The following is a 55,125-nucleotide window of genomic DNA, read 5'->3' as shown; positions in this document are numbered from 1 at the left end:
CAATGGCTCACCAGGGGCCTGGCCACCGACCACACGCTGTTCGAATGGCTCAACACGCTCTACCCGGTGTGGGCGGGCATCGATGAGGACGCGGTGCGCGTGGCGGCCACGGGTGCGCTCGCCGCACTCGCGCGCACCGGGTGCACCACCACCACCGATCACCACTACGTGTTCCCGCGCGACGGCGGAGACCCGCTCGCGGCCGAGATCACCGCGGCGGCGCAGGTCGGCCTGCGTTTCCACCCCTGTCGCGGCTCGATGGACCTGGGGGTGAGCGCGGGCGGGTTGCCGCCCGATCACCTGGTGGAGCGCCTGGACGACATCCTCGCCGCGAGCGCGCAGGCCGTCGCGCGCTGGCACGATCCGTCGTCCGACGCCATGGTGCGGATCGCGCTGGCGCCGTGCTCGCCGTTCTCGGTCACGCCCGAACTGCTGCGCGAGTCGGCGGCGCTGGCACGCGCCACCGGGGTCCGGCTGCACACCCACCTCGCCGAGACCGTCGACGAGCAGGAATACTGCGCGGCGACATTCGGCTGCACGCCCGCGCGGTATCTGGAACGGCTCGGCTGGTTCGGCCCCGACGTCTGGTACGCGCACGCCGTGCACCTGGACGACGACGCGATCGACGCGCTGGCGCGCACCGGTACCGGCGTGGCGCATTGCCCCACCTCGAACGCGCGGCTGGGCGCGGGCGTGGCTCGCACCGCCGATCTGGTGCGCGCGGGCGTTCCGGTGGGCCTCGGCGTCGACGGAGCGGCGAGCAACGAGGCCGGTTCCATGATCGAGGAGCCGCGCCATGCGCTGCTGTGGGCGCGCAACCGGGGCGGGCCGCGAGCGATGACCGTCCGCACCGCGCTGGAACTGGCCACCATGGGCGGCGCGCGCGTACTGGGCCGGGCCGCCGAGATCGGGTCGATCGAGGCGGGCAAGCTGGCGGATCTGGCGCTGTGGCGGCTCGATACGGCCGCGCACGCGGGGATCGAGGATCCAGTGACCGCCCTGGTGCTCGGCTCGGCCCCACCACTGGCCGCGCTGCTGGTCAACGGGCGCGAAGTGGTGCGCGACGGCGAGATCCGGACGATCGACACGGACGTGGTCGCCCGGGAGGTGGCGCGAGCGCAGGCGGCGTTGCTCGCGAAGGCGGGTTGAGCGGCGCCGCGGATACCCGCACCGAGTCGCGCGATCGAGCGCGTCGGCCGCGTGGCCGAAGATCGCACTCGCTGATGTGGGCGAGGTGTCGTGCCTGATCAGGCGGGACGAGCAATACTGGGGCAGTGTCGGCTCGGACGGCCCATCGGAGCGGGCGAGCGTTGTGGTGATGGGGACGGCACGCCCGCGCGGCGCTCGGCCGCGGACGGATCCGAGGCCCCGGGCGGTCGTCCGGCGAGGTAACGGCCGCGCAATCCGACATGCGTCGCGCGCAATACGGCGGCAACCGACTGGCTCTACCGTGACGGAGAGGCGGGAGCGAGGTGAGACGTGGACCTGGACACGATTCGCGAGGTGGTGGTCGCGCGCGAGCGCGCCGACCTGTCGGTGCTCGACGCGTCGACCGCGGTGCTCGCCGGAGGGACCTTCCTGTTCTCCGAGCCGCATGATCAGCTGGTGCGTCTGGTCGACATCACCGGCCTGGGATGGCCCGCGTTCGAAATCGTGGACGACGGACTGGAGATAGCCGCGACCTGCACGCTGGCCGAGTTCGCGGGGGCCGGGCCGGGACGTGAGCTGGGGCTGCCGATGTTGCGCGAGCTGTGGCCGGGGACGGCGCTGTTCGCCCGGTCCTGCCGGGCGCTGCTGGCCTCGCACAAGATCTGGCGCACCGCCACGGTCGGCGGAAACGTCTGCCTCGCGCTGCCCGCGGGCGCGGTGCTGGGCGCGCTGGTGGCGCTCGACGGGACCGCGGTCGTGTGGGAAGCGGACGGGGGCGATCGCAGTATCCCGTTGCGCGAGTTCGTCGTCGGCCCGGGGCGCACGGCGCTGCGGCCCGGCGAGGTGCTGCGCTCGATTCGCCTGCCCCGATCGAGCTTGCTGGCACACACCAGCTTCCGGAAGATCGCGCTCGCGCCGCTGGGGCGCTCCGGCGCCGTGGTGATGGGTCGGCGGGAACGGGACGGCCGCAGTGCGGTCACCGTCACGGCCGCCACCACCGCGCCCGTCGTGCTGGACTTCGCCGAGCCGCCGAGCGACGGCGCGCTGCGCGAGGCTCTGGCCACGATCGATCCCGCGCTCTGGTTCGACGACCCGCACGGGTCGCCGCAGTGGCGCGAGCACGTCACGGGGGTCCTCGCCGGCGAGGTCGCCGGGGAACTGCGGAGGCCGTGATGCGCTTCGAGGTGGACGGCAGATCCGTCGAGATCGAGGCCCGGCCGGGGCAGTGCCTGCGTACCGTGCTGCGCGACAGCGGCGTCTCGGCGGTGAAGAAAGGCTGCGACACGGGCGATTGCGGGGCCTGCTCGGTGCTGGTGGACGGCATGACGGTGCACTCCTGCGTATTCCCCGCCTACCGCGCCGCCGGACGTTCCGTCACCACCGCGGCCGGCTTGGGGACGCCCGAGCACCCGCACCCGGTACAGCGCCGCTTCGTCGACAAGGCCGCCTTCCAATGCGGATTCTGCACCGCCGGCATGGTGGTCACGGCCGCCGGGCTGGGGTGCGCCGCCGGTGAGCAGACCGGCATGTCCGGCGACGAACTCGCCGAGCTCATGAAGGGAAACCTGTGCCGCTGCACGGGATACCGCGCCATCCGCGCTGCGCTGGGGGAGCCGCTCACCCCGGACGACCCTGCCGCCGTCGCCCCCGATCGAACCGAGACGACCGCGGCGGGCGCGGGTGTCGGCGCTCCGGCCGGGCCGCGCATCGTCTGCGGCAGCGAGCCGTTCACCCTGGACCTGCCGCCGGTCACGGAAGACGGGCCGCGCCCGGGTGCCGCCGCCGCGCCGCCGACCGCCCCGCTGCACATCGCGGTGCTGACCAGTCCGCACCCGCATGCGCGAATCCGCTCGATCGGTACCGCCGCCGCCGAGGCGCTGCCCGGCGTGCACGCGGTACTCACCTATGCCGACGCTCCGGACATCCCGTTCTCCACCGCGCGGCACGAACTGCGCACCGACGACCCGGACGACACCTACGTGCTCGATCGGACCGTCCGATTCGTCGGTCAGCGGGTGGCGGCGGTGGTGGCCGACAGCGTCGCGATCGCGCGCGAGGCATGCCGTCTGCTGGTCGTCGACTACGAACCCCTGCCCGCGGTGTTCGATCCGCGGGACGCGCTGCGCGCCGACGCGCCGAAACTGCACGGCGACAAACCGGCCTCGGCCCGGATCACCGATCCAGGTCGCAACCTGGTCGCCGAACTGCACGGCGAGGTGGGCGACGTCGCGGCCGGTCTGGCCGCCGCCGCCCAGGTGGTGCGCGGCGAGTGGTTCTCCCCGCGCGGACAGCACGTGCACCTGGAGACGCACGGCGGAGTCGGATGGCTGGACGACGCCGGGCGACTGGTCATCCGGTGCAGCACCCAGGTGCCGTTCCTGGTGCGCGACGAACTGTGCCGACTGTTCGGACTGTCCTCGGCGCGGGTGCGGGTGTTCGCGGCCAGGGTCGGCGGCGGCTTCGGCGCGAAGCAGGAGATGCTCGCCGAGGACCTGATCGCGCTGGCCGTGCTGCGCACCGGTCGGCCGGTGCAGTACGAGTTCACCCGCTCCGACGAGTTCACCTCCGCGACGTGCCGGCATCCGATGCGGGTCGCGGTGACGGCCGGAGCCGACGCCCACGGCGTGCTCACCGCTTTGGCCGTCGACGTGCTCGCCGACACCGGCGCCTACGGCAATCACAGCGGCGGGGTGATGTACCACGGCGTCGGCGAGTCCGTCGAGCTGTACCGCTGTGCCAACAAGAAAGTCGACGCGCAGGCGGTCTACACCAACAACGTTCCCTCCGGCGCGTTCCGAGGTTACGGCCTCGGGCAGGTGATCTTCGCCGTCGAATCGGCCTTGGACGAACTCGCGCACGCGATCGGCATCGACCCGTTCGAACTGCGCCGCCGCAATGTCGTGGCGCCCGGCGACCGGTTCGTCGGCGCGGCGGTGAACGAAGGCGACCTGATCTTCGGCAGCTACGGCTTGGACCAGTGTCTCGATCTCGCCGAGCGGGCTCTGCTGCGCGGCAACGACGTGCCTGCGCCCGGCCCGCGGTGGCGGATCGGCACCGGCATGGCCGCCGCGATGATCGCGACCATCCCGCCGCGCGGGCACCGGTCCTCGGCGTCGGCGTCGCTGTTGCCCGACGGCCGTTACGAGATCCGGGTGGGTACGGCCGAATTCGGCAACGGCACGACGACGGTGCACGCGCAGCTCGCGGCCGCCGCGTTGGACACCGATGTCGCCCACGTGGTGGTCCGGCATGCCGACACCGATCTGGTGGACCACGACACCGGCGCTTTCGGGTCCACCGGCATCGTGGTCGCGGGCAAGGCCGTGTACGCGGCGGCATGCGCGTTGCGCGGGCTGCTGTCGGCCCGGGCGGCCGAGCTGGCGGGCGTTCCGGAGCGGGACTGCGTACCGGCTTCCGGCGGCGTGTACTGCGGTGACCGGCTGCTCACCGCGGCCGAACTGCTGTCCGGCGGCGAACTCACCGCGCACGCCGAGCACGGGGGCAGTCCCAGGTCGGTCAGCTTCAACGTGCACGCCTTCCGCGTGGCCGTGCACCCCGACACCGGGGTGGTGCGCATCCTCCAGTCGATCCAGGCCGCCGACGCGGGCACCGTGCTCAACCCGGTGCAGTGCCGCGGGCAGGTGGAAGGCGGTGCTGCACAGGCCATCGGCACAGCGCTCTACGAGGACATGCGCAGTGCGCACGGGGTGGTCGGCGCGCGAACCCTGCGGCACTATCACGTGCCACAATTCGCCGACGTGCCGCGCACGGAGGTGTATTTCGCCGAGACAGCCGACGCGCTCGGTCCATTGGGCGCGAAATCGATGAGCGAATCGCCGTACAACCCGGTCGCCCCCGCATTGGCCAACGCGATCCGCGACGCGGTGGGCGTGCGGCTGGAAAGCTTGCCGATGACCGCGGACCGGGTCTGGGCCGCGCTGCGGGAGAAGGGGTCACGATGAAGGTGCCGGAGAACGTTCGCGCACGGATCGAGGCGATGCTCGATTCGGTCGACGCCGACCTGCGCCGCAGGTATCCCGGATCGAATGGGCGGTCCCAACCCATCCACACCGTGTACGTCCCCGCCGACCGGGTCACCGAGCAGACGCCGAGGGAATGGGGCGCGACCGCGGTAGAACTGCTCGACCGCCAGCACGACCTGCTGGCCACGCTCGACGGGACCGGCTCGCTGCTCGACGTGCGCAAGCGGCTGGAAGCAGACCCGGTCCAGGACCTGCGCATCGACTTCGAGGACGGTTACGGTCTGCGCGCCGACGCGGAGGAGGACCGCGCGGCCGCCACGGCGGGCGCCGTGCTCGCGGCCTGGGCCCGGCGCTCCGACGGCCCGGCGGGCAGCGGCATCCGAATGAAGGGTTTGGCCGGCGGCGAGCGTCGACGCGCGCTGCGCACCCTCGACCTGGTGTTGGAGAGCGCGGGCGCGGTGCCCGAGGGATTCGTCTTCACGGTGCCGAAGATTCGTGCTGTGCAGCAGGTCACCGCTCTGGTGCAGCTGTGCGTGGGGCTGGAGCGCGCGTACGGCATCGCGGAAGGCAGCCTGCGCTTCGAATTGCAGATCGAGAGCCCGCAGGCGATCATCGCGGCGGACGGCACCGCACCGGTGGCCGCCATGCTCACTGTCGCCGAAGGCCGTTGCAGCGCATTGCATTTCGGAACCTACGACTACACGGCCGCCTGTGGCGTCGCCGCGCCGGACCAAGCGCTCGACCATCCGGCCGCCGATTACGCCAAGGCGGTCATGCAGGTGGCGGCCGCGCAGACCGGGGTGTGGGTGTGTGACGGCTCAACCCAGATCGTGCCGGAGGCAGATCCCGCGGCCTCGTTGCGCAACCACCATCGGCTGGTCACCCGGGCGTTGCGGCGTGGGTACTACCAGGGCTGGGACATGCATCCGGGGCATCTGGTCACGCGCTGGCTGGCCACCTACGACTTCTTCCGCCGGGCGATCGATGTGGCGGTGCCGCGGCTGCTGGACTATCTGGCCCGGCGCGGCGGCGATGTCGTCGACGAGCCCGCCACAGCGGAAGCGCTGGCGGTCACCGTGCTGCGCGGCATCGAGTGCGGCGCGCGCCCGGACGCGGGGGCCGCCGAATTGAACGACGCGGTACTGCGCGCACTCGCGGCCCGCGCGCCGTTGCCCGCGGAGACGCAGTGACCGGCCATCCGGACGGGACGGTCGCGAAAACCGGGAGAGACGCGATGCGCGACCAGGCCGAGGACGAGGCGTTCACGCTGCTGCCGGATCTGGCGGTCCGGCCGCTCGGCGGTTCGGTGATCTGGGCGAACGACGAATTCTTCGCCGAAAAGGAGAATTTGATCAACCCCGGGCCCGCTCGATATCAACCATCCACCTTCGGGCACAAGGGGCAGATCTACGACGGCTGGGAAACCCGCAGGCATCGAGGACAGTCCGGCGAGGACTTCGCGATCGTGCGGCTCGGCATTCCGGGCGTGATCCGCGGGATCGTCGTGGACACGGCGTGGTTCACGGGGAACTACCCGCCCGAAGTCTCCGTGTCGGCGCTGGAAATCGAGGATCACCCGCCCGGTGAAGCCATTGCGGCGCGAGCTGATTGGGTGGAACTGGTCGATCGCTCCCCGGTGACCGGCGACAGTCGCAACTACTTCGCCGTCGAGAACGAGCAGCGCTGGACGCACGTGCGGCTCACCATGCACCCCGACGGCGGCGTAGCCAGGCTGCGGGTGCACGGCGAGGGGCGGCCCGATCCACGGCTGCTCGGGCTGGGCCCGCTGGACCTGGCCGCGCTGGAGAACGGCGCGCTGGTGCTGGACTGCTCCAACCGCTTCTACAGCTCGCCCAACCAGTTGCTCTATCCCGGCCCGGCCCGATCCATGGGCGAGGGCTGGGAGACCGCCCGGCGCCGGGACGAGGACAACGACTGGGTGCGTATCCGCTTGGCCGGACCGGGACTGATCCGGCTCGCCGAACTGGACACCTCCTACTTTCTCGGCAACAGTCCGGGGGCCGCCCGGCTCACCGGCCGCACCAACGACGGCACCGAACTGGAGTTGCTGCCCCGCACCGCCCTGCAACCCGATACCAGGCACCGGTTCCCGGTCGCGCCGATGGCCGCGTCCGTGGAGGAAGTGCGCCTGGACATCTACCCGGACGGCGGGTTGGCACGGTTGCGACTGTACGGCGAGCTCGGCGGATGAGCGAGCGGGGTGAGGGGAAGTCGATACAGCACACCGCATCTGCCGGAGCCGAGTGCCGGGGAGGCGCCGTCGTGAGCAGTCCAGACCTGGGGCCGGTCGGGTGTCGATCGGGCCGCCGCAGTCGTGGGCGAGTGACTGCGGGAGAGGCGCAGTGGTGAGGGGCGCAGATCTGGGGGTGGCGGCCGAGTGCGGAGCGGGCGCAGTCGTGGGGCAGACAAGTGTGGGGGAGGCGCAATCGTGAGCAGCGCGGACTCGGCGGGAGCAGCCGAGGGTGCACGGGATTTCGTCGGGTACGGTCCCAACCCGCCGGACCCGCGGTGGCCGGGTGAGGCGCGGATCGCGGTGCAGTTCGTGCTCAACTACGAAGAGGGCGGCGAGAACAACGTGCTCGACGGCGACGGCTTCTCCGAGACTTTCCTCTCGGAGATGACGCCCGCCGAGGCGTTTCCGAACCGTCATATGAGCATGGAATCGCTTTACGAGTACGGCTCCCGCGCCGGGCTGTGGCGGGTGCTGCGCGTCTTCGAGCGTCGCGGTCTGCCGCTGACGATCTTCGCGGTCGCCCGCGCTCTGCAACGCAACCCGGAGGCGGTGGCCGCTTTCCGGGAACTGGACCACGAGATCGCCTGCCATGGCCTGCGGTGGAAGTCCTACCAGCTCACCGATCGCGACACCGAACGCGCGCACATGGCCGAGGCGGTGCGCATCCTCACCGAGCTGACCGGCGCGCCGCCGTTGGGCTGGTACACCGGCCGGGATTCGCCGAACACCAGGGAACTGGTGGTCGAGCACGGCGGCTTCGCCTACGACGCGGATTCCTACGCCGACGACCTGCCCTATTGGGTGCGCGTACACGACCGCGACCACCTGGTGGTGCCCTACACTCTGGACACCAACGACATGCGGTTCGCGTCACCCGCCGGTTTCCCCACCGGCGAACAGTTCTTCGCCCACGTCCGCGACGCCTTCGACGTCCTCTATCGCGAAGGAGCCGAAGGCAGTCCCAAGATGCTGTCGGTAGGCCTGCACTGCCGCCTCATCGGCCGCCCCGCCCGCACCGCCGCCCTCGAACGCCTTCTCGACCACATCCAGTCCTACGGCCAGGTGTGGATCACCCGGCGGATCGACATAGCCGAACACTGGCGCACAACCCACCCACCGCTCGCCTGATCACGAGCGGCTGAAAAGACAAGCGCTCAACCCCGGTCCACCCGCAGCCCGGATGCGCTCACTGTCACGCGGCTCCGGCCCGGGAGGGTCGGGTGAGTCCATACTGGTCACCGCCGCTTTGTCGATGCCGCTCACGGCCACCGCGCCCACCGCGATCGCCGAGCCCCTGAGCAGTGGCTCGTCCTCCGGTTCGGGCAAAACAGTGAACAATGTGCTCTGCGCGATCCGCGGCTACCTCGGCATGGGTGGATGCGTCTTCATCCCCTGACCGGAACCATGAGGAGCCCGTCTGTGTCGTCACAGCATTGCCGCAGGCTGACTGAGCCTTTGGTGCGCGCCCCATGCCTGGGATATGTGGTGGGCGCTCGCCGGTTCAGCGACCCAGCCTTCCGTATGGCACGAGATACTCGGGGTCCGTTCGGCTCCGCCAACCGCGCTCGGTCGGTTCCAGCGCCCGGGCGCTGGTGGCGGGGTCCTTCGGCCACGGCTCACGTATGTGAATCTGGATGTCATCCTGGAGGATTCGTACCAACTCCATCGCGAATCCCTCGGCCGTGCCGCTGCCCGATTGGGTGGGGTCGAGCGCTGCGGAGGTGCCGGCATCCGGCACTCCGATACTCACCCAAGCTTTGGGTACCCGGCGGCCGGTTCGCTCCCCGAATTCCTGCCAGTCCTCGGTGTACTCGGTGCTGATCTGCGTCGAAAACCCCAGGGACCGTTCAATATCAGCGGCCAGCAGTCGGGCGCCTCGGAGCCCTTCGTCCATGTCCACAATCTCATCCTGCCATTTGGTCACGGAACCGAACACTGATCGAGAGGGGCGATATCCACGGTCCCACTTCTATAACGCGGCTGCCCGAAGGAGCAGGCAGTCCGCACAACGCTGTTCGACCAGTCTGCACTGCCAATTTCTCGCACGGCCCGCGCACACTGCCGCGCTGGCAGGCGTACGAATATCGAGGAAATATGCGGCATTTGGTCAGGAGTGACGTATTCCGTGTCGTGTCAGGAATTCGGACAGCGCCGTGGTAATAGCGGCTTCTATGCCGGTGCGGTTGTCGGGCTCATCCTCCCATTGAGTGCACCATGCGTGCATCGGCTCGCAGATGTCGAAGGGATCGTCCGGTTCGTAAATGCGGAGCGTTCGAATCCCGACGGCCGCGAGGTAGGGACGCTCTACGCGTTCCAGCACCGTCGCCGCTTGGTGCTCGCAGACGAAGGCGAGGCCCGCGTGCGGCTGCCCCGCCCTCAACCCGAACTTCTCCATCACCTGTGCGACAACCCGGCGTGTCACAGCTTCCAACGCGTCGCTGTCCGTATCCGATTCTGCCGCGTAGTCGACAACGAACTCGCGTGCACAGCGGATGCACAGTTCCTCGTAGGCGGAGTGGGTGCGCAGCTGTTCTGCATGATCGAGCAGAGCAGGCACGTCGCGGGCGGCAGCCAATACCGTCGATGCCGGCACTTCCCATACCGTGTGATACCCGCAGGCAGTAAAGAAGTCGGTCAGAGCACGTCGCATCGCCCATCGCGGGTCGGCGGTCCGCCGAGCCTCCTCCGTGGCACGTGCTTGTCGAACTCGCGCGACAACACCTGCCGGTCGTTCAACGCCCATTCGAACATCCCACCCAGTCGTCCTCCGGATCCGTGCAGATGGTCACAATATCTACACGGGGAAAGTTTGGCGTTGGAATAGTAAGCGTGTCACGGGAATGGTTGAGTCCTCCACCGTAGATCACACCTGGTTCGGGTTGTAAACCGCACCACATTCGTTGACGTGAATAGTTCGATGCGATCTGAGTGGGCTCAGGCCGCGCTAAATTTATCGGGAAGCGTCGAACGCCGGCCAACCTCCGATCGTGAATTCTACGTAATCATGTCCTGGGGCCTTTGAGCTCAGCACGCCATTCTGGAATTCCAGTGTGTAGCGTATTACCGGCTCCCCGAACGGATTGATGGGAATCGAAATCGAAATCCCTGACTCGATAAGTGATTTCACGATAACTAGGATGTCGGATAGCTCGAACGGGTCGTCTCGTGGTGCCAGGAACGACACATTGAGTCCGAGATCAACGCGAATCCCCTCCTCTTGTTTGGTCAAGATGATGGGTAACCCGGATCCACCTCTGGGAATCGCTGTAACGATATCCGAACCTCCATCGAATAAGATGTGCACGACGGTCCCATACTCTGTAGACAGCCACGAATGCAAGTCCGACATGACATGATCGAAATCATCCACGAAGTCTAGCCACCTCTTTCTTTGTCGGCGAATCAGCAGGTCACCGTCGATCGTGGCCCAAACCCATTCTGATAGTTCTTAGTTGTCTTCCCGTCCACGGTGAGATACCCTTCTGCTACTCCAATGTACTCCCCTGGTACGCAGGGAGTTCCATTCTGCGACATGACGGTATATTTTTTACCAGCCGTAGGCGAGTACACCGTTCTCTGGGCAATGCTGCTCTCGATACGAACCCACTCCGCCCCGTCCACTTTGGCGTAGTAGATGAACACATCTGCGCGTTCGACATCACCCTGGCAGATGAGCGTTCCTTTGACGTCCATCAGGCCAGGTGAACCTTTCGATTGTGCACGTTATGAACGTTGACTTCGCAGCTGCCGACACCGGCGCTTGCAACACCCGTTCCCACGCCCAAAATCCATCCAACGGATAAGATTAGAACTGCCCCGAGAAATTTCCACAACTGCACATTTGAATAGAAGCGCATCGAGTACATACTTCCCCCTGTCCCTCAGATGTATATCCGAGGTAGATTCCAGACTCAGGCTACGTATCGACTTCCGCATGGTCAAGGTTGAAACCTATTGACCGCGTAGGTCTCTGGCCCGCGGCAACGACATGTGCACTGATCTCGACGAGGGGATAGGCTCAGCCCGCAAGGAATGGCAGGACTGCGACTCGTTGGAGGATCGACGGCTGACCTGCCGAAGCACTCCGTCAGTGTTTCCAGCGTCGTCATCGACGCCGAGAACCGAGGTCGGGCGGGCGGGTGGAACTGCCCGTACTGCACGCCACAGATGACGGCGTCCCACGCGCCCGTCTCGCGATCTCGTTGCCGGTGTCAGGCAGTCGGGCGGTTGAACTCGCCGCTGGTCATGCCAGCAGTGGAGGTGTTGGGCGAGGGCTTCGAGGACCTTTCGAACGGGGGCCGGGTCGGCGGTGGGTAGTGCCGCGACGGCATCGTCTGTGGGAACGCGTGCTCAGCCAGAGAAATCGAACCCGCCATCGGCGATGGTTGCTGTGAAGGCATCCCACTCGGAGGGTGTGAAGATCAACGCTGGTCCGGTGGAGTTCTTGGAGTCGCGGACGCCGACCATGCCCCCGGTGAGATGTGCGACCTCGACGCAGTCTTTGCCAGTGCCGCTCCGACTGCTTTTGAACCACTTCGCCGTCGATAGGTCGGCACTCACGCTCCGTACTCCTCTGCAATTGCCACCAGCAGCGCTCGGGACTCGTCCTCGCTCAGTGCCGCACTCTCGACACTTGACCGCGCGGTCTGGTACTGCTCGATCTCGTCGGGTTTGTCCAGGTACAGGGCTCCAGTGTAGCCCTCGACGTAAATCACGGGCGGCTCGGTCAACGACGGGTTCGGGTGTTCGGGGAACTCCAGCAACACAAAGGAACCTGCCTCCAGTCCGAGGTAGGAACCGGCGCTCAGTGGAACGATTCGGATGGATACGTTCGGCAAGCCGCTCAGTTCCGCCAAGTGACTGGACTGGGCTGCCATGACCGCAGTGCCACCGATCTGGTGGCGCAACGTCGCCTCGCTCAGTCTCACGTCCAAGCGGAATCGGTCAGGTGGTTCCTGGAGGCGTGCTTGTCGTTTGGTGAGCAACTCTATGTGTCGGTCGATTACGTCATCGGTCAATGCTGGGATGAAAGCTTTGGCAACGGCACGTCGATAGTCGGCTGTCTGCACCAAACCTGGCAGCAAGGTCAATTGGAACGACGTGACATGGCAGGCGGCCTGTTCGAGCACGACGAACAAGTCTGTGTTCGCGAACATCGCGTCGCTGTAGGACTGCCACCACCCGGTCTTGCGCGCCTCTTCCGCCAGCCAGAGCAGCGCCTGCCGGTCGTCGTCACTCGCGTCGTACACGTCGCACAGCGCTCGGATCACCATCTTCTTGACCATCGCGACCTGACCGTTCTCCAAGCGCCACAGCGTTTGTGAACTCATCTCGGACAGCTTGGCCGCCTTGTCCCTGGTGAGTCCGGCGTTGTCGCGCAGCTCGAGCAAACGCCGAGCCAGCAGTCTGCGCGGAAGAGTCGTCGTCTGGGCTGCCACGTGAACCCCCACCTTTCGTTAGCAGTGCTATGAACTCATACCATTTGATTTGGAGTGAATCTGTCTGTGCCCTAATCATATTGTTATCACTCCATTTTCGAGCGGAATGGTGCTGTACTCGGTGTGCGCCGAGCGGCTGGGTCGATCGAGGGAACCCGCCGATGCCGCAGGTCGGACGAATCGCTACGAAGATGTTGGGGGTATTGATGAACAGGCAAGTCGTGGATGCCGGGCCGGGTCTCCGCTCGGCTGCGGGTCGGAAAGTGCCGAAAGCGATCGGGCTCGTTCGCAGTGACGTGTCCGGTGCGGACGCGCTACGGCATGCCGATGCGGTACTGCGGCATGCTCTCGCGCTCGGCTACCGATACATCTACACGGTTCGTCCACCGGTCGATGTCGTCGATCCGATCGGGTACGTGCTCACGATCGCGAGCGGGCTCGTGGTCGAGGTGATCGTTGTCTTCGATCTCGGGCATGTGGATAACCGGCCCGCGTTGGTCTGTGATGTGGGTTTCGATCTGGAAACCGTTTGCCCGCAGGGCACTTGGGTGCGGTCGGCGCAGGCTTCGCCGGCCGCAGGAGCGGGGGCGGCGTGACGAATCGACACGTGATCGTCGCTCCAGCGCGCGTCTGCGCGTCCGCTGACCTCGAGTTGGCGCACCAGCAGATGCAGCGTCATCGTGCCTGCCGGATCGAGCAGTGCGCCTGGAAGTGGGTCGCCTACTGCACGCTGGTGCGGGGCGGCCGGATCGTGCCGCAGCGGTTCAGCCCGCGAGAGCGTGCTCATCGTCGGGGTATCGCTTTCCCGCTCGACCACAGCGGGCGTGGACCGGCGCTCGAAGAGATGCCGGAAGTGGCGACCCTTCGGCAAGTGCTCGACGGCCTTTCCGCACCGGACCCGGACAACGGCTGTGCTGGGAAAGGCGAGCGGCCGTGGGCTTGTGGCAAATAGTGCACAGCATTATCGCCGTGGTCGGGGGCGGCGTGTTCGTCATGGTCGGGGTCGCGTGTGTCTGGCCGATCGCGCGGCCGCGCCGTCCCGCCCGCCCGCGCCGTCCCGCCCGGGCCCGTTGTTCGTTGCGGCCGGTGACCTGGCCGGAGGCGTGGACATGTAAACGTCCGCAGCAGTCGTTCACGCTCGCCGATGCTCATCGCGCCATGCAGTTGCATCGCGACCACGACTGCCCCCGTAAGCGCGCCGCCTTCGCGGCGTTGGTCGCGGCCGGGCGCATCACGCCGGACTCCGCGCGACGGCACCGGCTATGGGGATGGTCCGAGGAATCCGACTGACGGCGTGTGCGGAGCGGGTATCGCGGATGGGCAGACGAAGGGACCCCGTTCGGGATCGGAACTTCATTCTGTGCCGCGTGGTGGGCCGGAATCGGAGCCCGCGATCGAGAGGTGGCGTAGGCCACAGCAGCCGTGTGAAGGTCCTCACAGTTGGGAATGGTGGCGCCGGGGTAATGGGGACCGCCCGGTGATCGCTAACAGTACAAGCGTTACGCTAAAACCCCACGTCAGAGCTACCGGCTAGTAGATTGCACTACTGCAATTCGACGGCAAATTTTGCAGAGTTAGCAAAGGAGGACGAAAACCTAGCTTAGATTCACATTAACAACAGGTAGACGGCCATTTCTTCGTGTGCCATCGTGTGGAAGTACACCCCAAGGGCCTAGCAAGCCTGCAAATTGCCGCTCCAGCAGTACGAGCTGCCGCGTAGCTCGACCGGGCGGCATGGACCGAACGAAGAAGTGGAGTCACAGATGTCGACCACCGGCACCCCGAGGACCGCCGCGGAAATCCAGCAGGATTGGGACACCAACCCGCGCTGGAAGGGCGTCACCCGTAACTACACCGCGGAGCAGGTGTCGAAGCTCCAGGGCACCGTCGTCGAGGAGGCCACCCTCGCTCGCCGCGGCTCGGAGATCCTGTGGGATCTCGTCAACAACGAGGACTACATCAACTCCCTGGGCGCCCTCACCGGCAACCAGGCGGTCCAGCAGGTCCGCGCCGGCCTGAAGGCCATCTACCTGTCGGGTTGGCAGGTCGCCGGTGACGCGAACCTCTCCGGCCACACCTACCCCGACCAGTCGCTGTACCCGGCCAACTCGGTTCCGTCCGTGGTCCGCCGCATCAACAACGCGCTGCTGCGCGCCGACGAGATCGCCAAGGTCGAGGGCGACACGGCCGTCTCCAACTGGCTGGCCCCGATCGTCGCCGACGCCGAGGCCGGCTTCGGTGGCGCGCTGAACGCCTACGAGCTGCAGAAGGCCATGATCGCCGCAGGCGCCGCCGGTGTGCACTGGGAGGACCAGCTGGCCTCCGAGAAGAAGTGCGGCCACCTGGGCGGCAAGGTGCTGATCCCGACCCAGCAGCACATCCGCACCCTGACCTCCGCGCGTCTGGCCGCCGACGTCGCCGACGTGCCGTCGGTGATCATCGCCCGCACCGACGCCGAGGCCGCCACCCTGATCACCTCGGACGTGGACGAGCGCGACCGCGAGTTCCTGGACGGCACCCGCACCCCCGAGGGCTTCTTCGGCGTGAAGAACGGCATCGAGCCCTGCATCGCGCGTGCCAAGGCCTACGCCCCCTACGCCGACCTGATCTGGATGGAGACCGGCGTGCCGGACCTCGAGGTCGCGCGCAAGTTCGCCGAGGCCGTCCGTGGCGAGTTCCCGGACCAGCTGCTGGCCTACAACTGCTCGCCGTCCTTCAACTGGAAGGCGCACCTGGACGACGCGACCATCGCCAAGTTCCAGCGTGAGCTCGGCGCGATGGGCTTCAAGTTCCAGTTCATCACCCTGGCCGGCTTCCACTCGCTCAACTACGGCATGTTCGACCTGGCCTACGGCTACGCCCGCGAGGGCATGACCGCCTTCGTCGACCTGCAGGAGCGCGAGTTCAAGGCCGCCGCCGAGCGTGGCTTCACCGCCATCAAGCACCAGCGCGAGGTCGGCGCCGGCTACTTCGACACCATCGCCACCACCGTCGACCCGAACACCTCCACCGCGGCGCTCAAGGGCTCCACCGAAGAGGGACAGTTTCATTAAGCCGCGCCTCCGCGCGGCGTGTTCGCGGCCCCTGTGAGTCTCGCGTCCGAGCGTCCGCCGCTCGCGCCTGCGGCGCGTGCGCACCGGACACTCGGACGCGAGACGGGCCGCGAACGGCGCTCGATGGCCTCGCGCGTGGGTGGTTGCGAAAGCAGCGACTGACGATTCGAAGCTGAACTCAGGTGCTTGCCGAGGGAAGTGAGGTTCCCGACGTGAAAACCGACATTCCTCTACTCCGGTAGGGGTGTACTGCCCTCCCCGCTGAACAGCCCCAGCGGGGAGGGCATCCCTATACCTTGGACCATCGAAGGGCGCGCTCACACCGGAGCGATACCTTCGCAGACCAGCCACCCCAGAGCCAGACAACCCAGCAGGAGCGGGACGTGAGCAGCGAAAAGATCCAACGCGTCGGCATAATCGGCGCCGGCCAGATGGGCGCAGGAATCGCGGAGGTGTGTGCCAGGGCGCACGTCGACGTGCTGGTGTACGAGCAGACGCGGGAACTGGCCGCCGCGGGCCGCGCGCGCATCCTGCGGTCCCTCGACCGTGGCGTGAGCAGCGGCAAGATCACCGAGCGCGAACGCGAGCAGGCCGCCTGGCGGCTGCGGTTCACCTCCGATCTCGGCGACTTCGCCGACCGCCAGCTGGTGGTCGAGGCGGTGCTCGAGGACGAGAAGGTGAAGACGAGCATCTTCGCCGAGCTCGACAAGGTCGTCACCGACCCGTCGGCGGTGCTGGCCTCCAACACCTCCTCCATCCCGATCATGAAGATCGCGGTCGCCACGGCGAACCCCGAGCGCGTGGTCGGCATGCACTTCTTCAACCCCGTCCCGGTGCTGCCGCTGGTCGAGCTGGTCACCACGCTGAAGACCAGCGAGTCGGTCTCCACGCGCGCCGAGGCCTTCGCCGGCGACGTGCTCGGCAAGCAGGTCGTGCGTTCGGCGGACCGCTCCGGGTTCGTGGTCAACGCGCTGCTGGTGCCGTACCTGCTGTCGGCGATCCGCATGGTCGAGTCCGGCTTCGCCACCAAGGAGGACGTGGACAAGGCGATGGTGCTCGGCTGCGCCCACCCGATGGGCCCCCTGGCGCTGACCGACCTGGTCGGCCTGGACACGGTGAAGTCCATCGCCGACTCGATGTACGCGGAGTTCAAGGAGCCGCTGTACTCGGCCCCGCCGCTGCTGATGCGTATGGTCGAAGCGGGACTGCTGGGCAAGAAGACCGGCGCGGGTTTCTACCAGTACCGTGTCTGATTTGCAGCGCCTGCGGCGCTGCGTGTTCGCGGCCCCTGGGAGTCTCGCGTCCGAGCATCCGCTGCTCGCGCCTGCGGCGCATGCGCAACGGATGCTCGGACGCGAGACGGGCCGCGAACGGTGCTCGTAAGACTCGCACTGGACGTGGCGGGGAAGGCGAGCACCTCACGATCGCTATCGAGGTGCGCCGAGGCAATGGCTCGCTCGTATGGGCGAGCGGCGCTGCCCGACCTTCGATGTGGAGAATCGACCAGAAGTTGGTGTTGCCGAGCCGGTGACGGCGATCGGCATAAGCTGCACAACAGCCGGGCCATGTCGACGGCTCGGCTGGGTATCCAGAGCGCAGCGCTGAATCGACCCGTCGATCTCGGCGGGCCGCGCAGGTGATCGAAAGAAGGTATCCCGCTCATGGTGAACGTGACCGACGGCTACGGGTCGAGCATTCTCGGCTATCCCAGGATCGGGCCGCATCGCGAGCTCAAGCGGGCGCTGGAGGCCTACTGGCACGGTTCGCTCGAGCGGGAGGAACTGCTGGCCGTCGGCCGGGAGATCCAGGAGACCCAGTTCAACGAGCTGGCCGCCACGGGCCTGACGCAGGTGCCGGGCAACACCTTCTCGTTCTACGACCACGTGCTGGACAACGCACTGCTGTTCGGCGCGGTGCCCAAGCGGTTCGAGCCCTACCGCGACGGCATGCACCCGCTGGACTTCTACTTCCTGATGGCGCGCGGCCGTCCGGATCTGCCGCCGCTGGAGCTGGTCCGGTTCTTCGGCACGAACTACCACTACCGCCAGCCGGAAGTGGACGCCGACACCGAGTTCTCGCTGCATCCCGAGGCGCTGCTCGATGAATTCGATCGTGCGAAACAGCAGGACATCGAGCTGCGACCGGTGGTCATCGGCCCGGTTTCGCTGCTGCTGCTGTCCAAGGCCGGGCACATCCCCGGCGAGTCGGGCGGCTTCGACACGCTGAGCCTGCTGGACAAGCTGCTGCCGGTCTACGAGGAACTGTTCGAGATCCTCGCCAAGCGCGGCGCCACCTGCGTGCAGCTGGACGAGCCCGCGTTCACCAGCGAGCGCACGCCCGCCGAGCTGGCCGCCTTCGAGGCCGCCTATCAACGCTTGGGCAAGGCCCCGCTGCGTCCGCGCATGCTGGTCACCGGCCAGTACGGCGATTTCGGTGCGGCGCTGACCATCCTGGCGAGCACCAACATCGAGGCGATCGGCCTAGACCTGGCCAGTCATCGGATGCGCCCCGAGGATCTGGCCGCGGTGCCCGGCATCCGCCGCAAGCGCCTCTACGCGGGCGTGATCAGCGGCCGCAACGTGTGGCGCGCGGACCGCTACGTCACGCTGGAATACCTCAACGAACTGGCCCAGGTGTGCCCCGATCTGGTCGTCTCGACCGGCACCACGCTGCTGCATGTGCCCTACGACCTGTTGATCGAATACGACATCGAGGGGCACGTCGCCGACCGGCTCGCCTTCGCCAAGCAGAAGGTGGGCGAGGTCGTCTCGCTCGCCAAGGCGCTCACCGAAGGCCCGTCGGACAAATGGCGGAAGCGGCCGACCGAAGTGCACTTCAAACAGAAGCACGCGGTGCGGCAGCGGGTCTACGCGGTGACCTCGGACATGCGCTCGCGCGAGCCCTACGAGGTGCGCCGGGAAGCCCAGCAGCGCAGGTTGAACTTGCCGCCGGTGCCCACCACCACGCTCGGGTCCTTCCCGCAGACCGCACGGATCCGCCAGGCGCGTTACGAACTGGGCGAGGGCCGGTTGTCCTACGAGGAGTACCGCAAGCGGATCGAGGCCGAGATCGAGGCGACGATCCGGCTCCAGGAGGACATCGGCCTGGACGTGCTGGTGCACGGCGAGCACGAGCGCAACGACATGATCCAGTACTTCGCCGAGCTGCTCGACGGCTTCGCGACCACCCACTTCGGCTGGGTGCAGGTGTACGGATCCCGTTGTGTGCGACCGCCGATCATCTACGGTGACGTGTCGCGTCCCGCGCCGATGTCGGTCGAGTGGATCAGCTACGCGCAGTCGCTCACCGACAAGCCGGTCAAGGGCATGGTCACCGGGCCGGTCACCATGATCGCCCGTTCCTTCGTCCGGCAGGACCAACCGCTGCACGAGACCGCCGACCAGGTGGCGCTGGCCATCCGCGACGAGGTGGTCGACTTGGAGAAGGCGGGCATCTCGATCATCCAGGTCGACGAGCCCGCGATCCGGGAGATGCTGCCGCTGCGCCCGGAGGGCCGCGCGGAGTACCTGCGCTGGGCGATCGGCGCGTTCCGGCTGGCCACCTCCGGTGTGCAGGCGCACACGCAGATCCACACGCACATCGGGTATTCCGGCCGCGCCGAGGTGGTCGAGGCGATCGAGCAACTCGATGCCGACGTCACCGCCATCGTGGCGACGCGCTCCATCGAGTGGGTGCTGCGGGCGTTGAAGGAGGACTGCGCCTCCGGGCACGGGCTCAGCCACGGCGTCGGCCCCGGTGTCTACGAGAGCCGGTCCGCGCGCATCCCCGATATCGATGAGCTGGACGAATTGCTCACCGCGGCCGCGGAAGCGGTGACGCCGCAGCGGTTGTGGGCCAATCCGGACGGCGGCCTGAAGACGCGCCACTATTGGCAGTTGGAGCCGTCGCTGCGCAACATGGTCGCCGCGGCACGCCGCGTCCGCAGGCGGGTGGAGGCGGCTGAGTAGCGCGAACGCCGCCGATCGGACGCGGTGGGCTGATCACACGGTCTGGTGCGCATCGTGCGTGACCTCGGCGATGGTCCGCCACCGATCAATAGCCGACCCCGGTTCGAGTCCTGTCGCAGTCGGACGAGTTCGTCGAACAGCCGGTTACCGTTGTGGTGAGTGCGGTCACCGGCTGACGCGGTCCACTCACCGGTGGGCGTGGGTCCGAGTGGGACGCGCTCACCCGTCGGCGGCCGCGAGTGTGCTGAGTGTCGCGAGCACTTCGGTGGCGGCATCGGCGACCGAGTCGGCCTCGGCCATCGCCAGCGCGGCGGACGCGGCGGCGCGCAGGTGTGGCACCAGCGCCAAGCAGGCCGCCGTCGCGGCGCGATCGGCCGGGGTGAACCCGGCGTCGTCCTGCGCGGCGGATTGCCACGCGGCGGTGGCGATCACCTCGTGCAGCCAGTTCAGCAGCTCCAAGCGCAACGGTTGCGGCTCGCGCAGCCAGGCGCGAGCGTAGGTCACGTCGGTGCGCTCGTGCAGCAGCGCGCCGAGCACGACCTCGGCGGCGGGCGCGGTGACGGAGTAGATCGATCCCTCGTGCAGAACCGCGGAGAACAGGAAGACGATGCCGCGCGCCTGGTCTTCGACGGCCGCGCTGATCAGGTCGGCGAGCATGGCGGGAGCGTCGCCCGCTGATCCGTAGGCGTGCGCCAGTCCCGCCCAGTCCGTCTCGCGCAGCACGGTCGCGGCACGCTCGTGGTAGATCGGGGCGAGGGCGGCCGCCGCGCGGGTGCGCGCTTCGGCGTCGGTCGAATCGAGCGCACGCTGAAAGGCCGCCAGCGCCGCCTCCGGCTCGCCGAGCCGGTCGCTGAACACCCCGACGTCGAAACTGGCCCGAGCGGCGACCGCGGGATCGTCCGCTTCGGCCATCGACCGGCTGATCTCCCTGGCTCCGGCGAGATCACCGGCCTCGCTCAGATGCTGGACCAGATCACCCGCGACGAGGAGGGACTGATCCCCGGGCCAGCCGTCGATGACGGTGCGGTAGACGGCTTTCACGCCGTCCAAGTCGCCCTCGGTGCGCAGGAGGTAGGCCAGGTTGGACAGCGCGAGCCGGGCGATGTCGCCGGGACCCGCGCCGATGGCGTGCTCGTAGGCGGTTCGCGCCGCGTCCGAGTCGCCGCGCTTGGCTCGGGAGTAGCCGAGGTTGATCCAGGCGCGCGGCGCGGCGTCGGGGTGCCCGGACTCGGCGGCGCGCTCGTACATCGCTTCGGCCGCCGCGATGTCGCCGCGTTCGGCCAGCAGCAGGCCGAGATTGTAGGCGGCGCGCGGCGCGGCGTCCTCGTGGCCGGAATCGACCGCCACGTGGTAGGCGCCTTCCGCGGCGGGTTTGTCCCCCGCCGCACTGAGCAGTCCGCCCAGCTCCGCGGCGGCCAGCGGCGCCCAGTTCGGATGACCGGAGGCGATGGCGATCTGGAACGCCTCCCGCGCGGCCACCACGTCGTTGCGCCTGCGGTGCATCTTGCCGAGGTCGAAGGCCAGGTCCGGCGGCCGCTTCAGCATTGTTCCCATCCAGCCTCGGCACCGAAAGCGGTGCGAATCGTTTTCCGAGAGTTCTACATCGGCGCGCGACCCATGGCTACCCATACCGTGGGATAGGCCCGGGCGGGCGCGCTGTCCCCTTTCACTTCGGCGGCGGGTTGTGGCGGCCCGCCAGCCGAAGGGTCAACTGCCGGGCGAACTTGCTGCGGCGCTTGGGCGGGCCCGTGCCGTCGAGATCGGCCTCCACGTCGGCCTCGACGTTGTAGCGGCGGATGTAGGCGCCCGAGAACGCCTGCACCGTCGCGGTCACCGGAATGGCGAGCAGTGCGCCGGTCGCACCGAGCAGCGCGGCGCCGGCCAGCACCGCGCCGAAGGCGACGGCCGGATGCATGTCCAGCGTCGTCGCGGTGATGCGCGGTTGCAGCACGTAGTTCTCGAACTGCTGATAGAGCACGATGAAGCCGAGAATCCACAGCGCCGTGCTCGGTCCGTGCACCAGCCCGACGATCACCGGAAGGGCACCGGCGAGATAGGTGCCGACGGTCGGGATGAACTGGGAGACCACGCCGACCCACAGCGCGAGGGCGAACGCCGATGGCACGTCCAGCATCCGCAGCAGTGCGTAGTGCGCCAGCGTCGAGGCGAGCGCGAGGAGCCCGCGCGAATAGATGTAGCCGCCGGTCTTCTCCACCGCGATGTCCCAGGCGCGCAGCACGTGGCGCTGGCGCCGCGGCGGCAGCAGCGAGCAGACGGCGGTCCGGATGCGGGGGCCGTCGGCGGCGAAATAGTAGGTGAACAGCAGGATGCCGAGACCTTGGAACAGCGCGCCGATCGCGGCCGTGCCGATGCCCCAGACGTTGCCCGCCAATCCGGTGAGGTAGCCCTCCAGGGTCGAGCTCCAGTCGGTGGCGTACTTCTGGATGTCGGTGCTGGACAGATCCTGGTGGAAGGTGTCGTTGATCCAGTCCACGCCCCGGTCGGCGTATTCGGGGGCGTTCTTGACCAGCGTGGTGACCTGCTCGACCAGCAGGGCGCCGAGCGTCCACAGGAAGCCGACGACCAAGGCGGTCAAGATGAGGAACACCAGCCCGGTCGCCGGACCGCGCCGCATGCCGCGCCGGGCCAGCCAGTTCACCGCGGGCTCGATCGCGAAGGCGAGGAACAGGGAGACGAGCAGGACCGTCAGCAGGCCCTGCAGGCGCTCGAGCACCCAGAAGGCCGCCAGCAACCCGGTGATCGTCGCCGCGGCGAGCAGGAACGCGCGCGGCAGCCATGGCGGCATGCCGCGCGCGGCGATGGCCGGGCCCTGCGTCTCGTCTTCGTCCTGCGCAGACACAAGGCCAAGGTACCCACGCCGACACCGGTTCGCGTCCGGACGACGCGCGGCCGCGCCGGTGCGGCGAGCGGGCTCACATGGTGGAGACGTCGATGACGAATCGGTAGCGCACGTCGCTGGCCACGACGCGGTCGTAGGCGCCGTCGATCTCGTCGGCGGCGATCAGCTCGATTTCGGCGCCGATGCCGTGCTCGGCGCAGAAATTGAGCATCTCCTGGGTCTGCGCGACGCCGCCGATCATCGAACCCGCCAGCGAGCGGCGGTACCCGGCGAGGTTGAACGGCTGGACGCTCATCGGGTTCTCGGGCAGACCGAGGATGACCAGGGTGCCGTCCAGGTTCAGCAGGCGCAGGTAGTCGTCGATCGGCAGGTTCGCCGAAACCGTGTTGAGGATCAGGTCGAACCGGCCGCGCAGATCGCGGAAGGTCTGCTTGTCACTGGTCGCGTAGTAGCCGACGGCGCCGAAGAGCTTGCCGTCCTCCTGCTTGCTCAGTGAGTGGCTCAGCACGGTGACCTCGGCGCCCATGGCGGCCGCCAGCTTCACCCCGACGTGCCCGAGCCCGCCCATGCCGATGATCGCGATCTTCTTGCCCGGTCCGGCGCCCCAGTGCCGCAGCGGGGAGTACAGCGTGACGCCCGCGCACAGCAGCGGCGCGGCGACGTCCAGGCCGAGACCCTCGGGGATGGCGACCACGAAGTTCTCGGTCACCACGATCTGGGTGGAGTAACCGCCGAGGGTGTGGCCACCGGGCTGCACGGCCGGGTCGACCACGGAGTTGTAAGTCATGGTGGCGCCCGCGGCGCAGTACTGCTCCTCGTCGGCGAGGCACGGCGCGCACACCCCGCAGGAGCCGACCATGCATCCGACGCCGACGTGGTCGCCCACCCGATGCCTGCTCACCGCGGATCCGACCGCGGCGACCACGCCCGCGATCTCGTGTCCGGGCACGCAGGGGTAGCGGGTGCGGCCCCACTCGTCGCGCGCGGTGTGGATGTCGGAGTGGCAGATGCCCGCGAATTTGATGTCGATCAGCACGTCGTGCGGCCCCAGTTCCCTGCGTTGGATCGTGACCTTCTCGAACGAGCCATCGGGGGCGGACAGGGCGTAGGCGGCGGCTGTGCTCATGAGGACATGCCTACCGTCGCATGGGTGCCGTTGCCAACTGTGACACGGAAAGAGCACGGTCACAGGCCCTTTTCCGGCTCGGTCGCCGGATCGCTGATCTTCGGCGGTGTTCTTTGGCGACAATGGAATGGGTGAGCGGTTCGGCCGAGGCGGGAGAGCCATGGACGAAGAACGGCAGCAGTGGACCAGGGCGCGGCGCAGGCGGGGTCGCGGCCGGGTGTTCATCCTGGTCGTCACCCTGGCGCTCGCGATGGCCGCCTTCCTCGGGTATCGCGGCGAATTGCCGGTCCGCGACCGGCCCGACCCCGCCGAGACCGTGGCATCGATGGGCTTCGCTCCACCGGAGCCGCTCGATCCCGGTGTGATCACCGCGGCGGTGCGACCCGCCTTGGTCAACGTCAATGCCTCGGCCGAGCGGTCCGGGCCCGGCGCGGCCGGGTCCGGGATCGTCCTCACCGCCGACGGCGAGGTGCTCACCAGCCATCACGTGGTCAAGGGCGCGGACACCGTGACCGTCACCGACGTCGGCAACGGCAAGGTCTACGACGCGGTGGTGCTCGGCTACGACTCCGAGGCCGACATCGCGCTGCTCGACCTGGCCGCCGCCGAACTGCCGATCGCGACGATCGGCAGCTCGGCCGGACTGCGCCTGCGCGAGGAGGTCGTGGCGATCGGGAACGCGGGCGGGACCGGCGGCGCGCCGACCGCCGTGCACGGCCCCCTCACCGATCTGGACAGCGCGATCGTGGCGGTCAACGCCGCCGACCTGTCGCGCAAAGCGCTCAGCGGCATGCTGGAGGTCGCGGCGGCGGTCACGCCCGGGCAGTCCGGCGGCGCGCTGGTGGACCGGAACGCGTCCGTGGTCGGCGTCATCGCCGCGGCCTCGGGCGACGGGGCGCGGGCGGCCGATCGACCGGCCAACGGCTACGCCGTACCGATCGATGCCGCGATGCGGGTGGTGCGGCAGATCCGCTCCGGCACCCCCACCGACACGGTGCACGTCGGCCCGACGGCCACGCTCGGTGTGCTCATCTCCAACGCGCTGCCCATCGGCACGGGCGCCCGCGTGGACGTGGCGCTCTACGGCATGCCCGCCTACGCCGCCGGGCTGGCCGCGGGCGACGTGATCACCTCGCTCGACGACCAGTCGGTCACCAACGCGCAGTCCCTGCGCGCGGCGTTGAACACGCGCAAGCCGAACGACACCGTTCGATTGGGCGTCACCGGCGCGGGGGGCGAGCGCACGGTGCGGGTGACGCTGGTCGCGGGTCCGCCGAACTGACCGGCCCGGGATCAGACCAGCGACAACCAGTAGTCCTGGAAGCGCAGGAACACCAGGAGCAGCACCACCGCGAAGAACAGCGCGACGATCGTCCAGCGCCACTCGGCGAGCACGCCGAGCGGGCCGCGCGAGCGCCCCCACAGCTGGTCGGTGCTCACCGCGAGCAGCGGCGTGATGATCGCCCACACCACCATGCAATACGGGCACAGAGCGTTGATCCGGTACAGGCTTTCGAAGATCAGCCAGCAGACGAAGCCGACCCCGAACACCGTGCCCAGCCACATGGCGCCCCACACCCAGCGCGGGAAGCCGACTCCCGCCACCGAGAGCACCCCGAGCGTCACGACGACGGAGAACCCGACGACGCCGATCAGCGGGTTCGGGAATCCGAAGACCGCGGCCTGCTCGGTCACCATCACCGACCCGCAGGACAGGATCGGGTTGAGGCTGCACGACGGGGTGTAACCGGGATCGGTGAGCAGCTTGAACCGTTCCACGGTCAGCGCCACCGCGGCCAGCCAGCCGGCCAGCCCGCCGATCAGCAGGACCCAGGCGGCCCGGGGCCCCGCGGTGATCACTGGCCCGCGGCGGCGCTGATCACGGGTGCGAGGCCGCCGTTGCCGAAGATCTCCTGGCTGGACTCGACCTTCTTGCCGTTGACGAACACCGAGGGCGTCGACTGGATGCCGCTTGCCAGGATTTCCTTGGTGTTGGCCTGGACGTACTTGTCGTACTTGTGGTCGGTGATGCACTGGGCGACCGCGTCGTCGGTGTAGCCGGCGCTCTTGGCGATCTGGACCAGCTGGTCGTCGGACAGGCCCGCGCCGCCCTCCGGCGGCTGCTGGGCGAACATCGTGTTCAGCCAGTTCTGGTACTTCGACGGGTCGGCCTCGGCGACGCAGTAGGAGGCGCTGCCCGCGCGCGAGGAGTACCGGGTGGTGGACGCCTTGTCCAGGAAGGCGATCACGTTGTATTCGACCACCGCGGTGCCGTTGTTCACCGCGTCTTCGAGCACTTGGCCGTTGGCGGCCTCGAACGCCTTGCACGCGGGGCACTGCAGGTCGGCGACCACGCGCACGGTGACCTTCGCGTCCGGCTTGCCGATCCGGACGGCTCCGTTGTCGGTGATCGAAGCGGGAACGGCGCCCGGGGCCGGGGCCGCGGTCGCGGTGATGGAGGGGGTGGGGCCGGGATCGTCGTTGCGGGCCTTCTGCACCGCGATGCCGATGCCGATGGCCGCGATCAGCCCGACGAGCACGGCGGCGACGGCCACCTGGATCAAGATCTTCCGATTGCGGTCGGCGCGTTCCGCCGCCAGCAGCGGGTTCGACTTCCCACCCTGGTTCTTGCTCACCGTGCGTTCACCACGCCTTTCGCTCGCCGGACGGTTCCTGCCGTCACGATCGTAGATCCGCAGGCCACTCTCCCGGGTGAGCGGCCACGCCCGTCATCATGGTCGTCCTACCTGAGAGATTCCGAAACATCGGGGCTGCCGCCGCAGAATCCGGCCGGCTTCGGCGACGCGTTCAGCGCGGCATGATGCCGGTGAGGACCAGGTCGACGGCGTCGCGAGCCAGCTCCGGGCGGCAGCTCCCCGCCCAGTTGCGTGACGTGCAGATGGTTGTACGGGTCCGCCCTCTACCGTGACGCTATCGCAAGTCGACTTGCGATAGTGGAGAGGAGCGGCATGGAGTACGTGATCTCGGGGCGCTGGCGTGGCGAAGCCCGCGGCGAGGTCGCGGTGTTCCGCGGTATCCCCTACGCGCGCGCGGAGCGATTCGCACCGCCGGAGGCCGTCGCCGCGCCCGAGAGGGTGTACGACGCGACGCGCCGGTACGCGATAGCGCCGCAGTTGCCGGGGCGGCTGGAGAGCGTGCTGGGGCGGGCGGAGCCGCTCGAGCAGTCGGAGGACTGCCTCGCGCTCACCGTCACCGCCCCCATGGACGCCCGGCAGGGCGCGCGTCCGGTGCTGGTGTGGTTGCACGGCGGCGCCTATCTGGCGGGCAGCGGGCAATGGAATCTGTACGACGCGGACCGGCTGGTGGGCGAGACCGGAGCCGTCGTGGTGTCGGTGAGCTATCGGCTGGGCGCGCTGGGATATCTGCGCGCGCCGGGCGTCTCGGCGGGCAATCTCGGCCTGCGCGACCAGATCACGGCGCTGCGCTGGGTGCGCGACCACATCGCCGAGTTCGGCGGCGATCCGGCGCGCGTCACCGTGTGGGGGCAGTCGGCGGGCGGGCAATCGGTCGTCGCGCTGCTGGGGATCGCGGAGGCTCGGCCGCTGTTCGCCGGGGCGATCGTGCAGAGCGCGCCCTTCGGCGTCGGATTCCACAGCCACCGGCAGGCCGAGCGGGTGGGGGCGATGTTCCTCGCCGAACTCGACGCCGATGCGCGCACCGCCCCCGTGTCCGAACTGCTCGCCGCGCAGGGCCGCACCATCCGGCGGGCGGCAGGGCCAGGGGCGATGAACCCGGCGCCACCTTTCTTGCCCGTGGCCGACGCGGGACCGCTGCCGGACGAGCGCACGTGGCGCGCGGCGGTGCGAGACGCGGCCACCGATCTGCCGGTGCTGCTCGGGTGCGCGGCCGAGGAGTCGCGAGCTTTCTACGGCGGCCCGCATCCGGTCTTCGGCAGGCTGCGCCGGTTGCCGCTGGCCGGCGCCCGGCTCGACGCGGCGGCGCAGCGACTGATCGGGCGAAAGGCGTTCGAGAACGGACTGTTTTGCTTCGCGGACGAACTGGCCGACGCCGGGGCGCGCGTGTACTGCTACCGGATGGGGCAGCTGCATCCGGCGAATCCGTACGGCGCCTGCCACTGCATCGATCTGCCGCTGCTGTTCGCCGACGGCGACACTTGGCACACCGCCCCGATGCTCGCGCCCCTCACGGCGGCGCAGATCGACGCACTCGGCCGCCGGACCCGCGCCCACTGGGGCGAATTCGCGCACACCGGACGTGTCGCGGACGCGGGCTGGACACCACACCGACCGGGGTCCCGTTTTGTCCGGCAACTGCCCTGAGCGCGGTGAAAGCGCCGTCGGCCGGGACTCGCGCGACACATCTGGGACGCCGCCGCCCGGCCTGTCGTGCCGCCGCCGGAGGTCCGCACGCGATAAATCCACATCCGCCGAGTGCAGCCGGTAGGAAAGTGGGATGACTGTTCTCGGTGCTGTGTTCCGTCCGCAGAACCCGCCCGAACTACTGCGTGCGGCGGCCCGGGTCGCCGAAGCGACGGGTCTGGAGGAGCTGTGGCTGTGGGAGGACTGCTTCGCGGAGAGCGGGATCGCCACCGCCGCGGCCGCGCTCGCCTGGACCGAGCGGTTGCGCGTCGGTATCGGGCTGCTGCCGGTGCCGCTGCGCAATGCCGCCCTCACCGCCATGGAGGCGGCCACGCTGCATCGCCTGTTTCCCGACCGGCTGACCCTCGGCGTCGGGCACGGCGTCCAGAGCTGGATGGGGCAGGTCGGCGCGCGCGTCGAGTCGCCGGTCACTTTGCTGAGCGAGCACTTGGACGCGCTGCGTGCCCTCCTGACGGGTGAGCGGGTCACCGTCGCGGGCCGCTACGTGCGTCTCGACGCTGTCGCACTGGACTGGCCGCCCGCGACGCCGCCGAAAATCTACGCGGGCGCGCGCGGTCCGCGCTCGATCCGGCTGTCCGGCGAGCACGCCGACGGCACGCTGCTCGATTCGATCACCGACGCCGACGGTGTTCGCGCCGCACGCCAGCTGATCGACGAAGGGCGCGCCGCGGCCGGGCGCACCGACCGGCACCACGTGGTGGCGAATCTGCTGGCGGTCACCGGCCCGGATGCCGAAGCCCGCTTGGCCGCCGAACGCACCCCCGCGCATGCGCCAGGAGCGGGCGTGGCGGGTGACGCGCACGCGATCGCCGCGGCCGTCACCGCACTGGCCGACGCGGGCGCCGACACCGTCGTACTGCAGACCACCGCCGATGATCCGGATCCCGCCGCCTATCTCCGGTTCGTCGCCGAGCGAGTCCGTCCTTTGGTCTCCTGAGCACGACGGAGCCGCCGCAGCGACGACAAGGGTCCGAGCCGAGCGCTGCTGCGCCGCGGGCGGCAACTCACGCCTGGGCCACGCCGTTGTGTCATCGAGTCTCGTCGGCAACTGACGCCTACGCCGAACGCACCGCTGCGCCGTGGCGTCGAATTCGGCCGGCGACTCAGGCTCGCGCCAAGCGCAGCCGCTGCGCGGCGACGTCGAACCTCGCCGGGGGCCATTCGAGTTCGAGCCGCTCGAGCGCCGCGATCAGCAGTTCGGTAACCGCGAGACGGGCGAACCACTTGCGGTCGGCGGGCACGACATGCCAGGGCGCGTACCCGGTGGACGTGCGGTCCAGCATCGCCTGGTACGCCTCCTGGTAGGCGGGCCAGTAGGCGCGCTCATCGATGTCGGACGGGTTGAACTTCCAGAATTTGTCCGGTCGCTCCAGTCGCTCGGCCAGCCGCTTCTTCTGTTCGTCGAGCGAGACGAACATGGCCACCTTCACCAGCGTGACGCCCTCGTCCACCAGTTCCCGCTCGAACGCGTTGATCTCCTCGTAGCGCGGCTCCCACACCGTGGGCGCCACCAGGTTGTGCACGCGCACCACCAGTACGTCTTCGTAGTGCGAGCGATCGAACACACCGAGCTGACCCGCGCGCGGCAACGCTTTGCGGATGCGCCACAGGAAGTGGTGGCGTCGCTCCTCCGGCGTCGGCACGCCGAAGGCGGCGTGGTCGACGCCCTGCGGATCGACCGACCCGATGACATGCCGGACGATGCCGCCCTTGCCCGCCGTGTCCATACCCTGCAACACCAGCAGCACGCTGCGGCGATCGCCGCCGGAGCGGCCGTTGGCGTACAGCTTCTCCTGTAGATCCGAGAGCACGAGGCTGCGTTCGGCCAGGAGCGCGCCGCCCGACTTCTTGTCACCGGTGAACCCCGGCGTCGCGGAGGTGTCCAGCTCGGCGACCCGCAAGCCGTCGGCTCTCAGTGCCTCGGTAGGCGGGACCGTCCAATGCTGCGCCATGCCGTAAACCTAACCCCGCGGGAGCTCCGACGGTCAGACTTGCGCGAGGCGCAGTAGCTGGGTGGCGAACTCCTCGTCCGACACGGGGGTGAGGACGAGATCGTGCGCGGTGGTGAGCAGGTAGCGCCCGTCGCCGGTGAAGTCCAGCCAGGTGCGGTGGCGGGTGGGCGGGGACATCGGATTCTCCGGCTCCACCGTGACGGTGATGAAGCCGCGTCCGTCCACCGGCTTGCGCAGGGTCTGCCGGAATTTCGCCGCGCCACGGTGACCGTTCGTGACGAACGGCTCCGTCCGGTCCGGGCTCAACACGGCGTCCTGCGGCTCGCGCATCGGGGCGAGCCTGCCCGGCCGCGCCGACCCGATGATGTGTACCAGGCGTTCGCCCACCGCGCGGGCGTGGCACATCTGTACGGTCACCCGGTCGGGGGTGGCGACCAGGATGCCCGCGTGGTTGTGCACCACCGCGGCGAAGGCCAGGATTCGCTCGGCCTCCGCGTCGCCGCTGTCGCGCGAGAGCGCGGAGCGTTCACCGGAGACGGTGATCGTGGTGGCGTCGTTGCGCGCGCACAGCATCAGCGCGGCGGCCAGGTCCGGATCCGCTTGCCGGGCGAAGCGCTGCGGCAGACCGAGGGCGTGGTACTCCGACTCGGTGCGCACGGTGGCCGAGGGGACCATGTTGACCGGATAGGGCCTGCGGTCCAGGCTCGTTTCGTTCGTCCAGACATGCGTGAATTCGTCCGGGCTGAGCACCCATTTCACCGCGCGCCGCCTCCGCGGACGGAGTTCGGGTCGGCCGGTGCGGCGCCGTCGGCCGCCGAACCTTCGTGCGGCCGGGGGAACTGGGGAACGTGATCGCCGGTGGCGGGCATCGTCGGGGTGTAGACGTAAGTCATGGTGTCCCGGACATCCGCCTCGATGTCTGCCGCCGCACTATCGTGTTCCATCCTACGTTTTCCACCGTAAACCGCCTCGGCGGCCGGGTCAGCGAGCGGCCGATACCGCTGCGGCGGCGCGATAGCGCCCCGGACCGTCTGCGCGGCATCGCTATTCAACTCCATCAGTCGCGCGACCGCCCGGCACACGTCGTGCGCGTCCCCGCCCGCACGGACGAATTGCCTGGTCGCACCCACCGCGGCGTCGGCTGCGCGCCCGGACCAGCGGGCGAATTCCCGGTTGGTGGCATCGGAGAAGGCTTGGAACGCTTCGGCTACCGCGGTGGCGTTGGCCTGCCATGCCTCCGCGATCCGGCCGAGCGCCGCCGGATCGAGGGTCTCGTGCACCAGGTCCCAGATCTGCTGATGGGTGTAGGCCCCGAACAGTTCCCGATCCGGCGCGTAGGCGGGATCGGACGCCCCGTCGACGAAATCGGCCAGCTCCCGCCGGATGCCGTCGGCTGCCGCGCGTGCCGCGGAGTCTGCCATCCCTCGTCCCCCTCAGTCGTTCCCGGCGCACCGGCGTGTGCTCACCGGGGCTCCAGGTACTCGGTGATCAGCCGCAGCGCGGCCTGATTGGCGGCCTCGGCGTCGGCCAGCCGGTTGGCCGCGGCGAGATACGCGGCTTTGAACAGCAGCGCGGTTTCCTGGAACGCCGTGAGGGTGTCCAGGTATTGCCGTCCTTTGGCGGCGAACCCGCGGGTGAGGCCCTGGCCGGTGGGCAGATCGGGAAAGCCGGTCACCTCGGTGACCAGATGCTCGTCGGCCATCGCGCGACGCAGGTCGTCGACCAGTTTGTCGCAGGCGGCGGCGAGGTTCTCCGCGACCGCGGTGTCCAGCTCGAACGGTTCGCCCCCGCCCGCGCCTACCGCCGCGGCGTACAGCTCTCGCGCCGTCCCCTGCCCGGTATCCGGTACCGCCACGTGGAAGCCCCCTTCCGCTCGGTCCTGTTCGTACCGCGCTGTACTGGAGTCGCACTTTACCGGTCGGTACAAGACGGCGGACCGCGTCGGTGCGGGCTTGTGTGGCGTACCCGGCGAGCCGACCGGCCGTTGTTACACTGGCCAGCGGTCCGCAGGGGAGGGAGACCGGTGGCCGAAAGTTCTGGCGCGGTGCCGAAATACCTGCGGATCGCGGGACATCTGCGCGAGCTGATCGAGCGTGGCGAGTTGGCTCCCGGCGATGAGGTGCCCTCCGAGCGCGAGCTCGCCGCCCGCTGGAAGGTGGCCCGGCCTACCGCCGCCAAAGCGCTGGACGCGTTGCGCCAGGAAGGAATCGTGCGGTCGCGGCAAGGATCGGGCACCTACGTGACCGAACGCTCCGCGCTGATGCGGGAGCGCGCCCCGCGATACGAAGCCCGCTCCGCCGCCGCCGCCGAATCGGTGACCGTGCTCGTAACGGAAGTGGTCGAAGGGCCTCAGGAGGTCACCGACGCGCTCGGCCTGTCCGCCGCGAGCGCGGTTTCTATTCGAAAGTTGCTGTGCGCTGGTACATCCGGCCCGGCAATGCTCATCACATGCTGGTTCCCCGGCGTGAACACCGAAGCCGCCGATCGGTCGGATTCCGTACCCGGTGGCGCCTCGGAATACCTGGAAGTCGCGATTCGACGCGCTACCGCGATGGTGCGCGAGAGCGTCGGTGCTCGGCTGGCCACCCACGACGAGCGCCGCCATCTCGAGCTCGCGGGCCCGGCGGCGGTGCTGGTCGTGCACCGCGTAGCGCTGGACGCCCGCGGTGTCGCGCTCGAGTATCGCGAAATCGTCCACCCACCCGGCAGCGGAACCATCCGGCAGGAGTATTTCACCAGCTCAGCGGCCGATTTCCGCCGTTGACACCATTCGACCGCAACTGGCATAGTCCACTTGTCGGAAGTGTCGGAGGGCGGGGAGTGGCGATGTCCGATCAATTGACCATGGGCGGCTGGGTGATCGTGGGCGAGCACTGCTCGGTCCGCAGAACCCCGCTACCGCATAACGACTACCTCGCCTTCGTCTTCGAAAGCAGCGGTACGGAATTCGAACTGGCCCTGTCACCCGCCATCCTCCGTCGCATGGTCGACCTCGGCTCCACCCCGCCTGCACCATGACGTTTTCGAACGCTCCTCGCCAGGTGTCCGTGCGGACATGCGGGCTCCGTTGCGAAATATATTGCGGGCAAACGACGCTCCGATACCGGCCAAGTTCTTCGCACCCATTGCCGCTGGCTTTTTCGGTGCCGTAGTTCTTCTCTCGGCGCTCGTGTTCTTCGCGCTTTGAGTCAGAAGTTCCATTCGTTCGCGTGATCGGCCGGGATCGATCGGGGCAGTGTCAGTCGACGGTGACGAACGGGCGAACCGGGGCGTCTCGCGGAATCGGCTCCGGGCGTTCCCGCCATTCCAGCCGCCCGGCCAGGAGGAAAGTCAGCTCACGCATCGGTGCGCTGTCCCTTCGCCAAAGCGGCCAGTTCGGTGAAGCGCACCACGTTTCCGGCCGCACCCCAGGTTCCTTCGGGCTGTTCGTGGATGAGCACCCATACTCGCAATCCGTCGGTGTCGCCGAGGGCTGCCGCGGCTGAGACGTCAGCGGTCACCTCCTGGATCAGACCGGCTTTGCGGCGGTCGGACAGCGCGCCCGCGGGCACGGTGACGTCGACCCGGAAGCGCGGCAGCTCGTCCTCGGCGCTGCCGAAAGCGTTTGCCGGGACCTCCTCGATGCGGGTCCAGGCCAGGGCGCGGAAGAAGGCCGTATCGGGCGCTCCCTCCCACTTCAGCAGGGTGGCCGAAAGTGTCTCGCGCAGTGTGGCGCGGGCGTCGGCGGCCAGGACTCCGGCGGGCAGGGTGAGCTGGATCATCGGCATGTCGAACTCCGTTCGGAAAGAAGAACCGGGATCTATAACGATCGTTATAACTCCTGCACGGTACGCTATGACAGTCGTCATGAACAAGGGAGGTGCAGCGATGGCCGAGACGCCGCAGGCGCGAGAGCGGATGGTGGCAGGCGCGGCCGACATGATCCGCCGGCGCGGCCTGAACGCGACCAGTGTGCGGGAGCTGGCCAAACATGCCCAGGCGCCGCTGGGCTCGACCTACCACTACTTCCCGGGCGGCAAATCGCAGCTGGCCGCGGAAGCGGTGCGCTTCGCCGACGCGCTGGCCGCCCGCAAACTCGCCGAGGGCCTGTCGGCCGGGCCGGTCGCCGGACTGCGGTCGTTCACGGACATGTGGCGAAAAGTCGTGACGGACAGCGATTTCCAGGCGGGATGCCCGGTGCTCGCCGTCTCGGTAGAAGATCAGGCCGACGACCTGCCGCAGCGGGCCGCCGCGGCCGCGTTCGAGCACTGGACCGGCCTGCTGGCGCGGTCGCTGCGCGAGCACGGCGCGAGCGACGCCGACGCCGAGCAGACCGCCACCCTGATCGTGGCCGCCGTAGAGGGCACGGTGGCCATGTGCCGGGCCGAACGCAGCACCCGCCCGCTCGACCAGACTGTGGACAAACTCGAATTCCTGATCCGGGCCGTCACCGCGGGCTGATCATCGGCAGAACGAAGGGAAGGGGTGCGGACAGTTCAGCGCCCTTGCGCGGCAACGGGTTTCGTCGCGCTGACGTACTGCAACAGGCGATGGACCCGCTGGTCGATCTCCACCAATCCGTGCTCGGCGAACAGCGCCGGAAAAGTCCGGGAATCGAACACCCGCAGCCCGCTCCAACTGCCCACCACGCGGCTCACGTCGCCGCACGGGTTCGCGGCCCGGTGGCTGGTGGTGATGGCGATGCGGCCACCCGGGGCGAGCACGCGGATCATCTCGCGGGCGGCGACGAGCGGGTCCGGGATGAGGTAGAGCGCGCCGAAACAGCAGACCGCGTCGAAGGTCCCGTCCGCGAACGGGAGGGTGCGGGCGTCGCCGCGCAGATAGCCGACGCGAGGCCCGGCGTTGTCGGCGACGGCGCGCGCCAGCATCGGCTCGGAGTAGTCCAGGCCGATCGCGTAGCCGTCGCCGGACAGCGCTTCGCTGAGATGTCTGGTGAAATTGCCCGGGCCGCAGGCGATGTCGAGCACCTTCTGCGCGCCGCCGAGCCGCAGTGCGGTGACGGCGTCGCGCCGGTCCGCCGCGGTGGTGCGGCCACTGGCGAGATAGAACAGCGTGGGCCGCCACGCTCGTTCGTACACCGCGGCCAGCGCCGGGGCGTTCATCGTCTTTCGTGCGAGATTCACCGGCATTCGCGTTCCTCAGGCGCGATCCACCGCGATGGTCATGCCCGCCGCCCGCAGCCGCTCGGTGAGCGCGTCCCCCATCGCCGCGGCGGGGGTGAGCACGCCCGCGAGTTCGGGTTGCTTGTCGGTGTCGAAGGCCAGGCACAGTCCGCTCTCGCCGAGCAAGACGGCGGTGGCCTGGTATCCCGGGTCGCCCTTACCGGCGAAGGTCGCCACGTACTTCGCACCCGAAGTGGTGTGCGCGAAGGTCTTCATGCTGAACCAACCGCTGGTGCGGGCCTTTTCGCTGGGTCCGGTGCCCGGCTTGGGCAGCACGCGGTCCAGCAGCTTGCGGCCCGCCGACGCCCGCGACAGCAGCGCCCCCGCGGTCATGCCCGCCACGATGCCGCCCGCCATGCCCGCCGCGACCAGCGGCGCCACCCGCGACCGCCCCGCGCTCATCACTTCGCGGTAGCGGAAGTTCTTGCCGTACACCCAGCCGAGCAGTCCGTTGGTGCGGCGCACGATCTTGGTGTTGTGCGCGGCCATGACGAACGTGCTCACCCAGCCGTCCAAGCTCGGGTCGATGGCGCCGGCCCGCGACAGCGCCTGATCGGACTGGCGGCCGACGTCGGGATCCATCGACTTGTCCGGGCTCAGCGAATACGGGTGCGACAGCACCTTGCCCTTGGCCGGGTCGGCGGCGATCGCCTCCATCATCGCGCGGCCGGAATCGATCGTGCCGCCGCTGACGCCGCCCTTGAGCGAGGCCACCAGCGTGGTGTCGACGAGCTCACCGGCGTTGTCCTCGACCGTGCGGCGATAGAGCTGGTAGACGCTCAGATCGGACGGAATCGAGTCGTAGCCGCAAGAGTTCACGATCTTCGCGCCGGTCGCGACGGCCTGCTCGTGATGGGCGTCGATGGCGTCCCGGATGAACAGCGGCTCACCGGTGAGGTCGGCGTAGTGGGTTCCGTTCGCGGCGCACGCCGCCACCAGCGGCATCCCGTAGCGCAGGTACGGGCCGACGGTGGTGACGACGACCTTGGTGCGCGCGGCCAGCTCGTCCAGGGCGGCGCGGTCGGTCGAATCGGCCACCACCAGGCCCCATTCCGCGGCCTTCGGCCCGAGCCCGGCACGCACGGCGGTCAGCTTGTCCAGCGACCGGCCGGCCAGCGCGACGCGCGCGGATTCCGGTGCGGCGTCGGCGAGATATCGCGCGGTCAGCTTGCCGACGAAGCCGGTCGCGCCGAAGAGGACCAGGTCGAATTCCCGAGTGTCTGGCATGGTGTTCCGTTCTGCGGTCGTGTCGCCGGTCGGCGGCTACTTCGTGGTCTTCTTGCGCGGCCGCTGCGGCGCGGCGCGCGGGCGGTCGGCGAGCCAGGCGTGATGGGCGCGGCCCAGCTCGGTGACCGGTGGTTCGTCGTAGAGCCATTCCCGGGCGATGCGATGCCAATTCGCGGTGCATCCGAGCTGGCCGAGCATGCCGAAGGTCAGGAAGTCGGCGCGGCGGGAGAACAGGTGCTCGGGCGGCAGATTCTGCTGCTTCATGCCGGTGAACTCGCTGGCCCTCGGGTCCACCGCGAGCAGGAACGCGCCGCTGGCCAGCTCGGGGGTGATGGTCAGTTCCTCGTCGGTCAGGCACCATTCCGAGGCGGCCAGCACGTACTCCAGGCACTCTTCGGCGCCGATCTCCTGCGGCGAATCGATGACGCCGCGCTGGATCATCAGCTCGCGCAGGTCCTCCGCGCGTTCTTCCGCGGCGGCGCGCAGGCAGACCAGTTCGAACTGCACGTGCTCGGGGTCCATCCGGTTGAACAACCCGAAGTCCAGGAAGCCCACCCGGCCGTCCGCCGCCAGCAGTACGTTGCCGGGATGCGGGTCGCCGCAGAATTCGTTGAAGGTGAACAGCGATCCCACATAGAACCGGTAGATGATCTCGCCGATCCGGTCGCGCTGCGCTTGGGGCAGCTGCCGGATCTCCTCGAAGCCCTTGCCCTCCACGTACTCGGTGACCAGCACCCGCGTGGTGGACAACTCCGGCAGCGAGCGCGGCACGATGACGAACGGGTGGTCGGCGTAGATCGCGGCGATCTGCAATTGGGTGGCCGCCTCGGCCCGGTAGTCGAGTTCGGCCTCCATGTTCAACCGCAGTTCGTCCAGCACAGCCGGCGTCACCCACGGCATCGCGGACTGCAGCACCCGCCGGAACATGGCGAGATTCTTCAGGTCCGCGCGCACGGCGACGTCGATGCCGGGGTACTGCACCTTCACCGCGACCTGGCGGCCGTCGTGCAGGCGCGCCCGATAGACCTGGCCGATCGAGGCGGCGGCGACCGGCTCGGCGTCGAATTCGGCGAAGATCGCCTCCAGCGGCTTGCCGAAATCCTCCTCGATCACCTCGCGCATGGCCGCGAAGGAGACCGTGGGCGCCGCGTTGCGCAGCACGGCCAGCCGTTTCTGGAAACGTTCCCGGTGGTCCTCGGGCACCAGATCCAGATCCAGCACCGACATCATCTGGCCGAGCTTCATGGCGACGCCCTTCATGGTGCCGAGCACCATGACCACCTGCTCGGTGGTGCGAATCATGGATTCCTCGGCCATCTTCGCCCGGACGGCCTCGGATCTGCCCCGCATGGTCAATCGCGTGCGCTGGGTGCGAAGCACCGAACTGGCCGCAACCGCGCCCAGCTTGGTGCCACGAGCAAGCCGAGAAGTCGGTACTTGCTTCGCCATCGAGGTACCTCCGTTGGTGCCGCGGTCGGTGCGACGGACGCGCGGGCGGGGGCCTGCGGGACCGTGAGGTCCCGCGCGGACCGCCGTCGCGTTCGGCGCCGGGCGGTGACGCAGCGCACTCGGCGCACCGCTCGGGTTCAGACTAACCAACGTTCCGGCAAAGTCGAGAGCGCGCGGGAACTTCAGCAAGCAGTCCGGCTAGCACCCGCGCTGGTGGCCCGGATCAGGCTTGCGCGGGCGCCTCGGGGTCGGGCAGCACGTGCTTCTGCGCGTTGAACGCCGCGGGGGAGCCGCCCGCGCGGGCCATGCCCTCGATGGCGCTCCAGGCGAGCATGGTGAGGTAGTCGATCACGGTCTCGCGCGACATCGACTTGTTCGTGGTCCACCAGTGCGTCGCCAGCTGGATGCCGCCGACCAGCACGTACGACGCGAGCGCCGCGCCCTCGGTCTCGACGCCCCGCTCCTTGGCGCGTTCGGTGATCACCGCGCACACCACCTCGGCGAAGAGTTTCTCGAACTCCGCCAGCGAGGACTGGTCCGCCGAGCCGTTGCCCATGATGAACCGGTAGACCTCCGGGTCCTCGTCCACCGTGCCGACGTACTCGGCCAGCGCCGAGCGGACCAGCTGGTACTCGTCCGCGTCCAGGCTGATCGCGCCGTACACCCGCGGCATCAGCGTGGTCTCGATGAACCGCTGCATCGTCGCGTGAACCAGGTCGTTCTTGTCGGAGAAGTAGCGGTAGAGCACCGTCTTGGACACGCCGATCTCCGCGGCTATCTCGTCCATGCCCGCGTTGCTGCCCCGGGCGCGCACCGCCGCCAGGGTGCCGTCCACGAGTTCTTCGCGCCGGTCGATCTTGTGTTGCCGCCACCGGCGCTTGCGGCCGTCCATCCGGCCGCCGCGCACCGCCGACGGTCGCTCGCCGATATCGACAAGGTCTTCGGTGGACAGCGTGGGCTCCCTCGTTCGTGTGTTTTTCTCCGGTGGCTACCAGCTTAGGTCCCCGATACCCGTGATATGCGCGTTTGGGCCCGGATGCGGCAGGAACCACAGCGCCGGGCGCGTCGGGTGTGTGGTGGGTATCTACTCGTCCGCTCGCGCCTTCGGCGAGCACAGCAGAATGGGAGGTATGGAGAAAGCTCCCGGCAACACCGCGGTGATCGACGCCCCCGCCGCGCCTGCCGCCGCGCCCTTCGGCTTCGCCGCTGTGCTCGACGAGGCGGCCAAGCGTCGCGACCTCTGGCGGATGAAGGCGTTCGCCACCGGACTGCTCGGCCTCGCCACCGCGATCTACCTGTTCTGTCGCTGGACCGAGTCCCGGGGCGCGGGCGGCGACTGGGTCGGCTACCTGCGCGCCGCCTCCGAGGCGGGCATGGTCGGCGCGCTGGCGGACTGGTTCGCGGTGACCGCCCTGTTCCGCCATCCACTCGGCCTGCCGATTCCGCACACGGCGATCATCCGCCGCAAGAAAGACCAGCTCGGCGCCAGTCTCGGCACCTTTGTCGGCACGAACTTCCTCGCGCCGGAGGTGGTGTCGGCCAAGGTGAATTCCGCGCAGGTGTCCTGGCGGGTCGGTCGGTGGATGGCCGATCCCGGCCATGCCGCGCGGGTGGCGCAGGAGAGTTCGACGATCCTGCGGGCCGTCGTCGGTGTGCTGCGCGACGAGGACGTCGAACAGGTCATCGACAACACCATCGTCAAGCGGATCGCCGAGCCGCTGTGGGGCCCGCCGATCGGGCGGGTGCTCGCGGAACTGCTCGCCGACAACCGGCAGCTGGCGCTGCTGGATCTGCTGGCCGAGCGCGCGCACCAGTGGGCGCTGGGCTCGCAGGAGACGATCGATCGGATCGTGCTGCGGGACGCGCCGCAGTGGGCGCCGAAATTCGTCAACATCCTGCTGTCCGAACGGATCTACCGGGAACTGGTCGAGTTCACCTGGAAAGTCCGCTCCGATCCGGAGCACGAGGTCCGGCTCGCCGCGAATCGGTTCCTGGAGGAATTCGCCGAGGACCTGCAATTCGACGACGCCATGATCAAAAAGGCCGAGCGCGTCAAAGCGCAGATCATGGGCCGTGAGGAGATCACCGGATTGGCCTCGGCCACCTGGCGCGCGGCGAAGCGGCTGATCCTGGAATCCGCCGACGACCCGAACAGCACGCTGCGGCGCAAGGTCGCCGAGAACGTCCAGCAGCTCGGCGAGCGGTTGCGGGACGACGCGGACATGCGCGCCAACGTCGACGGCTGGATCGACCGCGGCGCTCGCTACTTGGTGGAAAACTACGCAGGTGAGATCAGCACCCTGGTCACCGACACGGTTGCCCGGTGGGATGCCGAGGAAGCGAGCAAGAAGATCGAATTGCAAGTGGGTCGCGATCTGCAATTCATCCGAATCAACGGAACCGTCGTCGGTTCACTTGCCGGACTGGCGATCTACACGATTTCCCATCTGATGTTCGGCGGCTGATCCCCGGCACGCGGAACGTTTGCCGAAACACTGCTAGCAGACTGCTTGCAAGAGTTAGCACCCTGCCCTAGAATCGAAACCGTACAACCGCCAGAAGGTGAGTGATGGCAGACCAGCCCGAGGTTTCCGCCGAGTACACCGACAGATCGGACGAGCACTCGTCCGGCGTCGGCGAACGAGGGGGCCGCGTCGTCAACGCGGCGCACGACATCGGAGGCTTCATCAGGGCGCAGCGGGAAGCCGCGCAAGTCTCGTTGCGTCAGCTCGCCCAGCTGGCGGGGGTGAGCAATCCGTACCTCAGTCAGATCGAGCGCGGACTGCGCAATCCGTCCGCCGAAGTGCTCACGCAGATCGCGAAAGCGCTGCGGGTCTCCTCGGAGGTCTTGTACGTACGGGCTGGCTATCTCGAGCAGCGGCCGCACAGTCCGGTCCGGGACGCCCTGCTTGCCGACACGTCGATCAGTGAGCGGCAGAAGCAGGTGCTGCTGGACATCTATGAATCGTTTCGCCGGGAAAACGGAGGAAACGAGGCAGGGGGGGACGTATGGGACAGCGACGTTCCGCGCACGACAACCGAAACTCCGCCACGCCAGGAGAACGAAACACAATGACCGAGAAGAACGCCACCGTCACCAAGCCCTTGCTCGCCACCGTCGGCGCGGGTGACGCCCTCTACGCCGCCGTCAACGACGTGGTCGCGCAGGTGCGCGAGCGCGCCGTCGCGACCGAGGTGCAGACCAGGGTGGAGGAGGCGCGCGAGCGCTTCGCCAACGTGCCCGCCGACGTCCAGGCCCAGTTCGAGTCGCTGCGCGAGCGGCTGTCCGGGCTGCCGTCGGAGCTTCCCGACGACCTCGCCGAGCTGCGCGAGAAGTTCACCGCCGAGGAGCTGCGCACGCTGGCCGAGAAGTACTACCGTCAGGCGCTCGACATCTACGCCGACCTCGCCGTGCGCGGTGAGGAGACCATCGAGCGGCTGCGCGCCAACCACCTCGTCGAGGATCGGATCGGCAAGGTCGAGACCATCTACGGCGACGCGGTCAGCCGCGCCGAGGACGTGCTGGGGCGCGTCAACGGGCTGCTGGGCCGCCCGGCCAAGATCGAGGCCGAGGTCGAGATCGACACCGCGGCGGAGGTCGTCCCCGCGCCGGTCGTCGAGGCCGAGGTCGTCGAGGTGACCACCGAGCCCGCCCCGGCTCCCGCCGCGAACGGCGCGCCGAAGAAGGCTCCGGCCAAGAAGGCCGGGCCCACCGCCGCCAAGAAGGCTCCGGCGAAGAAGGCCGCTCCCAAGAAGGCCTGAACCGCCCGCGGCTGACGCCGTCCGACGCCCTCGTGCACCCCTGGTGTACGGGGGCGTTGCTTCTATGATGGGTGGGGTGAACATGGTGCACGGATTGACCGGGATGATCCTGCTGGTGCTGTGGCTGGCGGCGCTCGGTGCGACTATTTTCGCGCTGATCCACGCCGTGCGTCAGCGTCCGGACGCGTTCACCGCGGTGGACAAGCTGACCAAGCCGATCTGGCTGGGGATTCTCGGAGCGGCTGTGCTCGTGCTGGTCCTCTTTCCCGCCGGTCTGGGCCTGCTCTCCTTCGCGGCCATCATCGCGACGGGCATCTACCTGGCCGACGTCCGGCCGAAGGTGGACGAGGTGCAGCGGGGTCCGCGCTGGTGAGGGCGCGTTCCGTCGACTGGTAAGGGTGCTTGCACTAGCAAGCGGCGCGAATCGGGGTTACTGTATCTAGCAGTAACACAAAGGAGTGTCCGATGCGTGCCCTGCCGACCGCGTTGACGAGCTTCCCGGGTCTGATCCGGAGCTTGCGCGACGCGCACAGCGCCGACCTGCGTTCCCGCACCTACCGGACCGCGGCGTTCAATCCCCCGACCGCGCCCCGCGAGGTGATCCCGGTCCGCGCCGGGGACGGAGCCATGCTGCGCGTACACGCCTACGGGCCGTCCGATCGCCCGGTCATCGTGCTCGTGCACGGCTGGACCTGCTGCCTGGAGTATTGGAACCCGCAGATCAACGCGTTCGCCGGCGACTACCGGGTGATCGCCTACGATCAGCGCGGCCACGGGGAGAGCGAATACGGGTCGAGCGAGTTGACCATCGACCTGCTGGCCGACGACTTGGCCGCGGTACTCGACGCCGCGCTCGCGCCCGGACAGCGGGCCGTGCTGGTCGGTCACAGTCTGGGCGGCATGACCTTGCAGGCCTGGGCCGGACGCTATCCCGAGCGGGTCGCGCGGCAGGCGCTCGGGGTGCTGCTCACCAATACCGCGGCCGACCGGCTGATCCTGGAGACCACGGTGGTGCCGCTGCTGAACCGGCCCTGGCGGCTGCTGCAGTTGAAGGTGCCGCTGCCGTTCCTGTTCGGCAGGCTGGGGCTGGGCGCACCGATGGTCTTCCCGCCCATCGCCCCGGTGCGCTGGATGTTCGCGCGCCAGATCCTCAGCACCGCGGCCAAGGGCGAGTTGCTGGACTTCAGCATGGCCATCGTGCGATCGTGCCCGGCTCGGGTGCGTTCCAAGTTCGGCTTCCTGCTCGCCACGATGGACGTGGGGGAATCGGCGCGCGAGCTGGTGGTCCCCACGACGGTGATCTCCGGCCAATACGACGACATGACCCCGCCGGTGCACGCCGAGCGAATCGTCGACATGCTCCGGCAGACCGGCAGTCTGGTGCGCTACCAAGTGCTGCCGACCGGCCATCTCGGCAATGTCGAGGCCTACGAACGGTTCAACGAGGAACTCCGACGCCTGCTCGCCGTGGTGGGCAAGCGCGCCCGCGCCGACCTGGCGGGCTGACCCGCCGGGGCGCGTACGCCCGCGGGTCAGGAGAAGACGACCGTTCTGCGGCCGTGCACCAGCACGCGGCCTTCCAGGTGCCAGCGCAGCCCGCGCGCCAAGACCACCCGCTCGATGTCGCGGCCCTGGCGGACCATGTCGCGCACTTCGTCCGCGTGATCGATGCGGATGACGTCCTGCTCGATGATCGGGCCCGCGTCAAGTTCCGCGGTCACGTAGTGGCAGGTGGCCCCGATCAGTTTCACGCCGCGGGCGAACGCCTGGTGATACGGGCGAGCGCCGACGAACGAGGGCAGAAAGCTGTGGTGGATGTTGATCGCCTTCCCCGCCCAGTGCTCGCACAGTTGCGCGGGCAGCACCTGCATGAACCGCGCCAGCACCACCGCGTCGGGGTTGTGCGCGTCCACCAGGGCGCGGACCTCGGCGAAGGCGGGCCCGCGCTCGGCCGGGTCCTTGGGAAACGGCACGTGATGGAACTTCACCCCGTGCGCCTCCGTCATCGCCGCCAGATCCGGGTGGTTGCCGATCACCGCCTCGATGGTGGCGGGCAGCTCACCGCTGGCGGCGCGTCCGAGCAAGTCGTGCAGGCAGTGCCCGTCCTTGCTGACCAGCAGGACCGCGCGGCGGCGCGCGCCGGAGTCCAGCAGCTGCCATTCGGTCTCCGGACCGAGGCCGGCCGCCACCCCGGCGAACCGGTCGCGCAGTTCCGCGAGCTCGAACGGCACCGTGCCCGCCTTGATCGCCTGGCGAGTGAAGAACCAGCCGGTATCCGGGTCCGAGTGATACCCCGCCTCCACGATCGAGCCGCCGAACTCGGCGATGAACGACGTGATCCCGGCGATGATGCCGGGACGGTCCGGGCAGCCGAGAGTCAGCACGTAACGACGGTCGTCCGGAGCGGGTGGAGCGGAACTCATGAGTTCATCCTCCCAGGTATGCCGCACGGCATTCGCCCCACCTGCGCCGAACCGGGCGAGAGGGGTAAAGAGTGGTCCGAGCTTACTTGCCGTCGTATGCTTGAAAGCGATGAAGGCAATGGCGCTATTGCTGTCAGCACAGGGCAGGTGATGGATATGGCCAGGCTTACCGTCCGGGATCTGCCTGACGAGGTACGCGAGGCGCTACGAATCCGTGCGGCGCAGCATGGACGCAGCACCGAGGCCGAGGTCCGGGCGATCCTCATCGACGCCGTGACCCCTGCCGCGCAGGTCGAACTCGGGACATTGCTCGCCGAAATCGGTCGCGAGGTCGAACTCACCAATGATGAGTTCGACGCTCTGACCGCCCGTGACCGCCGCCCGGCTGCCCCGCTGGAGTTCGAGTGATCGTTCTGGACACCAACGTCCTTTCCGAACCGCTGCGCAAGGCTCCGAATCCCCGTGTAGTCGCCTGGATCGATGCGCAGCCCCTGCACACCCTGTACTTGTCGGCCATCACTGTGGCCGAACTGCGGTTCGGTATCGCCGCGATGCCCGAGGGCAGGCGGCGACTTGTACTGTGCGAGAGGCTCGAGACCCGGGTGCTGCCGCTGTTCGCGGGACGAGTCCTCCCCTTCGACCTGACAGCATCGGCCGCATACGCCGAACTCATGGCCGCGGCCCGCGCTGCTGGGGTCGCGATCGGGACCGCCGATGGCTATATCGCCGCGATAGCGGGCGCCGCGAAGATGGCCGTGGCCACTCGCGATACCGCGCCCTTCCGAGCGGCCGGAGTGTCCGTCATCGACCCGTGGGCCTAGTGCTCACAGCGCTGCGGGAGGACTGAGTCGGCTGCGCCCAGCCGACGGTCCGAACAGCCGCGGGCTGGTTGACGATCCGTGTGGGCGCCTGGTCAGAGTTCGTAGAACGGTTCCGCGTAACGGAATTCGCCGACGATCCGAGAGTCGTAGGCGGACAGGGTGCGGACCTGGAAGTGGCTGATCCAGGCGGGATCGTCCGGGGTGATGCCGAGGCGGGCGGCGGGGACGAAACCGAAGCGCGGGTAGAACTCCAGGCTGCCGAGCAGGCCGATCAGCGGTTCGTCGAGCGCGTCGGCGGCGCCGAGGGCCGCGTGCATGAGAGCCGCGCCCACTCCGGTGCCCTGATGGCCGGCGCGGACGCCGATCGGGCCGAGCGCGAGCACGGGGAACGGGCCGACCGCGGCCCGGGTCAGGCAAAGATGGCCGACCACACTGTCGTGCTCGATCGCCACCAGCGAGAGCGTCGGGATCCAGCCCTCGTCACTGCGTAATCGCGCGACGAGGCCCACCTCCGGCGGATCCGCGCTGTCGTGCTCGCCGGGCGCGCCGACGCCGTCGGGGTGCTCGGCGCGGGCATAGTGCGGTGTGAATGCACTGCGATGTACCGCCGCGATCGCAGCGGCGTCGTCGGCGCGTTCGCGACGGATCAGCACGGTCGTCTCCTCCCGAACGAAGTGGGCCCATCCGCACACGGTGGTCAGTCGCTCGACCGTGGCGACACGTTCTCCGATGCGCCATCAGCTACGAGTGTGCGGGAAGTGCCGCCGGGCGCGCAACGGAATTCGCGTCCGGTGTGCCAGACTCTCACCCCATGGCAAGTTCCACGTCGCTGACCAGGGCCGAAGTGGCCGCCATGATCGATCACACCTTGCTCGCCCCGGAGGCGTCCGCCGCCGACGTCGACGCGTTGATCGAGGACGCGCGGGCGATGGGTGTGCTCGCGGTCTGTGTGTCGCCGTCCATGTTGCCGGTGCGCGCGCCCGGGCTCGTGGTCGCGACGGTCGCCGGATTCCCCTCGGGCAAGCATCATTCGCTGGTCAAGGGCGCCGAGGCGCGGCTCGCGGTGGACCAGGGCGCCGCCGAGGTGGACATGGTCATCGATGTCGGGGCGGCGCGGGCGGGCGATTTCACGGCGGTGCTGGCCGACATCGTCACGGTGCGCGAAGCGATCGGCGACCGGGCGCTGTTGAAAGTGATCATCGAGTCCGCCGCGCTGCCGGACGACGCCATCGTGCAGGCATGCCGGGTCGCCGAACGCGCCGGAGCCGATTTCGTGAAGACCAGCACGGGATATCATCCCGCGGGCGGAGCGAGCGCGCACGCGGTGCGGCTGATGGCCGAGACGGTCGATGGGCGGCTCGGGGTCAAGGCCAGCGGTGGCATCCGGACCGCCGAAGCGGCGGCGGAGCTGATCGCCGCGGGCGCGACCCGGCTGGGCCTGTCGAAATCGCGCGAGGTGCTCGACGGCTTCCCATCCTGACCGGCCGCCGGAATCCGTTGACGGGCAGGAGGTTCGCCTCGGAGCACCCGCGCAACGCTCGAAGACGTTGCGATGCCGCACGTTCAGCAGCGCGCGTCGGAGCTGTCGCCCGCCGGCTCGAGCTGGGTCCGCCCACCTGCCAGCCGCACCTCGACGCCCGAGTCGGTGACCTTCACCTCGGTCGCCGTCAGGCCGAGCGGGTAGCTCTGCAGGCTCTCGGTGAAGATGTCGACGATGCTCTGCACCAGATCGGCGGGCAGGCCGATGCCGAGCAGTTCGGCCGACATCGTCTCCACCTGCACCGCGCCGTTCACCAGCTGCGGCTTCAGCTGGAGTTCGGCGAGACCGCCGAGCACCGAGAGGGTGAGCATGCCCGTGCTCGCCGAGGAGGTCACACCGCTGACCATCCCGCCGAGGGTCTCTTTGATGCCTTCGTTGCTCCATGTGACGTCGGCGGAGGAGCTGTCGATCACGGCGCCGTTCGGGTCGTGCACGTCGACGTCGCGGAAGACGGAGTGCACCACCATGCCCACAGCGGGGCCGAACTTGGTGTCGGCGCTGTCCACTCGCACCGAGGGCACCTTGCCATCGACCCAGGTGATCAGCATCGGCTTGGGACCGAAGCTCACGTCGATCTTCGACCCCATCTCTTTCTCGAACTGCGAACTGATGCAGCTCGACACCCTGTGCCTGGCGTAGGCCTCGCCGCCGACCAGGACCGTGGCGAGCAGAACCGCCACCACGGTCAGGGCGATCAGCAGGGCCCGCCGGTTGATCGTCGAGGTGGATGGTGCGTTCGTACTCATGGCGAAAATTCTTCCCGACCTTTCTGTGCCGTCTCTGTGGAGGCAGTGAGGGGTTCGAATGTGACATGAAGCACAAAATCCGAGCGTAGCCTGATGCCCATGGCTGGCGATGCGGCAAGCCGCGCGATCGGATCCGCGGAACAAGGATGGCGTGTTCTGCGCCGCTGGGCCGGTCGGCACGCCGGTTTCTTCACTACTCGGCAGGTGCTGCGCACGGGTTGCGGGGCACGCGTGCGGGCGGGCCTCGGCGACGGTTCGGTGACCAGGGCCGGGGTCGGCATGCTGCGGTTGGCCGGGTGGCCGGAGGGGCCGCTCGACGAATACGCGATGTGGGCGGCCTGGTTCGACGGCGCTTCGGTCGTCTCCCACCACAGCGCGGCGGAGCTGCACGGGCTCGGCAGCCTGCGCCCGAGGTTCCTGCACCTCTCCGTGCGCGCCGGACGGCCGCCGGTGACACCCCGGCTGGTGGTGGTGCGTCGTGTGCTGGCCGGTGCGGAGGTGGAGTCGGCGGGCGCCTTCCTGGTGACGACACCGGTGCGCACAGTGCTCGACTTGGCCGAGGGCGACATCGGGCAGGCCGCGTTGGACGAGGTGGTCGCCGACGCGGTCGCCATCGACCGGTGCGCGGGCGCGGAGATCACCGAGGCGGGGGCGCGCTTGTCGCCGCGTGCCGCCGGACGCGTGTACCGGGCGCTTGCCGTAGCGTGACGAAACTCGCGGACATGACTTCTGGTCAGCGGGTCCCGAGCGGTGCGACGGCCTGCCATGGCACCGAGAGCACGTTGTCGCGCAGGCGGCGACGATAGTGGCGGATCGGGAGACCTTCCGCGCGCAGCGCCTGCGCCGCAGCCCGCCAGCGGATCCGCGGGCCGAAAGGCGCCATCGGCGCCGCGTGGGCCCAGGCGCGATCCGCGGCGGCGAGCAGCGCGTGGATCGGCTCACCGGGAACGTTGCGGTGGATCAGCGCCTTCGGCAGGCGTTCGGCGAGATCGGAGGGACGCTCGACGGCGAACGGGTCCCAGGCCAGCGTGAGCGAGCGCGGCCCGTTCCGGTCGAGCAGCACCCACGCGCAGCGTCTGCCCAATTCGTCACAGGTGCCCTCGACCAGCAGCCCACCCGGCGCCAGCCCCGCCAGGACGGTCGCCCACGCCTGCGGGACCGCCGATTCGGGATACTGCCGCAGCACGTTGAAGGCCCGTACCAGCACCGGCCGCAGCCCGGCCAGCTCGAAGCCGCCGCGTGCGAAGGCGACGCCGTCGCGACCCGGCACCACGCGCTGCGGGTCGATCTCGAGTCCGACCACCCGCACGTCCGCTCGCACCGTGCGCAGCCGCGCGGCCAGCTCGAACGTCGTCCACGGGCTCGCGCCGTACCCGAGGTCGACCACGAGCGGATCGGGCGCGCCGCCCAGTCGCTCGGCGACGAGTTCGTCGTTGATCAGCCAGCGGTCGCTGCGGCGGAGACGGTTGACGGCGGTGGTGCCACGGGTGATGTTGCCGACCGGTCCGGTCAGCGAGTGGGGCGCTGTTCTTCCAACCACTTGACCGTGAACTCGGCCTCGCCGCGGAACAGGTCGACCAGGTTCACCAGCATCAGCTGCTCCAGGCGCGGTCCGACCATGGGGATGAACACCTTCGCCTCCGAGGAGAAGCGCATGGTGCAGCCGGTCTCGGTGGGGAACAGGCGGATGGTGCCGCCGAGGCTGCCCGGCCCCGCGGGAATGGAAGCCGAGTACTTGCCGGTGATCTCCTCCGCGGCGAACGGGCTGTAGGTCTCCTTGCGGGTGATCACCATGTCCTTGCGCATGACCGTCTGGGCAATCTCCGGCAGCATGTCGCGGGGCAGGATGTGGTTCAGTTCGACGTCGAGGCCGCCGTCGCCCGCTTCCAGCCGGACCACCTCGTTGCCGGGGGAGTACTTCCGCATCTCTTCCATCCGCGCGTCCCAGTAGTCGCGGTTCGACAGCGCCGCGTACAGCTCTTTTGTGGTGTGCAGCGGATAGCGGGCGGAGTAGTCCAATCGGCGTGCCATGGGCGCACACGTTACTGGGTCCGACGGCGCGGACCTCGACGGGCGGGTGGAGTGCGGACGGGACACGAACGCGCGGACCGCACGGTGTGACGTGGCACAGTGCGGGTCCGCGCGGTCCGGATCAGTGCGCCGCGAGCCAGTCGCCGGTGAATTCCGCCTCGTTCTTCAGCAGCTCGGTGAGGTGCTCGGCGATCGCCTTCTCGATCTTGCCGCCGAACAGCGGGATCTTCACCTCGATGGTGCCGTCGGTGGTGGCGACGGAGCCGGAGCCGTCGGCGGTCAGCGTGATGGTCCCGCGCACCTCGGCGGGCGCGCCCTCGACGCGGGCTTCGAAGGTGGCGCGATCCCCGCTCCAGTCCTCGACGCGCGGGATGATCAGATCGCCGGGGCGCACCGCGGTGATCGCGGGGGGCAGCTGCTCGGCGGCGATGGCCTGGACCATCTCGACACGCACCTGGTCACCGCTGACCGTGACGGATCCGAGCCGGGCGTTGGGTCCGCCGACCTGCGCGATACGGTCCTTCCAGTACTGGTCGTTCGCGAACGCCGCGCGCACCGCGGCGGGCGGATGAGAGTAACGGGCCGTGTACGCCAGCGGTGTAGCCATGAGTGCACACGCTACCGTGCGGCGCTCCTGCTCCACGAGTGGTGGCATCCGACCTGCTCGCGGGCTGGATGACGTGCGTTGTGGGCGTCGGTGCCCTGATCTGCCGACGAGATGAATACAGCAGCGTGTCGCCGTTCGCGCGCACGCTACCGTGTGGCGTGCGAACTTCACGAGTGGTGCCGTCGGACATCCTCGCCGACACCGGTGCGCGGCTGCGCGCCGACGTGCGGCTGGCGGAGCTGACCACACTGCGGGTCGGCGGGCCTGCGCTGGTGGCCGAATGCGCGACCACCGAGGCCCTGGTCGCCTCGGTGCGCGCGCTGGACGCTGCGGGCATCCCGGTGCTGCTGCTCGCGGGTGGCTCCAATCTGCTCATCGGCGACGACGGCTTCGACGGCGTGGTGGTCCGGGTCGCCACCACCGGCGTCGAGATCCGCGACGGCGGCGTGCTCGCCGAGGCGGGCGCGAACTGGGACGCCGTGGTGCGTGCGACGGTAGCCGCCGGTCTCGGCGGATTGGAGTGCCTGTCCGGCATTCCCGGCTCCGCGGGCGCGACGCCGGTGCAGAACGTGGGTGCCTACGGGGCCGAGGTGGCGAACCTGCTGCGCCGGGTGCGCCTGCTGGACCGGGCCACCGGGGAGACCCGGTGGGTCGAGCCCGTCGAACTCGGGTTCGGGTACCGCACCAGCGTGCTCAAGCACCGTGCCGACGCGGTCGTGCTCGCGGTCGAGTTCGCGCTGCGCGCCGACGGTTCCAGCGTGCCGCTGCGGTACGGCGAACTGGCCTCGGCGGTCGGCGCGGCGGACGGCGAGTCCCGGCCCGCCGCGCAGGTCAGGGACGCGGTGCTGCGGTTGCGCGCGGGCAAGGGCATGGTGCTCGATCCCGCCGACCACGACACCTGGAGCGCGGGCTCGTTCTTCACCAACCCCGTGGTCGCCCCGGAGCGGGTGGCGCAGGTGCGCGCCGCGATCGCCGCTCACGTGGGCTCCGCCACGGTGCCGACCTATCCGGCGCCGGACGGGGTGAAGTTCTCCGCGGGCTGGCTCATCGAGCGGGCGGGTTTCGCCAAAGGCTTTCCCGGCGCCGAGGCGCCCGCCCGGCTGTCGACGAAACACACGCTGGCGCTGACCAATCGAGGCGCCGCCACGGCGGCCGACTTGGTGGCGCTGGCCAGGACGGTGCGCGACGGCGTGGCCGAGCGCTTCGGGATCACGCTGGAGCCGGAACCGGTCACCGTCGGGGTCACCCTTTGACGCGCTGAGGTCTTCACCACACGCTGCGACGACGGCTCGGACCGCGCGCCGCGCGTAGATTCGACCAAGTGAGCCACCGCCCGATGATCCGCAGATCGGTTGCCGTGGTGTCGGCTGTCCTGCTGGTGGTCGTCGCCCTGGCGGCCGGCTGCGCGACAGACCGCGACGCGGCCCGGTCGAACTCCGATGCCGGTCCGATCGCCAAGGCGACGTTGACGCCCGCCGCCGACGACACGAACGTGAACCCCACCGCTGCGGTCTCCGTCACGATCAGCGACGGTGTGATCGATCAGGTCGCGCTGACCAACGCCGCGGGCAAGCAGGTTCGAGGCGAACTCGCGCCGGACAAGCGCGGGTACACCATCACCGAGCCGCTCGGCTACGGCGCCACCTACACCTGGTCGGGCACCGCGGTCGGCACCGATGGCAAGCCGATCCCGATCGACGGCTCGTTTCGCACGCTCGCGCCCGAGAGCACCGTCCCCGCGACCCTGAACATCGGCGACAACCAGGAGGTCGGCATCGCGGCGCCGATCATCCTGCGGTTCAAGTCCGCCGTCGCGAACAAGGCGGCGGTGGAGAAGGCGCTCACCGTCACCACCGATCCGCCGACCGAAGGCGCGTGGGCCTGGTTCCCGGACGACAACGGCTCGCGGCTGCACTGGCGTCCGAAGAACTACTGGACGCCGGGCACGAGCGTGCACGTCTCGGCCCGGCTCTACGGACTCGACCTGGGCGGCGGCAACTACGGCGATGCCGATCTGACCACCGATTTCCGCATCGGCCGCAGCCAGATCGTCAAGGCGAACGCACCGAGCCACCGCATGCAGGTGGTCCGCGACGGACGGACGGTGTTCGACTTCGCGGTCAGCTACGGCGAAGGCAACGAGCCGCGCAACGTCACCCGGTCCGGCATCCACGTGGTGACCGAGAAGTACGAGGACTTCATGATGTCGAATCCGCCGTACTACACCAATGTCCGCGAACGCTGGGCGGTACGCATATCCAACAACGGCGAATTCATCCACGCCAACCCGGAATCACTGTCGGCGCAAGGCTCGGCGAACGTCACCAACGGGTGCATCAACCTGTCGCCCGGCGACGCGCAGGCATATTTCCCGACGGCGCTCTACGGCGATCCGGTCGAGGTGACCGGCACCTCGATCCCGCTCTCGGCCGCCGACGGCGATCTCTACGACTGGACCATCGACTGGAACACCTGGAAGACCATGTCCGCGTTGCAGGGCGCGCCGTCGGCCGTGGTCTCCGCCACGCCACTGCCGCCGCAACCCGCCGGCGCGCGCTGAGCGGTACTAGCGGGCCTTCGCGTCCTGTTCTTCGGCCGCGCGCTCTTCGACTTCGCGGTCGGCGGCGCGCTGGGCCCGGACCGCCTCGTGCCGCTCGGCGAGCAGGTCGCGGATCTCGGTCAGCAGCTCGATTTCGGTGGGCTCGGCGGCCTTGGGAGTGCCGAAGCGGTTCTTGATCGTCTTCATCGGCAGCATCAGCGCGAAGTACAGCACCGCGGCGACCATCACGAAATCGACGACGGCCGTGATGATCGGGCCGACGGCGATGAAGGTGGCGGGTTTGGAGGAGATCAGCTGCACACCGAGGCCCAGTTCGTGGGTGCTGCCGAAGACCGCGAGCAGCGGATTGACGACGCCTTTGGTCACCGCCGTCACCACCGCGGTGAACGCGGTGCCCATCACGACGGCGACCGCGAGGTCGATGACGTTCCCGCGCATCACGAACTCTTTGAAGCCCTTGAGCATGAGCCGAATCACTCCCATTCGATGTTCCCTGTGGTCGATCGGATGCTAATGGCTCGGTTCGAACCGCGAAGCCTCAACGATTCGCGGACGACCCAGGCAGTGGGAGTAAAGTAATTCGCTTCTGCTATGAAACGGTCAGGTGCGGCGCGCGAACCGGCCCGCGTCCGCTTGGTCCCTCGGCTTGATGACGATCTGGTCCAGGTTGACGTGCGCGGGCCGCGACGCGACGAAGCCGATGACCTCCGCGATGTCCTGGGCGACCAGCGGATCGATGCCCTCGTACACCTTCGCCGCCCGGTCCGCGTCGCCGCCGAAGCGAACCAGCGAGAACTCGGTTTCCACTGCGCCGGGGGCGATCTCGGTCAGCCGCACCGGCTGACCGAGCAGCTCACCGCGCAGGGTGCGATGCAGGACGGCCTGCGCGTGCTTGGCCGAGGTGTAGCCGGAACCGTTGTCGTAGGCGGTGAGCGCGGCCACCGACGTGACGGTGACGATCAACCCGTCGCCGGAGGCGATCAGCTTGGGCAGCAGAGCTTTGGTGACGCGCAGTGTGCCGAGCACGTTCGTCTCCCACATCCAGCGCCAGTCGTCCAGGTCGGCCTCGATGACCGGGGCGAGGCCCTTGGCGCCGCCCGCATTGTTGATCAGCACGTCGACCCGCTCGACCGCCTCGGTGAACGAGCGCACGGACTCCTCGGAGGTGACGTCGAGTTCCACCGCGGTGCCGCCGATCTCGCCGGCGAGGCGGCGCAGTCGATCCAGCCTGCGGGCGCCGACGTAGACGTGGAAGCCCTGCTTCGCCAGCTCCCGGGCAGTGGCCTCTCCGATCCCCGAGCTGGCTCCGGTGACGACGGCGGTGCGAGTGCTCATGCCGGTAGATCCTAGGTGCGCGAGGTTTGCCGGGCCCGGTGCGGTTACCGGGATCACCGTTAGCCTGAGTGGCATGGCTATTCGGGACGTGGTGAGCGCGGACGGAACGAACATCGTCTACCGGGTGAGCGGTCCGGCGCAGGCTCGTCCGCTGGTGCTGCTGCACGGCTGGTCGGCGAACCTGCGTTGCTGGGGTGGCGCCGCCGACGACCTCGCCGCGCGTTTCCGGGTGATCGCCCTCGACCTGCGCGGCCACGGCTACTCCGACGCGCCCGCGACGGGCTACGACGATCCGAAGAACTGGGCGGCCGACGTCGCGGCGGTGCTCGCCGCCGAGGGCATCGACTCCGGCGCGGTGCTGCTGGGCTGGTCCTACGGCGGAATCGTGCTGTCGGACTACCTGACCGTCTACGGCACGGGCGCCGTCGCGGGTGTCGTCTACACCGGATCGATGGCGAACATCGGCCCTGGCGTGCCCGGCGCGGCGACCGGCAGCATGATGCAAGAGGCGATTCCGGGCGTCTTCGATGAGAGCGCGGGGCGGGCCGTGCGCGCTTTCGGTGCGTTCGGAAACGCCAACACCGGACCGGGCGCGGACAAGGGACCCGACGCGCAGCGACTGTTCGGCGCCAGTCTCGCCACCCCGCCCGCGGTGCGCAAGGCGCTGTTCTACCGCACCGTCGACAACTCCGGGACGCTGCGCGCGCTTGACATTCCGGTGCTCGTCCTGCACGGGACCGCCGATCGGGTCGTCCCGATCGAGAACGGGCGCTGGATCGCCGACACCGTTCCGAACGCGCGCGCGTCGTTCTGGGAAGACGCCCAGCACGGCCTGTTCATCGAGGACAGGTCGCGGTTCGTCGCCGAGGTTCGCGCGTTCATCGACATGCTGTGATCGGTGTCATGTCTGCCGTGTGATAGCTCTCACTTGCCGCGGATAGCGTGTCTGGGCCGGGGAACGCAACGTGCACTATGGATAGTGTGAGTCAGCGCCTGGACCTACGGCCGAACCGTATCGCCGTGTTATCGGTGCACACCTCACCACTCGCTCAGCCGGGGACCGGCGACGCGGGCGGCATGAACGTCTATGTCCTGCAAACGGCCGTCGAGCTGGCCCGGCGCGGCACCGAAGTGGAGATTTTCACCCGGGCCACCGCGTCGAACCTTCCGCCCGTGCAGGAGGCGGCGCCCGGCGTGCTGGTGCGCAACGTGGTGGCAGGCCCGTTCGAGGGGCTGGACAAACACGATCTGCCCACCCAGCTGTGCCCCTTCACCGCGGAGGTGCTGCGCCAGGAGGCTCGGCATCTGCCCGGCTACT

General features: G+C 68.9%; 59 protein-coding genes (1 of these 59 only partly in view). 32 read left to right on the top strand and 27 right to left on the bottom strand.

Features of this window, described 5'->3' with window-relative positions; all coding sequences use genetic code 11:
* From ON27_RS26280 to ON27_RS43160, 7 genes are all read left to right on the top strand, one after another.
* Positions 1-1,149, top strand: the 3' portion of a protein-coding gene (locus ON27_RS26280; RefSeq protein WP_043733473.1) for an 8-oxoguanine deaminase. The gene continues 213 nt to the left of window position 1, outside the view; only the last 1,149 of its 1,362 coding nucleotides appear in the window; its start codon lies off the left edge, out of view; it ends in the stop codon at positions 1,147-1,149.
* A 330-nt stretch (positions 1,150-1,479) separates the two neighbouring features.
* The gene (locus tag ON27_RS26275) at positions 1,480-2,322 is read left to right on the top strand and encodes an FAD binding domain-containing protein (protein ID WP_043733471.1); all 843 of its coding nucleotides are present in this window, start codon (positions 1,480-1,482) and stop codon (positions 2,320-2,322) included.
* Positions 2,322-5,111, top strand: a complete 2,790-nt coding sequence (locus ON27_RS26270) for a molybdopterin-dependent oxidoreductase (protein WP_043733468.1) — start codon at positions 2,322-2,324, stop codon at positions 5,109-5,111. The genes ON27_RS26275 and ON27_RS26270 overlap by 1 nt, the downstream gene beginning before the upstream one ends.
* Positions 5,108-6,322, top strand: coding sequence for a DUF6986 family protein (locus ON27_RS26265; protein WP_043733466.1), 1,215 nt, complete (start codon positions 5,108-5,110; stop codon positions 6,320-6,322). The genes ON27_RS26270 and ON27_RS26265 overlap by 4 nt, the downstream gene beginning before the upstream one ends.
* Positions 6,323-6,366: 44 nt before the next feature.
* On the top strand, positions 6,367-7,344 hold the full coding sequence (gene alc / locus ON27_RS26260; RefSeq protein WP_043733462.1) for an allantoicase: 978 nt from the start codon (positions 6,367-6,369) through the stop codon (positions 7,342-7,344).
* Between the two features lie 237 nt (positions 7,345-7,581).
* A complete protein-coding gene (gene puuE, locus ON27_RS26255; RefSeq protein ID WP_051047010.1) occupies positions 7,582-8,514 on the top strand; it encodes an allantoinase PuuE in 933 nt (310 codons plus the stop codon).
* A gap of 124 nt (positions 8,515-8,638) precedes the next feature.
* Complete coding sequence (locus ON27_RS43160) at positions 8,639-8,782, top strand: hypothetical protein (protein ID WP_157227351.1); 144 nt, start codon at positions 8,639-8,641, stop codon at positions 8,780-8,782.
* Positions 8,783-8,887: 105 nt separating this feature from the next.
* On the opposite strand, the gene ON27_RS26250 is transcribed toward ON27_RS43160, so the two are convergent.
* The 5 genes from ON27_RS26250 to ON27_RS26230 form a co-directional block, all read right to left on the bottom strand.
* Positions 8,888-9,310: a hypothetical protein gene (locus ON27_RS26250; protein WP_157227350.1), complete on the bottom strand. Its 423-nt coding sequence runs from the start codon at positions 9,308-9,310 to the stop codon at positions 8,888-8,890.
* Positions 9,311-9,493: 183 nt separating this feature from the next.
* Positions 9,494-10,036 carry a hypothetical protein gene (locus ON27_RS26245; RefSeq protein ID WP_157227349.1) on the bottom strand — a complete coding sequence of 181 codons (543 nt, stop codon included), beginning with the start codon at positions 10,034-10,036 and terminating at the stop codon, positions 9,494-9,496.
* 752 nt (positions 10,037-10,788) lie between these two features.
* Entirely contained in the window at positions 10,789-11,079 is a 291-nt protein-coding gene (locus tag ON27_RS43155; RefSeq protein WP_157227348.1) for a hypothetical protein, read from the bottom strand.
* Positions 11,080-11,736: 657 nt separating this feature from the next.
* Positions 11,737-11,946 carry a DUF397 domain-containing protein gene (locus tag ON27_RS26235; RefSeq protein ID WP_043733450.1) on the bottom strand — a complete coding sequence of 70 codons (210 nt, stop codon included), beginning with the start codon at positions 11,944-11,946 and terminating at the stop codon, positions 11,737-11,739.
* Complete coding sequence (locus ON27_RS26230) at positions 11,943-12,824, bottom strand: helix-turn-helix domain-containing protein (RefSeq protein WP_043733447.1); 882 nt, start codon at positions 12,822-12,824, stop codon at positions 11,943-11,945. Before ON27_RS26230 ends, ON27_RS26235 begins: the two co-directional genes overlap by 4 nt.
* Positions 12,825-12,985: 161 nt before the next feature.
* On the opposite strand from ON27_RS26230, the gene ON27_RS26225 reads away from it, so the two are divergent.
* The 6 genes from ON27_RS26225 (at position 12,986) to metE (ending at position 19,845) form a co-directional block, all read left to right on the top strand.
* Positions 12,986-13,420, top strand: coding sequence for a hypothetical protein (locus tag ON27_RS26225; RefSeq protein ID WP_043733445.1), 435 nt, complete (start codon positions 12,986-12,988; stop codon positions 13,418-13,420).
* The gene (locus ON27_RS26220) at positions 13,417-13,776 is read left to right on the top strand and encodes a hypothetical protein (RefSeq protein WP_157227347.1); all 360 of its coding nucleotides are present in this window, start codon (positions 13,417-13,419) and stop codon (positions 13,774-13,776) included. Before ON27_RS26225 ends, ON27_RS26220 begins: the two co-directional genes overlap by 4 nt.
* On the top strand, positions 13,758-14,114 hold the full coding sequence (locus ON27_RS26215; RefSeq protein ID WP_157227346.1) for a hypothetical protein: 357 nt from the start codon (positions 13,758-13,760) through the stop codon (positions 14,112-14,114). Before ON27_RS26220 ends, ON27_RS26215 begins: the two co-directional genes overlap by 19 nt.
* A gap of 473 nt (positions 14,115-14,587) precedes the next feature.
* Entirely contained in the window at positions 14,588-15,877 is a 1,290-nt protein-coding gene (gene aceA, locus ON27_RS26210; protein WP_043733437.1) for an isocitrate lyase, read from the top strand.
* 383 nt (positions 15,878-16,260) lie between these two features.
* On the top strand, positions 16,261-17,130 hold the full coding sequence (locus tag ON27_RS26205) for a 3-hydroxybutyryl-CoA dehydrogenase (RefSeq protein ID WP_043733433.1): 870 nt from the start codon (positions 16,261-16,263) through the stop codon (positions 17,128-17,130).
* 408 nt (positions 17,131-17,538) lie between these two features.
* Positions 17,539-19,845 carry a 5-methyltetrahydropteroyltriglutamate--homocysteine S-methyltransferase gene (gene metE, locus ON27_RS26200; RefSeq protein WP_043733430.1) on the top strand — a complete coding sequence of 769 codons (2,307 nt, stop codon included), beginning with the start codon at positions 17,539-17,541 and terminating at the stop codon, positions 19,843-19,845.
* Between the two features lie 219 nt (positions 19,846-20,064).
* On the opposite strand, the gene ON27_RS26195 is transcribed toward metE, so the two are convergent.
* The 3 genes from ON27_RS26195 to ON27_RS26185 all read right to left on the bottom strand — a co-directional run bounded on the left by ON27_RS26195 (position 20,065) and on the right by ON27_RS26185 (position 23,831).
* Positions 20,065-21,390 (bottom strand): tetratricopeptide repeat protein, encoded by a 1,326-nt coding sequence (locus ON27_RS26195; RefSeq protein WP_043733427.1) that lies wholly within the window; start codon positions 21,388-21,390, stop codon positions 20,065-20,067.
* Positions 21,391-21,511: 121 nt separating this feature from the next.
* Positions 21,512-22,705, bottom strand: coding sequence for an AI-2E family transporter (locus tag ON27_RS26190; RefSeq protein ID WP_051047008.1), 1,194 nt, complete (start codon positions 22,703-22,705; stop codon positions 21,512-21,514).
* 73 nt (positions 22,706-22,778) lie between these two features.
* Positions 22,779-23,831, bottom strand: coding sequence for an NAD(P)-dependent alcohol dehydrogenase (locus tag ON27_RS26185; protein ID WP_043733423.1), 1,053 nt, complete (start codon positions 23,829-23,831; stop codon positions 22,779-22,781).
* A 160-nt stretch (positions 23,832-23,991) separates the two neighbouring features.
* Between ON27_RS26185 and ON27_RS26180 the strand changes: the two genes are divergently transcribed.
* A complete protein-coding gene (locus ON27_RS26180; protein WP_043733420.1) occupies positions 23,992-25,113 on the top strand; it encodes a S1C family serine protease in 1,122 nt (373 codons plus the stop codon).
* Positions 25,114-25,124: 11 nt separating this feature from the next.
* On the opposite strand, the gene ON27_RS26175 is transcribed toward ON27_RS26180, so the two are convergent.
* Positions 25,125-25,691 (bottom strand): vitamin K epoxide reductase family protein, encoded by a 567-nt coding sequence (locus ON27_RS26175; RefSeq protein ID WP_051047007.1) that lies wholly within the window; start codon positions 25,689-25,691, stop codon positions 25,125-25,127.
* Positions 25,688-26,467: a DsbA family protein gene (locus ON27_RS26170; RefSeq protein WP_043733418.1), complete on the bottom strand. Its 780-nt coding sequence runs from the start codon at positions 26,465-26,467 to the stop codon at positions 25,688-25,690. Before ON27_RS26170 ends, ON27_RS26175 begins: the two co-directional genes overlap by 4 nt.
* Before the next feature lie 333 nt (positions 26,468-26,800).
* On the opposite strand from ON27_RS26170, the gene ON27_RS26165 reads away from it, so the two are divergent.
* On the top strand, positions 26,801-28,132 hold the full coding sequence (locus ON27_RS26165) for a carboxylesterase family protein (RefSeq protein ID WP_043733416.1): 1,332 nt from the start codon (positions 26,801-26,803) through the stop codon (positions 28,130-28,132).
* 133 nt (positions 28,133-28,265) lie between these two features.
* The gene (locus tag ON27_RS26160; protein WP_043733413.1) at positions 28,266-29,129 is read left to right on the top strand and encodes an LLM class flavin-dependent oxidoreductase; all 864 of its coding nucleotides are present in this window, start codon (positions 28,266-28,268) and stop codon (positions 29,127-29,129) included.
* 166 nt (positions 29,130-29,295) lie between these two features.
* Here ON27_RS26160 and ON27_RS26155 read toward each other — a convergent pair whose 3' ends face one another.
* From ON27_RS26155 to ON27_RS26140, 4 genes are read right to left on the bottom strand one after another with little or no spacing between them, the layout of a single operon-like run.
* On the bottom strand, positions 29,296-30,144 hold the full coding sequence (locus ON27_RS26155) for a polyphosphate kinase 2 family protein (RefSeq protein WP_043733410.1): 849 nt from the start codon (positions 30,142-30,144) through the stop codon (positions 29,296-29,298).
* 33 nt (positions 30,145-30,177) lie between these two features.
* Entirely contained in the window at positions 30,178-30,903 is a 726-nt protein-coding gene (locus ON27_RS26150; protein WP_043733408.1) for an ESX secretion-associated protein EspG, read from the bottom strand.
* The gene (locus ON27_RS26145; RefSeq protein ID WP_245560149.1) at positions 30,900-31,565 is read right to left on the bottom strand and encodes a hypothetical protein; all 666 of its coding nucleotides are present in this window, start codon (positions 31,563-31,565) and stop codon (positions 30,900-30,902) included. The genes ON27_RS26150 and ON27_RS26145 overlap by 4 nt, the downstream gene beginning before the upstream one ends.
* Before the next feature lie 41 nt (positions 31,566-31,606).
* Positions 31,607-31,999: a hypothetical protein gene (locus tag ON27_RS26140; RefSeq protein WP_043733405.1), complete on the bottom strand. Its 393-nt coding sequence runs from the start codon at positions 31,997-31,999 to the stop codon at positions 31,607-31,609.
* 168 nt (positions 32,000-32,167) lie between these two features.
* On the opposite strand from ON27_RS26140, the gene ON27_RS26135 reads away from it, so the two are divergent.
* Positions 32,168-32,908 carry a GntR family transcriptional regulator gene (locus ON27_RS26135; RefSeq protein WP_043733402.1) on the top strand — a complete coding sequence of 247 codons (741 nt, stop codon included), beginning with the start codon at positions 32,168-32,170 and terminating at the stop codon, positions 32,906-32,908.
* Positions 32,909-32,970: 62 nt separating this feature from the next.
* Entirely contained in the window at positions 32,971-33,162 is a 192-nt protein-coding gene (locus tag ON27_RS26130) for a hypothetical protein (protein WP_157227345.1), read from the top strand.
* A 317-nt stretch (positions 33,163-33,479) separates the two neighbouring features.
* Here the strand turns inward: ON27_RS26130 and ON27_RS26125 are convergent, their stop codons facing one another.
* Positions 33,480-33,911 (bottom strand): tautomerase family protein, encoded by a 432-nt coding sequence (locus ON27_RS26125; RefSeq protein ID WP_043733396.1) that lies wholly within the window; start codon positions 33,909-33,911, stop codon positions 33,480-33,482.
* A 100-nt stretch (positions 33,912-34,011) separates the two neighbouring features.
* Between ON27_RS26125 and ON27_RS26120 the strand changes: the two genes are divergently transcribed.
* On the top strand, positions 34,012-34,584 hold the full coding sequence (locus ON27_RS26120; RefSeq protein WP_043733519.1) for a TetR/AcrR family transcriptional regulator: 573 nt from the start codon (positions 34,012-34,014) through the stop codon (positions 34,582-34,584).
* A gap of 35 nt (positions 34,585-34,619) precedes the next feature.
* On the opposite strand, the gene ON27_RS26115 is transcribed toward ON27_RS26120, so the two are convergent.
* The 4 genes from ON27_RS26115 to ON27_RS26100 all read right to left on the bottom strand — a co-directional run bounded on the left by ON27_RS26115 (position 34,620) and on the right by ON27_RS26100 (position 38,889).
* Positions 34,620-35,267, bottom strand: coding sequence for a class I SAM-dependent methyltransferase (locus ON27_RS26115; RefSeq protein WP_043733517.1), 648 nt, complete (start codon positions 35,265-35,267; stop codon positions 34,620-34,622).
* A gap of 15 nt (positions 35,268-35,282) precedes the next feature.
* The gene (locus ON27_RS26110) at positions 35,283-36,533 is read right to left on the bottom strand and encodes a saccharopine dehydrogenase family protein (protein ID WP_043733392.1); all 1,251 of its coding nucleotides are present in this window, start codon (positions 36,531-36,533) and stop codon (positions 35,283-35,285) included.
* 36 nt (positions 36,534-36,569) lie between these two features.
* Positions 36,570-37,982, bottom strand: coding sequence for an ABC1 kinase family protein (locus ON27_RS26105; RefSeq protein ID WP_043733389.1), 1,413 nt, complete (start codon positions 37,980-37,982; stop codon positions 36,570-36,572).
* A gap of 223 nt (positions 37,983-38,205) precedes the next feature.
* A complete protein-coding gene (locus ON27_RS26100; RefSeq protein ID WP_043733386.1) occupies positions 38,206-38,889 on the bottom strand; it encodes a TetR/AcrR family transcriptional regulator in 684 nt (227 codons plus the stop codon).
* Between the two features lie 223 nt (positions 38,890-39,112).
* Here ON27_RS26100 and ON27_RS26095 point away from each other — a divergent pair, with 223 nt between their 5' ends.
* The 5 genes from ON27_RS26095 to ON27_RS26075 all read left to right on the top strand — a co-directional run bounded on the left by ON27_RS26095 (position 39,113) and on the right by ON27_RS26075 (position 43,250).
* On the top strand, positions 39,113-40,447 hold the full coding sequence (locus tag ON27_RS26095) for a DUF445 domain-containing protein (protein WP_174377881.1): 1,335 nt from the start codon (positions 39,113-39,115) through the stop codon (positions 40,445-40,447).
* A 104-nt stretch (positions 40,448-40,551) separates the two neighbouring features.
* Positions 40,552-41,058 (top strand): helix-turn-helix domain-containing protein, encoded by a 507-nt coding sequence (locus ON27_RS26090; RefSeq protein WP_043733384.1) that lies wholly within the window; start codon positions 40,552-40,554, stop codon positions 41,056-41,058.
* Positions 41,055-41,744 (top strand): hypothetical protein, encoded by a 690-nt coding sequence (locus ON27_RS26085; protein WP_043733381.1) that lies wholly within the window; start codon positions 41,055-41,057, stop codon positions 41,742-41,744. The genes ON27_RS26090 and ON27_RS26085 overlap by 4 nt, the downstream gene beginning before the upstream one ends.
* 82 nt (positions 41,745-41,826) lie before the next feature.
* Positions 41,827-42,117 (top strand): DUF2516 family protein, encoded by a 291-nt coding sequence (locus ON27_RS26080; protein ID WP_280474403.1) that lies wholly within the window; start codon positions 41,827-41,829, stop codon positions 42,115-42,117.
* 92 nt (positions 42,118-42,209) lie between these two features.
* Positions 42,210-43,250: an alpha/beta fold hydrolase gene (locus ON27_RS26075; RefSeq protein WP_043733378.1), complete on the top strand. Its 1,041-nt coding sequence runs from the start codon at positions 42,210-42,212 to the stop codon at positions 43,248-43,250.
* A gap of 26 nt (positions 43,251-43,276) precedes the next feature.
* Here ON27_RS26075 and purU read toward each other — a convergent pair whose 3' ends face one another.
* Complete coding sequence (purU, locus tag ON27_RS26070) at positions 43,277-44,167, bottom strand: formyltetrahydrofolate deformylase (RefSeq protein ID WP_043733511.1); 891 nt, start codon at positions 44,165-44,167, stop codon at positions 43,277-43,279.
* 18 nt (positions 44,168-44,185) lie between these two features.
* On the opposite strand from purU, the gene ON27_RS26065 reads away from it, so the two are divergent.
* Positions 44,186-44,575 carry a FitA-like ribbon-helix-helix domain-containing protein gene (locus ON27_RS26065; protein ID WP_245560145.1) on the top strand — a complete coding sequence of 130 codons (390 nt, stop codon included), beginning with the start codon at positions 44,186-44,188 and terminating at the stop codon, positions 44,573-44,575.
* A complete protein-coding gene (locus ON27_RS26060) occupies positions 44,572-44,988 on the top strand; it encodes a type II toxin-antitoxin system VapC family toxin (RefSeq protein ID WP_043733374.1) in 417 nt (138 codons plus the stop codon). The genes ON27_RS26065 and ON27_RS26060 overlap by 4 nt, the downstream gene beginning before the upstream one ends.
* A 92-nt stretch (positions 44,989-45,080) precedes the next feature.
* Here ON27_RS26060 and ON27_RS26055 read toward each other — a convergent pair whose 3' ends face one another.
* Positions 45,081-45,641: a GNAT family N-acetyltransferase gene (locus ON27_RS26055; RefSeq protein ID WP_043733506.1), complete on the bottom strand. Its 561-nt coding sequence runs from the start codon at positions 45,639-45,641 to the stop codon at positions 45,081-45,083.
* A 158-nt stretch (positions 45,642-45,799) separates the two neighbouring features.
* Between ON27_RS26055 and deoC the strand changes: the two genes are divergently transcribed.
* Positions 45,800-46,468 carry a deoxyribose-phosphate aldolase gene (deoC, locus tag ON27_RS26050; RefSeq protein WP_043733372.1) on the top strand — a complete coding sequence of 223 codons (669 nt, stop codon included), beginning with the start codon at positions 45,800-45,802 and terminating at the stop codon, positions 46,466-46,468.
* A gap of 83 nt (positions 46,469-46,551) precedes the next feature.
* Here the strand turns inward: deoC and ON27_RS26045 are convergent, their stop codons facing one another.
* Positions 46,552-47,274: an LmeA family phospholipid-binding protein gene (locus tag ON27_RS26045; RefSeq protein ID WP_051047005.1), complete on the bottom strand. Its 723-nt coding sequence runs from the start codon at positions 47,272-47,274 to the stop codon at positions 46,552-46,554.
* Between the two features lie 99 nt (positions 47,275-47,373).
* On the opposite strand from ON27_RS26045, the gene ON27_RS26040 reads away from it, so the two are divergent.
* A complete protein-coding gene (locus tag ON27_RS26040; RefSeq protein ID WP_043733500.1) occupies positions 47,374-47,982 on the top strand; it encodes a hypothetical protein in 609 nt (202 codons plus the stop codon).
* A gap of 25 nt (positions 47,983-48,007) precedes the next feature.
* Here ON27_RS26040 and ON27_RS26035 read toward each other — a convergent pair whose 3' ends face one another.
* The 3 genes from ON27_RS26035 to ON27_RS26025 all read right to left on the bottom strand — a co-directional run bounded on the left by ON27_RS26035 (position 48,008) and on the right by ON27_RS26025 (position 49,912).
* Complete coding sequence (locus ON27_RS26035; RefSeq protein WP_043733370.1) at positions 48,008-48,814, bottom strand: hypothetical protein; 807 nt, start codon at positions 48,812-48,814, stop codon at positions 48,008-48,010.
* Positions 48,784-49,305, bottom strand: coding sequence for a DUF2505 domain-containing protein (locus ON27_RS26030; protein ID WP_043733368.1), 522 nt, complete (start codon positions 49,303-49,305; stop codon positions 48,784-48,786). Before ON27_RS26030 ends, ON27_RS26035 begins: the two co-directional genes overlap by 31 nt.
* Positions 49,306-49,426: 121 nt before the next feature.
* Complete coding sequence (locus ON27_RS26025) at positions 49,427-49,912, bottom strand: DUF2505 domain-containing protein (RefSeq protein ID WP_043733366.1); 486 nt, start codon at positions 49,910-49,912, stop codon at positions 49,427-49,429.
* A gap of 158 nt (positions 49,913-50,070) precedes the next feature.
* Here ON27_RS26025 and ON27_RS26020 point away from each other — a divergent pair, with 158 nt between their 5' ends.
* Positions 50,071-51,165: a UDP-N-acetylmuramate dehydrogenase gene (locus tag ON27_RS26020; protein ID WP_245560133.1), complete on the top strand. Its 1,095-nt coding sequence runs from the start codon at positions 50,071-50,073 to the stop codon at positions 51,163-51,165.
* An 83-nt stretch (positions 51,166-51,248) separates the two neighbouring features.
* The gene (locus ON27_RS26015) at positions 51,249-52,472 is read left to right on the top strand and encodes a L,D-transpeptidase (RefSeq protein WP_043733362.1); all 1,224 of its coding nucleotides are present in this window, start codon (positions 51,249-51,251) and stop codon (positions 52,470-52,472) included.
* 6 nt (positions 52,473-52,478) lie between these two features.
* On the opposite strand, the gene mscL is transcribed toward ON27_RS26015, so the two are convergent.
* Both mscL and ON27_RS26005 read right to left on the bottom strand, forming a co-directional pair.
* Positions 52,479-52,937 carry a large conductance mechanosensitive channel protein MscL gene (gene mscL / locus ON27_RS26010; protein WP_051047011.1) on the bottom strand — a complete coding sequence of 153 codons (459 nt, stop codon included), beginning with the start codon at positions 52,935-52,937 and terminating at the stop codon, positions 52,479-52,481.
* A 135-nt stretch (positions 52,938-53,072) separates the two neighbouring features.
* Positions 53,073-53,807, bottom strand: coding sequence for an SDR family NAD(P)-dependent oxidoreductase (locus ON27_RS26005; protein ID WP_043733359.1), 735 nt, complete (start codon positions 53,805-53,807; stop codon positions 53,073-53,075).
* Between the two features lie 73 nt (positions 53,808-53,880).
* On the opposite strand from ON27_RS26005, the gene ON27_RS26000 reads away from it, so the two are divergent.
* Both ON27_RS26000 and ON27_RS25995 read left to right on the top strand, forming a co-directional pair.
* Entirely contained in the window at positions 53,881-54,702 is an 822-nt protein-coding gene (locus ON27_RS26000) for an alpha/beta fold hydrolase (RefSeq protein WP_043733356.1), read from the top strand.
* Positions 54,703-54,779: 77 nt separating this feature from the next.
* Positions 54,780-55,125 (top strand): glycosyltransferase (locus ON27_RS25995; protein ID WP_157227344.1); only part of this gene is annotated, 346 nt, incomplete at its 3' end.

Source organism: Nocardia asiatica NBRC 100129, from assembly GCF_000308415.1.
In the GTDB taxonomy this organism is placed as follows: domain Bacteria; phylum Actinomycetota; class Actinomycetes; order Mycobacteriales; family Mycobacteriaceae; genus Nocardia; species Nocardia asiatica.
Note: the sequence above shows the minus strand (reverse complement) of the source record. Positions and strands in the feature narration are given on the sequence as shown.

What these genes read in the sequence shown, in the direction of transcription:
- ON27_RS26105 (WP_043733389.1), bottom strand. Translation starts at nt 37,982, where the DNA reads ATGGCGAAGCAAGTACCGACTTCTCGGCTTGCTCGTGGCACCAAGCTG.
- metE (WP_043733430.1), top strand. Translation starts at nt 17,539, where the DNA reads ATGGTGAACGTGACCGACGGCTACGGGTCGAGCATTCTCGGCTATCCC.
- mscL (WP_051047011.1), bottom strand. Translation starts at nt 52,937, where the DNA reads ATGCTCAAGGGCTTCAAAGAGTTCGTGATGCGCGGGAACGTCATCGAC.
- ON27_RS26045 (WP_051047005.1), bottom strand. Translation starts at nt 47,274, where the DNA reads ATGAGTACGAACGCACCATCCACCTCGACGATCAACCGGCGGGCCCTG.
- ON27_RS26080 (WP_280474403.1), top strand. Translation starts at nt 41,827, where the DNA reads ATGGTGCACGGATTGACCGGGATGATCCTGCTGGTGCTGTGGCTGGCG.
- ON27_RS26090 (WP_043733384.1), top strand. Translation starts at nt 40,552, where the DNA reads ATGGCAGACCAGCCCGAGGTTTCCGCCGAGTACACCGACAGATCGGAC.
- ON27_RS43160 (WP_157227351.1), top strand. Translation starts at nt 8,639, where the DNA reads ATGCCGCTCACGGCCACCGCGCCCACCGCGATCGCCGAGCCCCTGAGC.
- ON27_RS26155 (WP_043733410.1), bottom strand. Translation starts at nt 30,144, where the DNA reads ATGGCGCAGCATTGGACGGTCCCGCCTACCGAGGCACTGAGAGCCGAC.
- ON27_RS26040 (WP_043733500.1), top strand. Translation starts at nt 47,374, where the DNA reads ATGGCTGGCGATGCGGCAAGCCGCGCGATCGGATCCGCGGAACAAGGA.
- purU (WP_043733511.1), bottom strand. Translation starts at nt 44,167, where the DNA reads ATGAGTTCCGCTCCACCCGCTCCGGACGACCGTCGTTACGTGCTGACT.
- ON27_RS26000 (WP_043733356.1), top strand. Translation starts at nt 53,881, where the DNA reads ATGGCTATTCGGGACGTGGTGAGCGCGGACGGAACGAACATCGTCTAC.
- ON27_RS26160 (WP_043733413.1), top strand. Translation starts at nt 28,266, where the DNA reads ATGACTGTTCTCGGTGCTGTGTTCCGTCCGCAGAACCCGCCCGAACTA.
- ON27_RS26030 (WP_043733368.1), bottom strand. Translation starts at nt 49,305, where the DNA reads ATGGCACGCCGATTGGACTACTCCGCCCGCTATCCGCTGCACACCACA.
- ON27_RS26095 (WP_174377881.1), top strand. Translation starts at nt 39,113, where the DNA reads ATGGAGAAAGCTCCCGGCAACACCGCGGTGATCGACGCCCCCGCCGCG.
- alc (WP_043733462.1), top strand. Translation starts at nt 6,367, where the DNA reads ATGCGCGACCAGGCCGAGGACGAGGCGTTCACGCTGCTGCCGGATCTG.
- ON27_RS26075 (WP_043733378.1), top strand. Translation starts at nt 42,210, where the DNA reads ATGCGTGCCCTGCCGACCGCGTTGACGAGCTTCCCGGGTCTGATCCGG.
- ON27_RS26225 (WP_043733445.1), top strand. Translation starts at nt 12,986, where the DNA reads ATGCCGCAGGTCGGACGAATCGCTACGAAGATGTTGGGGGTATTGATG.
- ON27_RS26005 (WP_043733359.1), bottom strand. Translation starts at nt 53,807, where the DNA reads ATGAGCACTCGCACCGCCGTCGTCACCGGAGCCAGCTCGGGGATCGGA.
- ON27_RS26265 (WP_043733466.1), top strand. Translation starts at nt 5,108, where the DNA reads ATGAAGGTGCCGGAGAACGTTCGCGCACGGATCGAGGCGATGCTCGAT.
- aceA (WP_043733437.1), top strand. Translation starts at nt 14,588, where the DNA reads ATGTCGACCACCGGCACCCCGAGGACCGCCGCGGAAATCCAGCAGGAT.
- ON27_RS26120 (WP_043733519.1), top strand. Translation starts at nt 34,012, where the DNA reads ATGGCCGAGACGCCGCAGGCGCGAGAGCGGATGGTGGCAGGCGCGGCC.
- deoC (WP_043733372.1), top strand. Translation starts at nt 45,800, where the DNA reads ATGGCAAGTTCCACGTCGCTGACCAGGGCCGAAGTGGCCGCCATGATC.
- ON27_RS26165 (WP_043733416.1), top strand. Translation starts at nt 26,801, where the DNA reads ATGGAGTACGTGATCTCGGGGCGCTGGCGTGGCGAAGCCCGCGGCGAG.
- ON27_RS26025 (WP_043733366.1), bottom strand. Translation starts at nt 49,912, where the DNA reads ATGGCTACACCGCTGGCGTACACGGCCCGTTACTCTCATCCGCCCGCC.
- ON27_RS26110 (WP_043733392.1), bottom strand. Translation starts at nt 36,533, where the DNA reads ATGCCAGACACTCGGGAATTCGACCTGGTCCTCTTCGGCGCGACCGGC.
- ON27_RS26065 (WP_245560145.1), top strand. Translation starts at nt 44,186, where the DNA reads ATGCCGCACGGCATTCGCCCCACCTGCGCCGAACCGGGCGAGAGGGGT.
- ON27_RS26270 (WP_043733468.1), top strand. Translation starts at nt 2,322, where the DNA reads ATGCGCTTCGAGGTGGACGGCAGATCCGTCGAGATCGAGGCCCGGCCG.
- ON27_RS26185 (WP_043733423.1), bottom strand. Translation starts at nt 23,831, where the DNA reads ATGAGCACAGCCGCCGCCTACGCCCTGTCCGCCCCCGATGGCTCGTTC.
- ON27_RS26145 (WP_245560149.1), bottom strand. Translation starts at nt 31,565, where the DNA reads ATGGCAGACTCCGCGGCACGCGCGGCAGCCGACGGCATCCGGCGGGAG.
- ON27_RS26085 (WP_043733381.1), top strand. Translation starts at nt 41,055, where the DNA reads ATGACCGAGAAGAACGCCACCGTCACCAAGCCCTTGCTCGCCACCGTC.
- ON27_RS43155 (WP_157227348.1), bottom strand. Translation starts at nt 11,079, where the DNA reads ATGGACGTCAAAGGAACGCTCATCTGCCAGGGTGATGTCGAACGCGCA.
- ON27_RS26130 (WP_157227345.1), top strand. Translation starts at nt 32,971, where the DNA reads ATGTCCGATCAATTGACCATGGGCGGCTGGGTGATCGTGGGCGAGCAC.
- ON27_RS26015 (WP_043733362.1), top strand. Translation starts at nt 51,249, where the DNA reads ATGATCCGCAGATCGGTTGCCGTGGTGTCGGCTGTCCTGCTGGTGGTC.
- ON27_RS26195 (WP_043733427.1), bottom strand. Translation starts at nt 21,390, where the DNA reads ATGCTGAAGCGGCCGCCGGACCTGGCCTTCGACCTCGGCAAGATGCAC.
- ON27_RS26180 (WP_043733420.1), top strand. Translation starts at nt 23,992, where the DNA reads ATGGACGAAGAACGGCAGCAGTGGACCAGGGCGCGGCGCAGGCGGGGT.
- ON27_RS26245 (WP_157227349.1), bottom strand. Translation starts at nt 10,036, where the DNA reads ATGCGACGTGCTCTGACCGACTTCTTTACTGCCTGCGGGTATCACACG.
- ON27_RS26125 (WP_043733396.1), bottom strand. Translation starts at nt 33,911, where the DNA reads ATGCCGATGATCCAGCTCACCCTGCCCGCCGGAGTCCTGGCCGCCGAC.